This window comes from Schlesneria paludicola DSM 18645 (genome assembly GCF_000255655.1).
Lineage (GTDB): Bacteria > Planctomycetota > Planctomycetia > Planctomycetales > Planctomycetaceae > Schlesneria > Schlesneria paludicola.
In genome coordinates this window covers 2,235,155-2,292,825 of the sequence record NZ_JH636434.1, presented here as the reverse complement: position 1 = coordinate 2,292,825, position 57,671 = coordinate 2,235,155, and the positions used below count along the sequence as shown (strand labels likewise).

Annotated in this window: 36 protein-coding genes (1 of these 36 cut by a window edge); 25 read left to right on the top strand and 11 right to left on the bottom strand. The window is 56.1% G+C overall.

From position 1 onward, the window contains the following. The first annotated feature begins 442 nt into the window (after positions 1 to 442). From OSO_RS0111265 to OSO_RS0111245, 4 genes are all read left to right on the top strand, one after another. Positions 443 to 1,765 (top strand): DUF1501 domain-containing protein, encoded by a 1,323-nt coding sequence (locus tag OSO_RS0111265; RefSeq protein ID WP_010583447.1) that lies wholly within the window; start codon positions 443 to 445, stop codon positions 1,763 to 1,765. 240 nt (positions 1,766 to 2,005) lie between these two features. Further along, the gene (locus tag OSO_RS0111255) at positions 2,006 to 4,468 is read left to right on the top strand and encodes a PPC domain-containing protein (RefSeq protein WP_010583446.1); all 2,463 of its coding nucleotides are present in this window, start codon (positions 2,006 to 2,008) and stop codon (positions 4,466 to 4,468) included. Positions 4,469 to 4,489: 21 nt separating this feature from the next. Beyond that, complete coding sequence (locus tag OSO_RS0111250) at positions 4,490 to 6,925, top strand: DUF1549 and DUF1553 domain-containing protein (RefSeq protein WP_010583445.1); 2,436 nt, start codon at positions 4,490 to 4,492, stop codon at positions 6,923 to 6,925. Positions 6,926 to 7,087: 162 nt separating this feature from the next. Then, a complete protein-coding gene (locus OSO_RS0111245) occupies positions 7,088 to 9,343 on the top strand; it encodes a c-type cytochrome domain-containing protein (RefSeq protein ID WP_010583444.1) in 2,256 nt (751 codons plus the stop codon). Positions 9,344 to 9,353: 10 nt separating this feature from the next. Here OSO_RS0111245 and OSO_RS0111240 read toward each other — a convergent pair whose 3' ends face one another. Further along, complete coding sequence (locus OSO_RS0111240; RefSeq protein WP_010583443.1) at positions 9,354 to 10,154, bottom strand: segregation and condensation protein A; 801 nt, start codon at positions 10,152 to 10,154, stop codon at positions 9,354 to 9,356. 695 nt (positions 10,155 to 10,849) lie between these two features. Here OSO_RS0111240 and OSO_RS43085 point away from each other — a divergent pair. Next, the gene (locus tag OSO_RS43085; protein ID WP_010583442.1) at positions 10,850 to 12,067 is read left to right on the top strand and encodes a sulfotransferase family protein; all 1,218 of its coding nucleotides are present in this window, start codon (positions 10,850 to 10,852) and stop codon (positions 12,065 to 12,067) included. 145 nt (positions 12,068 to 12,212) lie between these two features. Here OSO_RS43085 and hemQ read toward each other — a convergent pair whose 3' ends face one another. Then, positions 12,213 to 13,058: a hydrogen peroxide-dependent heme synthase gene (gene hemQ, locus OSO_RS0111220; RefSeq protein WP_010583441.1), complete on the bottom strand. Its 846-nt coding sequence runs from the start codon at positions 13,056 to 13,058 to the stop codon at positions 12,213 to 12,215. A 45-nt stretch (positions 13,059 to 13,103) separates the two neighbouring features. Here hemQ and OSO_RS0111215 point away from each other — a divergent pair, with 45 nt between their 5' ends. After that, positions 13,104 to 13,397 (top strand): hypothetical protein, encoded by a 294-nt coding sequence (locus OSO_RS0111215; RefSeq protein ID WP_010583440.1) that lies wholly within the window; start codon positions 13,104 to 13,106, stop codon positions 13,395 to 13,397. Between the two features lie 23 nt (positions 13,398 to 13,420). Further along, positions 13,421 to 15,268: an ABC transporter ATP-binding protein gene (locus OSO_RS0111210; protein WP_237729274.1), complete on the top strand. Its 1,848-nt coding sequence runs from the start codon at positions 13,421 to 13,423 to the stop codon at positions 15,266 to 15,268. 210 nt (positions 15,269 to 15,478) lie between these two features. On the opposite strand, the gene OSO_RS0111205 is transcribed toward OSO_RS0111210, so the two are convergent. Genes OSO_RS0111205 through OSO_RS0111195 form a run of 3 tightly spaced genes read right to left on the bottom strand, consistent with a single transcriptional unit; the run spans position 15,479 to position 18,065 of the window. Beyond that, a complete protein-coding gene (locus OSO_RS0111205) occupies positions 15,479 to 16,435 on the bottom strand; it encodes a class I SAM-dependent methyltransferase (protein WP_010583438.1) in 957 nt (318 codons plus the stop codon). A gap of 59 nt (positions 16,436 to 16,494) precedes the next feature. Beyond that, on the bottom strand, positions 16,495 to 17,427 hold the full coding sequence (gene fhcD, locus OSO_RS0111200) for a formylmethanofuran--tetrahydromethanopterin N-formyltransferase (RefSeq protein WP_010583437.1): 933 nt from the start codon (positions 17,425 to 17,427) through the stop codon (positions 16,495 to 16,497). A gap of 29 nt (positions 17,428 to 17,456) precedes the next feature. Next, complete coding sequence (locus OSO_RS0111195) at positions 17,457 to 18,065, bottom strand: 5-formyltetrahydrofolate cyclo-ligase (protein WP_010583436.1); 609 nt, start codon at positions 18,063 to 18,065, stop codon at positions 17,457 to 17,459. Between the two features lie 202 nt (positions 18,066 to 18,267). Between OSO_RS0111195 and OSO_RS0111185 the strand changes: the two genes are divergently transcribed. From OSO_RS0111185 to OSO_RS0111120, 12 genes are all read left to right on the top strand, one after another. Continuing rightward, positions 18,268 to 20,859 carry an excinuclease ABC subunit UvrA gene (locus OSO_RS0111185; protein WP_010583434.1) on the top strand — a complete coding sequence of 864 codons (2,592 nt, stop codon included), beginning with the start codon at positions 18,268 to 18,270 and terminating at the stop codon, positions 20,857 to 20,859. 177 nt (positions 20,860 to 21,036) lie between these two features. Then, the gene (locus tag OSO_RS47815) at positions 21,037 to 21,735 is read left to right on the top strand and encodes a GntR family transcriptional regulator (RefSeq protein WP_162130532.1); all 699 of its coding nucleotides are present in this window, start codon (positions 21,037 to 21,039) and stop codon (positions 21,733 to 21,735) included. Between the two features lie 732 nt (positions 21,736 to 22,467). Then, the gene (locus OSO_RS0111170; RefSeq protein WP_010583432.1) at positions 22,468 to 23,433 is read left to right on the top strand and encodes a DUF1559 domain-containing protein; all 966 of its coding nucleotides are present in this window, start codon (positions 22,468 to 22,470) and stop codon (positions 23,431 to 23,433) included. Positions 23,434 to 23,551: 118 nt separating this feature from the next. Beyond that, entirely contained in the window at positions 23,552 to 23,968 is a 417-nt protein-coding gene (locus tag OSO_RS0111165; protein ID WP_157605148.1) for a hypothetical protein, read from the top strand. A 121-nt stretch (positions 23,969 to 24,089) separates the two neighbouring features. Further along, positions 24,090 to 25,004, top strand: a complete 915-nt coding sequence (locus tag OSO_RS0111160) for a dihydrodipicolinate synthase family protein (RefSeq protein ID WP_010583430.1) — start codon at positions 24,090 to 24,092, stop codon at positions 25,002 to 25,004. Positions 25,005 to 25,030: 26 nt separating this feature from the next. Further along, the gene (locus OSO_RS0111155; RefSeq protein ID WP_162130531.1) at positions 25,031 to 26,077 is read left to right on the top strand and encodes a Gfo/Idh/MocA family protein; all 1,047 of its coding nucleotides are present in this window, start codon (positions 25,031 to 25,033) and stop codon (positions 26,075 to 26,077) included. A gap of 42 nt (positions 26,078 to 26,119) precedes the next feature. Then, the gene (locus OSO_RS0111150; protein WP_010583428.1) at positions 26,120 to 27,235 is read left to right on the top strand and encodes a mandelate racemase/muconate lactonizing enzyme family protein; all 1,116 of its coding nucleotides are present in this window, start codon (positions 26,120 to 26,122) and stop codon (positions 27,233 to 27,235) included. Positions 27,236 to 27,267: 32 nt separating this feature from the next. Continuing rightward, positions 27,268 to 28,641, top strand: a complete 1,374-nt coding sequence (locus OSO_RS0111145; RefSeq protein WP_040591635.1) for an MFS transporter — start codon at positions 27,268 to 27,270, stop codon at positions 28,639 to 28,641. Positions 28,642 to 28,657: 16 nt separating this feature from the next. Next, positions 28,658 to 29,464: an amidohydrolase family protein gene (locus tag OSO_RS0111140; protein ID WP_029246891.1), complete on the top strand. Its 807-nt coding sequence runs from the start codon at positions 28,658 to 28,660 to the stop codon at positions 29,462 to 29,464. A gap of 127 nt (positions 29,465 to 29,591) precedes the next feature. Continuing rightward, positions 29,592 to 30,503 (top strand): alpha/beta hydrolase family protein, encoded by a 912-nt coding sequence (locus OSO_RS0111135; RefSeq protein WP_010583425.1) that lies wholly within the window; start codon positions 29,592 to 29,594, stop codon positions 30,501 to 30,503. 178 nt (positions 30,504 to 30,681) lie between these two features. Then, entirely contained in the window at positions 30,682 to 32,127 is a 1,446-nt protein-coding gene (locus tag OSO_RS0111125) for a DUF1501 domain-containing protein (RefSeq protein ID WP_010583424.1), read from the top strand. A 146-nt stretch (positions 32,128 to 32,273) separates the two neighbouring features. Further along, entirely contained in the window at positions 32,274 to 33,542 is a 1,269-nt protein-coding gene (locus OSO_RS0111120) for an FG-GAP repeat domain-containing protein (RefSeq protein ID WP_010583423.1), read from the top strand. An 82-nt stretch (positions 33,543 to 33,624) separates the two neighbouring features. Here OSO_RS0111120 and OSO_RS0111115 read toward each other — a convergent pair whose 3' ends face one another. The 4 genes from OSO_RS0111115 to OSO_RS43075 all read right to left on the bottom strand — a co-directional run bounded on the left by OSO_RS0111115 (position 33,625) and on the right by OSO_RS43075 (position 39,685). Beyond that, on the bottom strand, positions 33,625 to 34,857 hold the full coding sequence (locus OSO_RS0111115; RefSeq protein ID WP_010583422.1) for a glycoside hydrolase family 15 protein: 1,233 nt from the start codon (positions 34,855 to 34,857) through the stop codon (positions 33,625 to 33,627). Between the two features lie 119 nt (positions 34,858 to 34,976). Further along, complete coding sequence (locus OSO_RS0111110; RefSeq protein ID WP_010583421.1) at positions 34,977 to 35,903, bottom strand: ABC transporter ATP-binding protein; 927 nt, start codon at positions 35,901 to 35,903, stop codon at positions 34,977 to 34,979. Between the two features lie 19 nt (positions 35,904 to 35,922). Continuing rightward, positions 35,923 to 38,226: a DUF4350 domain-containing protein gene (locus OSO_RS0111105; protein WP_157605147.1), complete on the bottom strand. Its 2,304-nt coding sequence runs from the start codon at positions 38,224 to 38,226 to the stop codon at positions 35,923 to 35,925. Positions 38,227 to 38,566: 340 nt separating this feature from the next. Continuing rightward, a complete protein-coding gene (locus tag OSO_RS43075) occupies positions 38,567 to 39,685 on the bottom strand; it encodes a DUF1559 domain-containing protein (protein WP_157605146.1) in 1,119 nt (372 codons plus the stop codon). Between the two features lie 1,061 nt (positions 39,686 to 40,746). Between OSO_RS43075 and OSO_RS0111085 the strand changes: the two genes are divergently transcribed. Beyond that, on the top strand, positions 40,747 to 41,562 hold the full coding sequence (locus OSO_RS0111085) for a hypothetical protein (RefSeq protein ID WP_010583417.1): 816 nt from the start codon (positions 40,747 to 40,749) through the stop codon (positions 41,560 to 41,562). 155 nt (positions 41,563 to 41,717) lie between these two features. After that, on the top strand, positions 41,718 to 42,296 hold the full coding sequence (locus OSO_RS0111080) for an isochorismatase family protein (protein WP_010583416.1): 579 nt from the start codon (positions 41,718 to 41,720) through the stop codon (positions 42,294 to 42,296). A gap of 138 nt (positions 42,297 to 42,434) precedes the next feature. Here the strand turns inward: OSO_RS0111080 and OSO_RS0111075 are convergent, their stop codons facing one another. Continuing rightward, the gene (locus tag OSO_RS0111075) at positions 42,435 to 44,762 is read right to left on the bottom strand and encodes a VIT domain-containing protein (RefSeq protein WP_050986084.1); all 2,328 of its coding nucleotides are present in this window, start codon (positions 44,760 to 44,762) and stop codon (positions 42,435 to 42,437) included. A 267-nt stretch (positions 44,763 to 45,029) separates the two neighbouring features. Between OSO_RS0111075 and OSO_RS0111065 the strand changes: the two genes are divergently transcribed. From OSO_RS0111065 to OSO_RS0111050, 4 genes are all read left to right on the top strand, one after another. Then, positions 45,030 to 45,422 carry a GntR family transcriptional regulator gene (locus tag OSO_RS0111065; protein WP_010583414.1) on the top strand — a complete coding sequence of 131 codons (393 nt, stop codon included), beginning with the start codon at positions 45,030 to 45,032 and terminating at the stop codon, positions 45,420 to 45,422. Positions 45,423 to 45,458: 36 nt separating this feature from the next. Beyond that, positions 45,459 to 46,424, top strand: coding sequence for an ABC transporter ATP-binding protein (locus tag OSO_RS47810; RefSeq protein WP_010583413.1), 966 nt, complete (start codon positions 45,459 to 45,461; stop codon positions 46,422 to 46,424). Next, on the top strand, positions 46,390 to 47,061 hold the full coding sequence (locus tag OSO_RS0111055) for a hypothetical protein (RefSeq protein ID WP_010583412.1): 672 nt from the start codon (positions 46,390 to 46,392) through the stop codon (positions 47,059 to 47,061). Before OSO_RS47810 ends, OSO_RS0111055 begins: the two co-directional genes overlap by 35 nt. Before the next feature lie 203 nt (positions 47,062 to 47,264). Beyond that, on the top strand, positions 47,265 to 48,692 hold the full coding sequence (locus tag OSO_RS0111050) for a hypothetical protein (RefSeq protein ID WP_010583411.1): 1,428 nt from the start codon (positions 47,265 to 47,267) through the stop codon (positions 48,690 to 48,692). Between the two features lie 911 nt (positions 48,693 to 49,603). On the opposite strand, the gene OSO_RS43065 is transcribed toward OSO_RS0111050, so the two are convergent. Then, positions 49,604 to 57,671, bottom strand: the 3' portion of a protein-coding gene (locus tag OSO_RS43065; protein ID WP_010583409.1) for a glycoside hydrolase family 94 protein. Its footprint extends 908 nt past the window's final position; the window shows 8,068 of its 8,976 coding nt (coding positions 909–8,976); its start codon lies off the right edge, out of view; its stop codon occupies positions 49,604 to 49,606.

Sequence of the window (57,671 nt, the reverse complement as noted above, 5' to 3'; positions counted from 1 at the left end):
GACGATCCTTCGCGCTGCCGTCTTCCGAGGGCGTCATGCAGCGGCAACGAAATTGCGGTATGGTTGTGTTGCCGCGGGTTGTGTCGTCGTGGATTTACGCAAGATCTCGGTAAACGGGTGCCTGGAATCGGGTTTCCGAAACTCGCTCGCCGTTCTGGAACGCACAATCAACGTACTTGACTTTACTGATGTGAGGTGGTTAGTTTAGCAACACTGGAATTTGAGTAAGGCTCGAAATGCCAAGACGCCCGCCAAAAGTCTCGCCAAAAATCAGAATTCGCGGTTGATCGAATTCTTCCTGCCACCAGCAAGATTGCGTTCACTTAAAAACGAATGTTTTGAACCGACCTTGGGTTAACTAGCCTGCGTAACGCCGTGATCGACCAGATTGACGGACCTGCCTTCCTGCCCGGATTATTTCTGAGCCTTACGGAGAAGTCGAATGTCCAAGAATTGCGCCCCCCAGCACTTCGAGCGACTGAATCGCCGAGGTTTCTTGTCTGTCGGAGTTATCGCTGGTGCTGGTCTGACGCTGCCGCAGCTTCTTCGCAGCAATGCGGCCTATGCCGACCTGAAGGACTACAAGAACTTCGAAGGGACGGCGAAGTCGTTGATTCATATTTTCTTGCCGGGTGGGATTGCTCATCAGGAATCGTTCGATCCGAAGCCCCATGCGCCGATTGAATATCGTGGCGAAATGGGCCAGGTCGCGACCAAGATCAGCGGCGAATTCTTCGGCGATACGTTGGCCAAAACGGCCCAAGTGGCCGACAAGCTGACCGTGATCCGCTCGATGACCCACGGTGAGGCCGCACATGAACGCGGTACTCACAACATGTTTACCGGCTACCGCCCAAGCCCTGCGCTGACGTACCCTTGTATCGGATCGGTTGTCAGCCACGAGTACGGTCCGCGAAACAATCTGCCTCCGTATGTCTGCATTCCCAATATGCCGACCGAATTCGCGGGAAGCGGCTACCTCAGCTCGGCATTTGCCCCATTCAGCCTGGGAAGTGATCCAGCCGACGGTGGATTCAAAGTGCGCGATCTGGACCTTCCCAGTGGCGTGGATGATGGGCGATTCTCGTCCCGACGTTCGGCCCTGCAAGCGGTCAACGCACACTTTCAGAAGAAAGAAAAGTCCGACGATCTGCGGGCCATGGACACGTTCTACGATCGCGCCTACAGCTTGATCAGCTCGCAAGCCGCACGCGAAGCGTTTGATATCGAAAAAGAACCCGCACAAATTCGCGACGAATACGGTCGCAATCAGGCGGGTGCTCGCATGCTGCTCGCACGACGACTCGTGCAAGCGGGTGTACGACTGGTCAACTTGACCTACGGCGGTTGGGACATGCATACGGGCATTGTCGCCGGATTCCGCAATCAGATGCCTTCGTTCGATCAAGCGTTTGCCACGCTCATCAATGATCTTGAACGCACAGGATTGCTGAAAGAAACTCTGGTCATGGTGTCGTCTGAGTTCGGTCGCACGCCAAAGATCAACGCTCAGGCCGGGCGCGATCACTATCCAAAGGTGTTCAGTGTCGTGCTGGCCGGGGGCGGGATCAAAGGCGGCTACATCCATGGTTCGTCGAACGCCACCGCATCGGAACCAGAAGAAATGGCCATGGGCCCCGAAGATCTGTTCACCACAGCCTATCACTGCATGGGGATCGTGGCGGATAAAGAACTGATGGCACCGGGCGATCGACCAATCGAAATCGTCGACGGTGGTAAGGTCATCAAAGATTTGCTGGCATGATGACATGCGGAAATAGTTCATTCGAGCTCGCTCGCCTGATCCAGCGAGCGAGCTTGGGATGGGCAATTAAAACTGCTGCATGATCGGGTGCCCAATGGCGCCGAACGCAACTCTCTTCGCGGCGGGCAAATGAAAAGCGAGATGTCCGCGATCAGCAACGCGCTGTGGGCTGAAGTAAAGACGGCACGACACGCGATGATCGAACTGTTGAACCAATCTCGTCTTGAGAGGCGATAAACAATGATTCGTTACTTTGCCCTGATCCTGATCTGCGCGTCGACGCCTGTTATGGCGGCCAGCCCCGTCTTGTCCAATATCCTCCCTCGAGGAGCCCAGCGCGGAATCGAGACGGAAGTCCTGTTCAACGGGCAGCGGCTGGAAGATGCCCAGGAACTTATGATCTATGAGCCTGGAATCGAAGTCACCGAGTTCACGGTCGTCAACGGCGGACAAGTCAAAGCGAAACTGAAGATTGCCGCAGATTGCGTGTTGGGAACGAAACATCTCCGCGTTCGGACGGCAAGCGGTCTCTCTGACCTGCGAACGCTCAGTGTGAGCGCTCTTCCGACGGTGATGGAAGTCGAACCGAACAGTGAATTCAAGCAGCCCCAGGCGGTTGCCAACAATGTCACGGTCGAAGGCATTATTCAAAACGAAGATGTCGACTACTTCGTCGTCGAAGCAAAGAAGGGTGATCGAATCAGCGCGGAAGTCGAAGGAATACGGTTGGGCGACTTCCTGTTCGACCCCTATGTCGCGATTCTCAATGAAGCCCGCTTTGAGCTGGCGACCAGCGACGATGCGGCTCTCATCTGGCAAGATGGAGTCGTTTCGATCATCGCTCCCGCAGACGGAAAGTACATCGTTCAGATTCGCGAGAGCAGTTACGGCGGCAATGGCTCGTGCTTCTACCGTTGTCACATCGGCAACTATCCTCGGCCCTCGGCGATTGTTCCTTCGGGTGGAAAGCCTGGGCAGAAGGTCGCTGTCAAGTTCCTGGGAGACGTCGGTGGGGAATTTACACGTGAAATCGAAATTCCCGCCAAAGCGCAACCAGACTACGCCGTCTTCGCAGTGGATGATCGAGGTATCGCTCCTTCGGGCAATCGGTTCCGGATTGTCGACCTCGAGAATTCGATCGAGCAAGAACCGAACGAGTCGATCCAGCAGGCGACGAAAGCCGTTGCGCCAATCGCTTTTAATGGTGTGTTGTCATCCAAAACGGATGCCGACTTCTTCGGATTCAAGGCCATAAAGGGCCAGACGCTGGAAATTCATGTCTGGGCGCGACGCCTGCGTTCGGAACTCGATCCGCTGCTCATTCTGTACAACGCCCAGGGCGGTGCGATTGCCAGCAACGACGACAACGCTGGCCCCGACAGTTACTTGCGATTTGGGGTTCCGGAAGACGGAGAATATTTTCTCGAAGTGCGCGATCACCTCCACCGAGGGGGGAACGCCTTCCACTACCGGATCGAAGTCAGCCCGCTGGTCGCCGAATCGCTGTTGGGAGTCAGCGAATTTGTTCAGTACGTCGAGCCCAAGGTCGCAATTCCTCAAGGAAATCGCTTCCCACTGTTGATCAATGCCAACCGAGTCGGGTTCGGTGGTGCACTCGACTTCAAAGGCCTGGATCTTCCTGCGGGTGTCACGGTCGAGTCTTTCGGGATGGCCGCTGACCAAGGCGTGGCCCAACTGATTCTCGCGGCGACGCCTGAAGCACCGCTGGCCGGGAAGTTCTCGCAAATCACGGGAACACTGGCCGACCCCAATATTCCCAACCCACCGACGGGTGAAGTCCGGCTGCCGACGGTTCTCGTGCGCGGACAGAACCAGATTCCCTTCTGGACGGAACAGACGTTTGCCCTGGCAACCACGGTGACACAACGAGTGCCCTTCACACTTGAGATCGTTGAACCCAAGGTGCCTCTGGTTCAGGGTGGCCAGATGGCGTTAAAAGTCGTTGCGACACGCGATCCCGAGTTCAAGGCCCCCATCAAGATTGAACTGATTCTGAACCCGAACGGTGTCAATTCCAGCCGGGAGGTTTCGATTGCGGAAGGTCAGAATGAAGCCTTGATCTCGATGAACTCGGCCGGCAATGCCCAGGTCAAAGATCACAAAATTGCCGTTCGTGGTGAAGCCACTGTCGGAAATGGCCCTGTGATGGTCTGCTCCAAATTTGTCACCCTGCGAGTTGCGGAACCGTATGTGAAGTTCACCTACGAAGCGGCGGCCATCGAACAGGGGGCCGATTCAGAACTTTTCGTCAAACTGGAATCGCCGGTCGCATTCCCGGGTAATGCGACCGTTCAGTTGCTGGGCTTGCCGAACAAAGTCACCACAACGCCCGCCGAATTCAACAAGGACGCAAAGGAACTCGTCTTCAAGTTGAAGGCGGAAGCCGACGCCCCACCGGGGCTCAATAAGAGTCTGTTCTGCCAGGTCATCGTCACGGAAAACGGCGAACCTGTCATTCACAACATTGGCACGGGACAGATTCGTGTCGACAAACCGCTTCCGCCCAAATCGACGCCTGCGCCCGCTCCCGTTGTGGCGGCCGCACCGATGCCGACACCTGAAGCGGCACCTCCCAAGCGACTCACGCGACTCGAACAGTTGCGTCTTGATCAAGAACTACGAGTAAAAGCTCAGAACGCCGCGGCCGCAGGGGGCGACGCAAAGCCCGCTGGTGCGCAGTGATTTTTGCATAGGGACCACGCCATGCCTCGGATTTTCTGTTCTCAAGCCGTCATTGCCCTGGTGGCTGTGATTACTCTCAGCACCTGCGCGGTGGCGGAATCGCCGCTGGTGCAACTGAACGTGTACCCGCCCGATGTTCAATTGACGACGGCGAAAGATCGACAATTGATTGTCGTTCAAGCGGTTCACGCCGACGGAATTACACGAGATGTCAGCCAGGAAGCGAGATTCACGCTCGGTAACACCGCGCTCTGCCGCCGCGATGGAACGACTTTCTATCCCATGGCCGATGGGCAGACCGACCTGAAGGTCGAATTCGGCGGAAAGTCACTGACGATTCCAGTCAAGGTTGAGCGCGCCGTCGAAGCGCGTCCCATCAGTTTCAAACTGGACGTCATGCCGGTCTGGATGAAAGCCGGTTGTAATACTGGTAGCTGTCACGGTGCCGCACGCGGTAAGGATGGCTTCCGGCTGTCACTGTTCGGATTTGATCCGGATGGTGACTATCTCCGAATTACCCGCGAGATGCCGGGACGACGTGTCGATCTGGCCGTGCCAGATACCAGCCTGCTGATCGAAAAATCGATCGGCGTCGTCCCACATACGGGGGGAAAGCGGTTCGAACGTGATTCCGAACTGTGTCATACGCTGGTCGAATGGGTGACCGCTGGATGTCCCGCAGATCCTGCTCAGCTGCCCACTTGTATCGGCCTGGAAATCTATCCACGCGATGGAGTTCTGGACGGTGAAGGCACCACTCAACGCGTCACTGCACGCGCGAAATACTCTGATGGAACCGATCGCGACGTCACGTCACTCGCGCTCTATCAGTCGAACAACGATACGTCGGCCACCATCACACAAGAAGGTGTGATCACCGCCGGCGCACGTGGCGAAGCCTTCATTATGGCGCGATTCGCGACCTTCACCGTGGGATCGCATTTCGTCGTCCTGCCGAAGGGATTGGTCTACGAAGAGACACCCAAGCCGACCACGAATTACATCGACGAACTGGTCAATCTGAAGCTCAAGAAGCTACGAATCGATCCCTCGGGCCGGGCGTCAGACGAAGCCTTTCTCCGTCGAGTTTACGTCGATCTTGTGGGGCAAGTTCCGACCGAAGATGAATACGTCCGGTTCATGACCAGCCAGGAACCGACGAAGCGAGACCAGTTGATTGACGAATTGTTGGGCCGCAAAGAGTTCACTGAAGTCTGGGTGAGCAAATGGGCCGAATGGCTGATGATGCGATCCTCCATCAACACCAGCCCCAAGGCGATCACGCTGTATTACACCTGGCTTAGCGAGCAAATCGCCGAGAATGTCCCGCTCGACAAAATGGTTCGTAGCGTTTTGGGCGCGAGCGGCGGTACGTTCAAGAACCCCGCGACCAACTTCTACCAAATCGAGCCGGACGTTCTGAAGGTCAGCGAAAACGTTGCCCAGATCTTCATGGGAATGCGTGTCCAGTGCGCTCAATGCCACAACCATCCGTTTGATCGCTGGACCATGGACGACTACTACTCGTTCGCGTCTTTTTTCAAGCAAGTGGGGCGCAAGCAGGGCGAGGACTATCGAGAAACGATCGTGTTCAATGCAGGCGGCGGCGAAGTCAACCATCCCGTCGGCGGACGTGTGATGCCCCCCGTGTTCCTGGGCGGCGGACCGGTCGATGTGGCCGGCAAGGATCGTCGCGAAGTCCTGGCCGAGTGGCTGGCGTCGCCGCGCAATCCTTACTTCGCACAGAATTTTGCCAACCGAATCTGGCACCATTTCTTCAATATCGGGATCGTCGAACCGGTTGACGATGTTCGAGTCAGCAACCCTCCTTCGAACGATCCGCTACTGATCGAATTGGCTCGACGATTCACCGAGAGCAACTACGACTTCAAGAGCCTGGTCCGCGACATCTGTCGTTCCGAAGCCTATCAGCGCTCGACGGAAAAGAATGCCAGCAATGAAACCGACGAGCGAAATTTTGCATCGCAAACGCTTCGCCGGATCAAAGCGGAATCGATGCTCGACATCATCAGCCAGGTCACGAGCACCAAAGACAAGTTTCCACAATTGCCGGTCGGTGCTCGAGCCGTCCAGATTGCCGATGGTGCGACCAATACCTACTTCCTGACAACCTTTGGACGTGCCACGCGTGAAACGGCCTGCTCGTGTGAAGTGAAGATGGAGCCAACGCTCTCGCAGGCGTTGCATCTTTTGAACGGCGAGACTTCGAATCAGAAGATCCAGCAAGGCGGAGTCATCGCCGCGATGCGTAATGAAAAGCTGACACCGGAACAGATTGTCGAAAGACTGTATGTTCGCTGTCTCAGCCGGAAGCCACTTCCTGAGGAAGTGGAGTCACTGAAGCCCATGTTTGCGGAAGGAACCGACGTGAATCGGTCACTCGAAGATATTTTCTGGGCACTGCTGAACAGTCGCGAGTTCTTGTTTAACCACTGACCGCGACCTGCGTCTCGAGCAATGAGGGACAATCCTTGAATTGACGATACGCACAGAACCCGATGTCGCGAATGTTTGATTCAGCCGCTCAAGACCGTCTTTCGTTATTCATCGAGATGAGTCCTCCCTCTGGGATGGATGAAGTCTGTAGGGTTTACAGAAATGCGATATCTCCCCCTGTTTTTGTTCGCGACGAGTGTGCTGAGCGTCTCAGCCCTTGCTGAAGAAAAAGCTGCCGCAGCGAAGGAAGAGAAGATCACCTTCGACCAGCACATCGTGCCGATATTTCGCGAGAAGTGCGGTTCGTGTCACAATGCGAATGACAAGAAAGGTGATCTGGTTCTCGACAATTATGGCCTGGCGATGCAGGGGGGGGCCTCCGGCGAAGTCGTGCGAGCGGATGGCGATGCCTCGCAAAGCCAGCTCTATCTGGTCATCACGCACATGGCCGAACCCAAAATGCCGCCACAAGCCGCGAAGCTGCCCGACAATCAACTGGAGTTGATTCGAAAATGGATTGAAGGCGGGGCTCTGGAAAATGCGGGAAGCAAGGCGAAAGCGAAGAAGACCGTTGTCACGAAGGTGACTGTTTCAAATCAGAGGCCGGCAGGACCGCCGCCCCTGCCCGAAAGTCTGCCGCTCGATCCGCTTGTCGTTGCGAGTCGAGGCAATGGCATTACCGCACTCGCCACCAATCCGTGGTCTCCATTGGCCGCCGTTGCCGGTCACAAGCAAGTCTTCCTGTACGATACCCGCACCCGCGAAATCGCAGGCGTATTGCCTTTCCCGGAAGGCGTCGCTCACGTCTTGAAATTCAGCCGCAATGGCCAGTGGTTGATTGCTGGCGGTGGACGCGGTGGTCAATCCGGTAAGGCCGTTGTTTGGGACGTCAAAACAGGCAAACGAGTGACGGAAGCCGGCAGTGAGTATGACGTCGTGCTGGCCGCAGACATCAGCCCCGATCACACCCAGATCGCCCTGGGCGGTCCCAAGAAAATCGTCCGCGTCTACGACACGTCAACCGGCGAATTGCTTTACGAAAAGAACAAACATACCGATTGGATCACCGCCATCGAATTCAGTCCGGATGGCGTGCTGCTGGCGTCTGGCGATCGAAGCAACGGCTTGATTGTTTGGGAGGCATTCACCGGTCGAGAATTCCACGTTCTACCGGGACACACGGCCGCAGTCACAGACGTGAGTTGGTCTCCCGATAGCAATATTCTCGCCTCATCCAGCGAAGATACGACCATCCGACTGTGGGAAATGCAGAACGGCGGACAGATCAAGAATTGGGGCGCACATGGCGGTGGCGTGACCGCCGTCGAATTTACACGGGACAGCCGCATTGCGACCACGGGCCGTGACAATGTCGCCAAGCTCTGGGATCTCAACGGGACAGCCCTTCGTGCTTTTGGCGGGCTCGGTGACGTGGGAATGGAAGTCGCTTTTGATTCTGAAACCGACACAATCCTCGCGGGGGACCTGACCGGGATGATCCAGATCTGGAACGCCAAAGATGGGGCCGTTCTGGGACAACTGAGTTCGAATCCACCGCCGCTGGTCCGTCAGATTGAGCAGGCCGTGCAAGCGCTCGGCGGTGCCGAAGCCGCCGCAGGTCAGGCGACGGCAACCCTCGCCGCGTTGAACAAGCAGCTTGCCGACCGTATTGCAGCGGCCGAGACTGCAGCAAAAACGGCAGCGGCAGCGGTTGCTGAACTTGAGGTCGTCACGAAGGCCAAGGCACAGGCCGATGCCGAGATTGTCGCCAAGACGCAAACGCTGCAGACTGCAGAAACGGCGCTGACCAATGCGGAGGCCGCGCGAAACAAGGCGAGTGCCGAACGTGATGCCGCCGTGAAAGTGGCCACAGATCTGCGCGCCAAGGTCAAAACAGCCACCGATGCCGTCACGGCGGCGGAAAAGGAATCGAGCGAGGCCATGGCCGCATTCGAAGCGAAGCCTGACGATGCCGGGCTGAAGACGGCGAACGCAACCGCCAGTAAGAAGTCGATGGATGCACTTGCGACCCTCTCCGAATTGACAAAGCAATCCGCCGCAGCGGTTCAAGAGCAAACGACAAAAGCCGAGGCCGCCTCGGCCGCCATGGTGGCGTTCGCTGCCGCGAAGAAGACGCGTGAAACGAGCGACGCTGAAAAGAAGGCGGCTGACGAAAATGTGGCCAAGACAACCACCAAGTTAAAGCTCGCGACGGACGCTGTGACCGCCAGCAAGGCGGCGGCTGATAAAGCGGCTGCCGAAGCCGTCGTGACGCCCGAGCAACAAAAGCAGCTTACGGACACCGATACGGCTGTCAAAACGCACACCGCGACGGCGGCCGCATTGAAAGCGATGCTGGAGCGGCTGAACGCGGCCAAAGGTCGTGCGCTTCAATCCCTGGAAGCATCGGTGCAGTAGTCGCAATTCGTTACGGTTCGACGTCCGATACAGTCGTGACAAGTTCCGTCGGTTGTTCGACCGGCGCGTCAATCGCAGGGGTGACCGTCGGTGGCAAGACATAGATCTCGCCATATTCCGATGGTTGCTCGGCTCGGAAGCCGTGGTGACGCAAAAGCTCCAGGATCGCCAGGAAGATCCCCACAACCTTGCTGCGCAGATTGCTTCCTTCGAAGAACTCGCTGAACGGCACCCGACCGCTTTCGCGGACACGAAGCCCAATCCGCTCAACGTAGACCGAAATCGGCGTATCGTCATAGCGGATACTCGACGTTTCTTCGACAACCTTCTTCTGGATCACGCGTGAGAGCGCGCTGACCAGGTCCCACAATTCAACCTCTTTGATCGAATCGGCGGAAGGATCTTTACCCACCGTCGGACGTTCATCGCTCAGACGCGGGTAGCGCTCCTGCCATTCGGATGCCTGTTGCTCGAGAGCGAGCGACGCATCTTTGAACCGCTTGTATTCAAGCAATTGCTGAATCAACTCGCCTCGTGGATCATCGGCCAGTGGCATCTCTTCTGGCGGTTCTTCGTCGGCACGTGGCAGTACTTGTCGACTTTTGATCTCGATTAAGGAACTGGCAAGAACGACAAAGTCGCCGATCAGATCGAGATCTAGAAATTGAAGGACATCGAGAAATTGCAAAAACTGCGTCGTGATCTTTGCAATGGGAAGACGCGTAATGTCGACCTCGTTCCTGCGAACGAGGTACAGTAGCAGATCCATGGGTCCGCTGAACAAATCCAGTTGAACGCGATAGTCCGCCATATTGAGCCGATTTCCGCAAACTGGAGCAGTTGAATTGCGTATTTGCTAATCCTGCGAATTCGCGGGTCTCTTCGTTATCGGCAGAAGAGTTCGCCTTCGGCCAGCTTGACGGAGAAACTGACAAACTCAACCCAGATAGCCTATACTCAATGGTCCGTTGGCATCAGCTGGCCCCGTTGTAAATCGTCGTCAAGAGCAAAGGCGCGCCTGATCATCGCATAAACCATTTATCATTAATACTTTGCGTGACATGGGTGTGTTTGGCCGTGTATATTGCATCGGTGCTATTGTGCGCCCGACAAATTAAGGATCTGGCATAACATTCGCGTACGCTTTGGCCTGCTGACGAATTTGGTCGGAACCATGAAAAACGTGCGACATGACCGGATAGCCGACCGATACGAAGAGGTGCGAATTGAACGAAATCGTCATTCGATGCTTCTCAGTCGATTCATGAGCCGGCCGGACTTGTCCGAGGCAACAGAAACTGCAGAAGCGAAACGATTTTCAGATTCATTGCATCTCGAGAATGTCAGGGTCGTTCTGTTCTGCGGAACGATGCCAATCTGAAATGACATTCGTTGATTGCCAACTGGCGTAGGTGGCCGCCCCTGAAGACTCGCATGCGTGGAGCTGTCGTGTTAAGTTACCCCAAATCTACAGACCCACAGCAACGCAATACGGAATTCTGTCGAGTGGCACCGCCGACAAAACCACAGACCTCGCCTTCAGCGGCTCCCAATTGTGGTAGTAATGACGGCGCGAAATTTGATCCACAGGGATTCTTCAGCGTCTGGCATGGGTCATCCGTTCGAACCTGGATCAAGTTGCTGGGAACGCATCCGCCGATCCATTGGAGTCGTCTGCACAAAGTCGCGACGATCTCGGCGTTCAGCCTGGTGAACTCGTTCCACAATGTCATCGAGTCCGCGATCTTCGGACGAAAGATTGCCGCGCAAACGATCGATCACGCTCCCGTCTTCATCTTGGGGCACTGGCGCAGCGGGACCACGTTGCTTCACAACTTGATGACCCTTGATCCTCAATTTACGTTTCCAAACTTGTATGAAGTCATGTTCCCGGCAAATTTCCTGCTGACGGAACGTGTGGTCACATCAATGACCAGTTGGCTGATCCCCAAGACGCGTCCAATGGACAATGTCGAAGCGGGATTCCATATGCCGCAGGAAGACGAAGTCGCGCTGTTGCTGCTGTCAGGTCTGTCGCCGTATCTGATGTTGGCTCATCCAACCGACCCGACAAAGTACGAACGTTATTTCGAATTGAAAGATATTCCGCCCGCCGAACTGGCGGAGTGGAAAGAACGTTTCATGTACTTCGTCAAAAAATTGACCATCAAGCACAACAAGCCAATCGTTTTCAAGTCACCGACGCACACCTACCGGATTCCGGTTCTGCTTGAGATGTTTCCGAACGCCAAGTTCGTCTACATCTATCGTGACCCCTATGCGGTTTACAGCTCCAGCTTGCACCTCCGGCGAACGCTGTTTGCCGAAAACGGTCTCTCGAAGATCGTGATGAACGAAAAGATGCAAGAAGATACGTTGAAGATGTACACGAATTGCATCGAAACGTATGAGCGAACGCGGCATCTCATTCCGGCCGGTCGTCTGCATGAAATGCGGTTCGAGGATCTCGAAGTCGACCCCTTGGGCGAAATGCATCGTGTCTATCAAGGGCTGAACCTGGACAACTGGGAAACCATCGAAGCGGCCATCAAACAGAAGCTTCCTGAATTAACCCGCTATCGGAAGAACTCGTTCAACATGGACGAGAGCCTGATGCGAAAAGTCTACGAACGCTGGAAGGTGTCGTTCGATCGCTACGGCTATGCCAGTCGCCTTCCCGAAACTCAGGCCACAAACGAATCCGCGGCGGTCAAAGCCGGATAGGTTCCAAGGGAACTGACAATTTGTCCCTTGGGCCGCGTGACGCAACTCGTTGGAAGCTCTCGCGGCGTTCCTTCGGCTGAGAGGACATGTGCTGCAAGACATCGGTCTGCAGCACATGCCACAATGTTCCACTGACACCATCGCCCTAAATCTGCAGATGATCCAGAGCATCTACAGGTGGCTTGATGTAACTCAAATAAAACGGTCCGAATTCGGCATAGCGCGCCGACGCCGTATCAAACCGCATCGTATACACGATTTCTTTGATGTATTCAGGGTTTCGTCCCCAAAGCGTGACGCCCCATTCCCAGTCGTCCAGTCCCGTCGACGCCGTAATCAACTGGCTGACGCGTCCGGCGAACTTGATTCCACTTGTCGCGTGCTCGGACATCATCGCCGATCGGCTGCTGAACGGTTCCATGTACCAGTTGGCGGCCGGGTGTCGAATCTTGTTCATCGGGTAGAAGCAGGTTACCGGCCAGTTCGGAAAATCAGGGCACAGCCGCTGACGATTCATCATGGGCAGTCGCTGACCGTAGGCGTTCAGCTTCGCGGTATAGGCAGGATCTTCCAACGACATCCCTTCGTCGCGGCGCAGCTTGTCACCGTACTGTTCGAGCGTTGGCACATATTCAGAGACTTCGGTAATCGAGACAAACGAATACGTCGGCTGCAGCGCACATCCCAGTTTCGATGCGCGAATGGCCTGTCGAACTCCATCGATCAACAGGGGATCGGTGTCCATGATCATGAGGCTCAGATCGGCCTTATGGCCCGAGACCACCGAAGTCTGTAGTCGCTGGGGGGCTCCTGGCCGCTCAGGGTCCAGCAAATGCACGATCGATTCTCGGCCCTCGGCCAGATCGCTTTCAGAAAGCTGCCGAAGCGCCGCCTGATCCACGCGGTAGTAAATGTGCAGGCAGTGCCAGCCTTGTGCAAGTTTGACGGATGGTTCGGGCAGTGATGCAGGGGGATGATGCGGACGGTTCACAGCAGTCTTTCTGAGCAAAAAAGAGAAATGGGCAGGATGACCAGCATGCTGCTCATCAACGCGATCGATGGACTCGAAAATCCCGTTGCAAATCAATGGGAATCGGGGCGTCTCTGGCCCGTGAACGTTTACGCGAGCCTCCCATGCGACATGGGTGTCAATGGTGCGTCGCACGATGACCGATTTGTACCACGCGATCCGCCCGTTCGCCACGGCGGCACGCGACTCGACCGGCTCAATAAAACGTCATGGTCACCGTCCTCACCTTGCCAAATCACAAACAGCGATTCTACAACTCATCATGAGTTCTGGTCCGAGATTGCGATCGATCTGACGTGATGAGTTTTAAGGTGAGTCAATCTGTGACTGCTGCGACGCCGGTTTCCGTCAAACCCTCTGCGATCAACAACGATCGCGCGGAACTCACCAAGGTCACACGGCGTGATGAAGATCACCTCGAGACGCGGCCGCTCGATTTTCGCCTGATTTCACGCATGATTGGCTACATGCGGCCTTACGCCGCCAAGCGAAACTGGTTGCTCGTGGCGGGGGCATTGCGCGCATTTCAGTTGCCGGCATTGTCCTGGGTTCTCGCATCGGTCATTCACGGACCAATCGAACGCGGCGATGTTGAAGGTGTCGTCTGGGGCGCGATTGGCTTTGGATTGCTGGCGATTTTCACGCAGATCACGATGCACTTCCGACAAAGGTTGGCGCTCGAAATCGGTGAGGCCGTCGTCTTCGACCTGCGAAATGCCGTATTCGCCCACCTGCAGCGAATGCCGATGAGCTATTTCCACAAGACGAAAGTCGGTCGGATCATCAGTCGAATGATCTCCGACATCGAAGACGTCCGCGTGGGGGTGCAGGAAGTGATGTTCGTCAGCCTGGTGGCACTCGGACAAATGCTGGTCGCGGCGGCCTGCATGGTGTGGCTGGGTAAGGTTCTGTTTCTGATCGTGCTGGGACTGGCGCCCATTCTGTGGGGGATCAATCGCTACTTTCACAGCAAGTTGAGCAACCTCTTACGGCAGATGCGAGAATCATTCAGCCGCATCACGGCGACATTGGCAGAATCGGTTCTGGGCATCCGCGTCACGCAGGGCTTCGTCCGCCAGGATGAGAACGCGCGCATGTTCGGCGATCTCGTGACCGATCATTCGCGGTACAATACCGCCGTCCAGCATGCACATGGACTTTTCCTTCCATTGCTCGAACTGAACACGCAGATCTTCGTTGCGCTTCTGCTCGTAATTGGTGGCTGGAGAGTGCTGCATGGAAACAGTCACACGAACGTTGGTGACCTGGTCGGTTTCTTCTTCATGGCAAACGTCTTCTTTTCGCCTCTGAATATTCTGGGCAATCAGTACAATCAGGCGATGACGGCGATGGCCGGCGCCGAGCGGTTGTTTGAACTGCTCGACCAAGAGCCCGAATGGAAAGACGCTTCTGATGCGATCGATGTCGGGGACGTCCGTGGACGAGTTGAGTTTGTGAATGTCACTTTCGGTTACGATCCCGAACGCCCGGTGCTAAAAGAGATCAGCTTCAAGGCGGAAGCGGGACAAACCGTGGCACTGGTTGGCCACACCGGTAGCGGTAAGACATCGATCGTGAATCTGCTCGCCAAGTACTATTTGCCGCAATCCGGAACGATCCTGATTGATGGACGAAGCCTGGAGCAGATCCGCAGTGAGTCGTTGCATCGCCATTTTGGATTAGTCCTCCAGCAGAACTTCTTGTTCCAGGGAACGGTCGCCCAAAACATTCGCTTCTCTCAACCTGCGGCCACCGATGATGAACTCAAGGCGGTCTGCCGAAAGCTCGATTGCCTTGATTTAATCGAAGAGCTGCCACGTGGCTTCGACACCCAGGTCGGTGAACGAGGGACTCGGCTTTCATTGGGGCAGCGGCAGATGATCTGTTTTGCCCGTGCCATGATCGCCGATCCGAGGCTACTGATCTTGGACGAGGCCACCAGCAGCATCGACGTCAAAACGGAGCAGCGCCTGCAGGCGGCGCTTGCAGAACTTCTTCGCGGCCGCACGAGCTTCGTGGTGGCGCATCGACTCAGCACGATCCGGCATGCGGACCTGGTACTGGTTCTCGATCATGGGCGGATCATCGAACGAGGGACCCACGACGAACTCATCGAACAATCGGGCCACTACGCTCGCTTATTCGAGCGATTCTCACGAGCGGCAGGTTAAACGGTGAGTTGCCATAAAGGGGACTGGTTCCGCCAGATGCCCTCCCCCTTATGCCAACTCCATTGTTTCAACCAGGCGCGAGCTCGGAAACGAGGGGAATTTTGGTCGTCATCACCACACTCGGCGATGAAATCAATACGCCGTAAAGACACCCGCACGCTCGGACCAGTCAATCCCTGCTGAACGGTGTGGCCCCCCAGAAGAGCACGCTCAGTTTGCCGACTTCTCGCCCGTGACATTCACTCCGCTGCCGATCAACAGATTGTGCTCATACACCCAGCGATACATACGCCCCGATTTTTCCGGAGGCAGGACGCGCAGGTTCACGAACCCGGCTGCGTCAAACCACGAGCAAAGTTCCTCCACGGTATGATGATACTGGTACTGCGGCGCGAACCAGTCGAATGTGTCACACACGCGATTCTCGTGATTCGGATGGGCGCTGAAGTTGACGACTTTGTTGAGCGTCTTGTTCACGACCGGCAGCCCTCCCAGCCACGCCCCCCATTCGCACCAACGCTCCAGTTTTTCCGGTGCCATTCGGGTCGTGCGCTGACGCAGCGCGTCATTAATGCCTTCTTGCCACCATTGGTTTTGACGATAGAGCCAAACCGAGTATCGCCCACCCGGCTTCACCATTTTGGCCACGGCATCAAACACCGACTTTGTATCGGCGTCGTGATGCATCACACCGATTGAAAACACAAAATCGAATGATGCAGGGGCGAATGGTAGCTGCTTCAAATCGGCCTGCACGAAGTTCACGCTCGGTAGATGCGCACAGAGCTCGCGGGCTTTCAAGACGGCCGCCGTATGATCGGCCCCGATCACCGTCGCACCCGCTTCGCCGCATACTTTGCTATAGCGGCCACCGCCGCAACCCGCGTCGAGGATCCGAAGCCCGATCAAATCACTTAGAGACGTGCCCGTCTTCGCCTGGAACGTCGCACGATCCTCGTCATCGTGAGCGACCTCGTACTTGTTCCATTGTCGACCGAAACTCGCCAGGTGCTGATCGCGTGTGAATCGCGGGATGTCGTCGACAACCGGATCGCGCGAATGGCACACCGAGCATTCAAGCGAATCGGCAACGAGTCCCAGTGCGGCGCCGCATGCCGGGCACCGCAACATGGGTAACAAATTGCCGAGGTTGTTGATCGAGGCCATTGAAGTTTCATGCAGATCGAAAGGTTCAGAGGCATGACGCGGCCAGTTCGACCGTCCGTCTACGAGTGCAGTTCCGGTCGAAGATAGATGAAGCTTTTTCCCAGGCGGCCGCCATAGTTTCCGGCAGAGATCTTCGTGAGACCAGGTGAATCCACCGTCGCGGCGATGATTGCCTGAGTCGCGGCCGAAACGGTCGCCAGATCGCGGCCGTTGATGATGATTTCCATAATCGATTCCGTCCCGGGGGGGACCTGCGATTGCTCGCCAAGCGTCTCTCGAAGTGTCGGGCAGAACGGGTGATTCGTACTCGCGAACATAAAGGAATACGCGCTGCCAGCCTTGGACCCGCTTGCGGCAATTCCACCAGGAAAAGGCGCGATCGTGCCGGGAACCCGCGCCAGCGCTGCGACACCACGTTCGGCCGCGGCCAGCGACGCATCAACCGATTCCGCGAAGAACCAGAGGTTCCCGCCCATGATCCCGTCGGCAAATCCGAAACGGCGATCAAGGACGAATTCGCCACCCATGATTGGAATCACCCACACCTTGCGGCCATGTCGTTCCGCTCGAAACTGATGTCCGTCTCCGAACAGGGCGATCTTGCGCCCCAGTTTAAAATACGGATCAGTGTCGAGCAGATTGAAGCAGGCCGCAGTCGGACAGGTCAGGATGTTCTGGCTGATTCGATGCAGCAACACTTTCTCGAGCAGCTTTTCACGGTCCTTTTTGAACCGGGGAACATGAAACTGCACAATCGCGCCGGGACGTCCATCGGGAGTCGCGAATTTCTCGTCTCCGCCGGGCCCGACGTAACGATCGACGCCTGCTTCGCATTCGCAAAAGATACTGCTCGAGGCATGCCCTGTTGCGGCCTGAATGGCATGGTCCAGCCAGGTTCGATCGCGTGCCGTGATCAGGATTTCGGCGTAGATGCTGCGAAAGCCTTCAGCATAGGTGTCATCAACAACGGCGCGGGTTGGCGAAGTGCTCACGGGAAAACTCGAAAAGGAATGTCTGAGAATTAGCGACGACCCAGGCCATCGTAAACGGCCTTCTCGGTCACGACCTTGTCCATGTAGACGTCATGGTCCTGCATGGGAATCTCGTCGAACATCTGACATTCGAATGCCAGGGCGACGAGCGGCGTGTCTGGGCGGGCATGTTCCAGAAGCTTGTCGTAGTACCCTTTACCGTGTCCGGTCCGACCGCCACGTCGATCAAATGCAACGCCTGGAACGATGATGAGATCGATCTCTTTGACATCGACCTTTTTTGCCGCGACCGATCGAAGCTCGTCTTTCGGCTCGAGAATCTTGTACATCCCGATCGCGAGTTCATCATTGTTCTCGAGATGGAACAGCTCAAGCTCGCCTTCGACGCAGTAAGGCACAATGATCTTCTTGCCGCCTGCCAAGGCATTTGTCAGGTCGTTCCGCGTCCGAACTTCGCTGCGGACGTCAATATAAAATAGTACAGTCTTCGCATTTTGGTATTCGGGCATCGCCATGCACCGAGCCACAATCTGCCGACTGAGGTCGTCCTTGTTTTCCTGGGCGTTTCGATTGGCATGGGCCTGTTCGCGAATCTGTTGTTTTCTCGCGGATGAATCGGCGACGGGTTCAGCGGTCATCGGTATCGAATGCTCCAGCAAAAATCACGAAATCCCATGAATCAGGACAGGATAACACGGAAGCCGGACGCGACCAATCAACAATCATGAAATTCATCGCCCCCCGGACGACCGTCAGGTTCACTCCAAAATGCGGTAGACTCGGCAGCGTTGACACGCTTCCCCACGGACCTGACATTCTCTCGTATTTGAACCCCTGACGATGGCCGCACAATTGGAACTCAACACGATAGTCCCGAGCAATGCTCCCTCCGCGATTCGCGTTCTTGGTGCGCGGACGCACAATTTGCGCAATATTCATGTTGAAATCCCTCTGGGAAGCCTGACCGTCATTACCGGCGTCAGTGGCAGCGGAAAAAGCTCGCTGGCATTTGACACGATTTTCGCCGACGGTCGCTACCGGTATTTGTCCTCGACCTCGGCCCATTCGCGTGAACTCCTGCAGGCGGTCGACCGGCCCGATGTCGATCTGATCGATGGACTTCCTCCGGTTCTGTGTGTGGAACAGTATGCCCGCGGTGCCCGGCGTCGGGCGACCGTCGCGACGACTTCGGAAATCCACGAGTATCTGCGGTTGTTATTCGCACGGGCCGGACAATTGTTCTGTCCCACGTGCCATCAGCCTGTTACGGCGCAGTCGCGCGCTGCCATCGTTGCGCAGGCACTTCGGTCCGAAGATCGGAAAAAAGTGATCATCCTGGCCCCCGTCATTCGCGAGCGTGCAGGAACGCACGCGGACGTGTTCGCGCGGATTGTCAAGGACGGATTCGTCAGGGCACGCGTCGATGGGGTCGTCTGCGACGCCACCGCGCCACCCGAGCTCGCAAAATCAACGCCTCACAACATCGAAGTCGTCGTTGATCGTCTGATCGTGAAAGAGGGAATCGAAAGTCGGCTCGAAGAATCGATCGATCTGGCACTGCAAATGGGCCACGGACAATGTGTGCTCAGTCATGAAGTGGATGGTGGCTGGGAAGACCGCCTCTATAGCAGTCGGCTGGCCTGCAACACGTGCGGAACTAGCTTCACCACGCTTGAGCCTCGCACATTCAGCTTCAACAGCCCCGCAGGAGCCTGCCTTGACTGCCAGGGGTTGGGAACCGTCGAACAGCCGGATGGTTCAGAACACATCTGCCAAACATGTGAGGGAACTCGCCTGGGCCCGTTGCCGCGCGCCGTGCGGATCGGGGGTGTCAGTATCACCGATTTCTGTTCCATGGCACCCGCACGCGCCATCGCAATCACCCAGGAATGGCGAGACCACTTCAATCAGTCGCTGAAGGCCAACGGGGATGACACTCGTACGTCCGTGGTAAAAACCGCCGCCCAATTCCTCCTGCCAGAGATCGCGACTCGGCTGCAGTATTTGATCGAAATCGGTTTGGACTACGTGACACTTGATCGGGCGAGTGATTCCTTGTCGGCGGGAGAATACCAGCGGGCAAGGCTTGCGGCATGCCTGGGCGGCCAACTAACGGGTGTGTGCTACATCCTTGATGAACCAACCGCCGGGTTGCATGTGCGCGATACGCATCGATTGCTGCAGACGCTGCACCGCTTGCGAGACGAGGGGAATACCGTGGTGCTTGTTGAGCACGATCTTGATGTGATTCGCAGCGCGGATTATGTCATCGATCTCGGCCCGGGCGCCGGACCGCTGGGCGGATCGGTACTGGCGGTCGGAACTCCGGAATCTCTGATCAAGAACCCCGCGTCGATCACTGGGCCATTCCTGGCCAGCGAATACGGGCGGGCGACACCATCGACGACGACCTCGATTGGAGGGGCGTCGTCGTCCTCCTTGCCCGGTACACCGCCCGGTGCGGCGTCGATTCGGCTCCTCGGAGCGACGCTGCACAACTTGTGCGAGTTGAATGTCGAGATTCCGCTCAATCAGATCGTGTGCGTGACGGGTGTCAGCGGTTCTGGCAAGTCGTCGCTGATCATGCAGACGCTGGTTCCCGCAGTACGCCGTGCACTGGGTGAACGAATTCCCGAGGGGGGCCCATTTCAATCGCTGTCCGGAACTGAAGCTCTGATGCGGCTGATTCGAGTCGATCAATCGCCGCTCGGACGATCCTCACGCTCCAGCCCGGCGACGTACTCGGGAATTTGGGACGGTGTCCGGCAAGTCTTTGCACGAACAAAAGAATCGCGACTACGCGGTTTCGATGCCAGACGTTTCAGCCTGGCGGTTCCCGAGGCCCGATGCCCACGGTGTACAGGGCGAGGGACACTCCCGGTGGATGAAAAACGATTCTCGGATTGGGAAACGAAGTGTCCAGACTGCAATGGACGCCGTTTTTCGCCGTCGACACTCTCGGTCCGTTATCGCGGCTTGAATGTTGCCGACGTTCTGGATCTGAGCCTTGCCGATGCGGCCCTCTTTTTTGAGAATTTTTCCCGTCTGGCCAAGACGCTCAACCTGCTGAATGAACTGGGGGTCGGATACTTGAAGCTGGGCCAATCGACTTCCACGCTCTCGGGCGGCGAGTCACAGCGCATCAAGTTGGGGGTTGAGCTGGCAAAGACCACGATTGAAAAGCAGACCACCCTTTTTGTCCTCGACGAACCCACATCGGGCCTTCATGCGGCGGATGTGGCGCTGCTGATTCGGGTTCTGAAGCGATTGGTCTCTGAAGGACACTCCGTCCTCGTCGTTGAACACAATCTGGAATTGATCGCCGCTTCCGATTGGGTCATTGATGTGGGACCGGGATCTGGCCCCAGTGGCGGAACAATTGTCGCGGTTGGTGAGCCACCGACCGTGCTGGAGGCTCTGCGCCGCGTCTGATTCGGACGCCACGTGTCTGAGCAGATCGTCAACCAAAGTGCCGGTGGCACCGTCCAAACAGACGTGATACGCTGTTGCATTAGGCCCAGCTTCACTTGTGGGCGAGATCTCTTCTCCATCGCATGTCGGGCCGAATTGAACCGATCCGATGGTCGCTCGACGAAAAAGATGACTCAAGTGGCAAGAAGCTCACAACTGGATTCAACGTACGATTACATCCACAAAAAGCTTTCACGTGGCGAGCTTGAGCCTGGGCAAAAGCTGTCACGCCGAAAGCTGGCGGAAGAAATCGGCGTCAGTCCGGCACTTGTGCAACATGCACTCGGCCAGTTGGAAAAGGCGGGCCTGGTCGAATGTCGTGCACAAAGCGGAACCTATGTTCGGGAATTGACCGCCGAAGAGTTTGCCAATTTGTGCGATCTCCGAGAACTGATCGAGCCCTACGCTGCGGCGCGGGCCGCCGAGCGAATCACCAAGTCACAGCTCAAAATTCTGGAAAATTCCTGCCGACGCTATCACAATCTTGAGACGAAGATTCCTCAGATTGAATCCGCGAAAGAGGTCTGGAAGCTCCATCGCGAACTGATTGATGAGGAGCGAGTTTTCCATGGAACGATTTTGAGTGCGGCCGGAAATCAACTTCTGACGAGTCTCATTGACTCCCTGCGATTGCTGTCTCAAGTGAGTCACGATTTTGCGATGGGGTCATTGCCACGGGACATGAACGTGGCGAGTGAACATCAGCGAATCGTCGATGCATTGAAGTTGCACGACCCGGAGCGAGCCCGTACGTCAATGCTGGAACACATCATGAGCGGCCGTGAAGTCCTCAAGCAACGGCTTCTGGAAAACAGCATCCCGACAGTCTCCGAATGATCTAGCCAATGTGTTCCCGCTCGAAGTGATCACGTCCGCGTTCGCGTTGGCGGTCGGCATTAGGGTGTCCGTTCCGAACATCGTGGCGTGCGCCGTTCATATGCAATCGGTGCCAGTCCCCTGTGCAAGATCCGCTTTGGGATGTCCGAAGTCGGGCTGCTGAACGAAGGGGTTCGAATTTTTGAACTTGCGATCGCAACCTGAGCGGTGTCACCCGAGAAATCGCGATCACCCCTGTTTTTCAGGGCCCTTCATACACATTCCCGATCGGCTTTGATTCGAGGATTCCAAGATTTCCACTCGGTCAATATTCGAAGTCGGCACATGAGTTGCTTTTTATGGCAAATCTGGTTATCCAGTTATGTGGCCTCGAAAAGTGGAAATTGACTTGCGTGCCCGCTCACAAACATCGGTATGGACGATGGTGATCCGCCATGCCGCGCGGACTTTCTAGACGACCTGGAAAGCGAGGTTTGAAAATAGTTCGTCGCCAGCCGGGTCAGATCCATGTTCGGCGCTATTGTCGATTTACACGCGTTGAAGTTTTCTTCATCGCAGATGACAGCAAACGCCCGCGGTTGAGTGGAAATCGTCTCGTCCGGCAAACACGATCGCTGTTACGACAAATGGCATATTGACTCTCTGGTCTTCGCCAGAACGCGCGCACGCCTCTCATGTCTTCATTGGTACGTGAATAGGATCTCTCTTATTGCCTATTACAGGATCATGATTATGGCCAAGAAACAAAGACATGCCTTTACGTTGATTGAGCTGCTGGTTGTGATCGCGATCATTGCGGTACTGATTGCCCTTTTGCTGCCAGCCGTCCAGCAGGCCCGTGAGGCTGCCCGGCGGACTCAGTGCAAAAATAATGTCAAGCAACTCGGACTCGCGATTCACAACTACCTGGACGTCCACAGCGTCTTTCCGCCCGGCGCTGCGACCTATGGCAAGAACCCCGGTGCCGGCGCCTCGGGGTATTCGCTGATCCTGCCGTATCTCGATCAGACAAATGTTTACAATCAGCTCGATTTCAATCTGAGAGACATGTACAACCCGGCGTCGCAGCCCGCGGGTGGCACGATCATACCAGTGTTTATCTGTCCCACGTCGTCGGCATCAGCAACCTACAACTATGCTAACAATGGTGCGTGGTATGACCGATTTGCAATGACCGACTATGCCCTGATTTCTGGTTCAGACGACCCACGTGGATCGAGTCTGAAGACGGGATGCGCGTTCTGTCCTTTGATGTGTACGGGAGTGTTTTGTTACACCGCGCAGTGGGGTGGTGCCGCCAAAATCAGCATAAAGGATCTAACCGACGGCTCATCAAATGTCTTCGGAGTGGGGGAATTCTCGGGGTATACGAAGGGACAAAAGCCCAGGGCCGCGCAAGGGCGGGGCGATGACGGAATTCCTTGGATTCTGGCAGAAGATTATGACACGCAGTACTGCACCCGCGGTGTCACGGTACCACCCAATTCGCGTTGGTTTTACAACTCCGACATGTCCGACGGCAATCCGTCCAATGTCACGGGACGTCTCAGTGATTCCGCCCTCCACAGCCAGCACACGGGGGGAATCCATGTTCTGCTCATGGATGGTGGAGTTCGATTCATTTCCGACAATATTGATTTGCAGACTTTTAAGAACCTTGCCGACAAAGCGGATGGAGCCACAGTCGGTGAATTCTAATGTCGATCACAGGCGACCCTGACAAGTCGAGTTCATTCTCAATCTCACCATGAATCTCGTGGCCGACGCACGGCACTCGGGAGCGACAATCACAGAACCTGTTTGCGAAGGAGAATCGATGCAACTCGATGCCAAGCGTGCACTACACATTGTTGTTGTCGGCCTCGTCTGCGATGCCGTCGTCGGCTGTGGCGGGGCCAAGACCAGAGACCTTCCGAAGGCTCCCGTGGTCGGCACGGTCTCATACAGCAAACCCTTTCCTCACGGCGAAGTGATCTTCAAGCACCACAGTGGTGAAATTACTGTTGCCAAATTCAGTGCCGATGGTGCATACCGGTCCCAGGTTCCCCAAGGACGAAATACCGTGATTGTGCGCGCCCAAACGTCGTCTCGTGATGCCAACCGAAAGCCCGGGCCAGAGATGGAAGTCTTCACGAACCATATCCCAGCTCGCTACGGTGACTTTGGGACTTCGAAGCTGGAGTACACCGTGGAATCGGGGACCAACAAATTCGATATCGCCCTGGTCGATTGATCTGTCATGCTCTCGCTCTCGGAAGGACATCACTCGCACCGTTTCCTGTGAACTCGAAAATGAGCCGAGAGACAAACGACATTCACTGCGCGGCAGCGCTCCTGCAAAGTGAGGAAAATTGATGGTTCGCTATCCAAGTTGCATCATGGCTGGATGCGTCGTTCCCTGGAACTCCGACAACCAGTTCATGGAAGATCTGTTCCGGGATCAAGTCCGAAAGTTGATCAGAGAGGGGACACAACACCTCTACATTTTCGGCACCGCAGGTGAGGGCTACGCCGTCAACACCCGCCAGTTTATCGAAATTACCCGGGCCTTTCAGGACGAAATGCATCGAGAGAACTGCAAACCGATGGTCGGGGTGATCAATCAGTCCCTATCGACCATCATTGAACGGATCGAGATGGCGCGCGATCTGGGTGTCACGCGATTTCAAATCTCACTGCCAAACTGGGGAGCTTTGGCTGACAAGGAAGTGGCCCAATTCTTTCGTGAAACATGCGGGCGTTTTCCGGATTGCCAATTCCTGCACTACAACCTCCTGCGCACCAAACGCCTCATCACCGCCGACGAGTATGCCCGCCTGGCAGGCGACCATGAAAATCTTGTGGCGACCAAGAACAGCACCGACTCCATGGAACGAATTCACGCGCTCCTGACGCGTGTACCGCAACTCCAGCATTTCCTCACGGAAACGGGATTTGTCTATGGCAGCCTGATTGGGCAGTGCGGACTGCTGATTTCCCTTGCTTCGGCAAACTGGAAGTCGGCGCGCGAGTTCTTTGAGGCGGGCCAGCAACGTGACGCAGAGCGCCTGATCGCGAATCAAATGGAACTCAATGCGATGCTTCATCTCCTGATCAAAGAAGGCGGGCCAGGCGACAAAATCGATGGTGCATTCGACAAGCTCCTTTGGCGTCTACACGACGAACGCTTTCCGCTTCGTTTACTTCCTCCTTACGAAGGATTGTCCGACGAGGCGTTCCTGCGGTTTTCAGAGAAGTTGAGAACCAGCTTTCCTCGATGGGCTTGCTGACGATCCAATTCGAGAGGACGACAAGAATGAAGCCGATTCAAGTGGCCCTCATCGGTTCCGGGTTTATGGGGCGAACCTATGCCGAATGCCTGAAGCGGTACGTCCAGGGCGCGACGCTGGCTGCCGTGCATGGGGGAAGTCGGGCCGCTCAACTGGCCCACGACTACGATGTGGAGTTGATTGAGACATTCCCCGAACTCCTGGCCCGAGCCGAGATCGATGCCGTCTTGATCGCGACCCCGCAGGGGTTGCATTGCCAGCAAGTGATCTGGGCGGCACAGTCTGGAAAACATGCCTTGGTTGAAAAGCCGATGGCGCTCGATCGCGAAGAATGCGCCGCCATGATCAAGGCATGTCGTGACGCACGAACCGTGCTTTCGGTGATCCAGACGTGGCGATTCCGAGGAACCGTCGCTCGTGCCAAAAAGCTCCTCGACGACGGCGTGATTGGTGAGCCGCGAATGATTCAGTTACGGACGCTCTTTCCAAAGCTCAACTTGGCCGCGAAAGAATGGATCAAACAATCCGAATCGGGCGGAATGATCCTGGACCAGGGGGCCCACAACTTCGATTTCCTGCGTTATTTCGCAGGCAGTGAGGCCACCCGTATCTTTGGACGCGTCGTCGATTTTAGCCACGCGACATACCCATTCCCCTCCGCCATGGCACAGCTTGAATTTCAGAATGGCGTCCTCGCTCAGACGTGGATGTCGTTCGAACTGCCGTCGCCGGGCGTTTCGAACAGTGCCTTTCGCGGACTGGTGGTTGGTTCCCGGGGGATGCTCGACATCGATGGCTACGGGCAACTGAATCTGGCGCAGGACGGACAACCGTGGGAGACGGTGTGGGAACAACCAGCAATCGATTTCCAGAAGGCTCCACTCGCGCCTCAGCGGCTGGAAGCGTTTTTTACTCAAGTCCAGGATTTCGTTGACAGTATTCGGGATCAACGGCTTCCATCTGTTACCGGTGAAGATGGGGCCGCGGCCATTTCGCTGATTGACGCAGTCCGTCGCTCAAGCCAGACGGGACTGGCGATCGAACTCAATCGGCCTGCGATTCAGGACGGCTGATCGGCCATGAGTTCTCCCAGCACGCAATCGAGGACTTGCTGAATGAAAATCACATCGGTCAAAACCTATCTCGTCGCACATAAGTTGCCGACCTGGTTGGCCAATTCGTATTTCGAGTACCGCTCGCGGGAAGCGCTGCTGATCAAAATCAGTACCGATGAGGGTGTTGTTGGATGGGGGGAAACAGCGCCGATGGCGGGTGTGCGCGAGATCATCGACAAGAAGTTTGCTCCGTTGATTATCGGTGAAGACCCGCGAAATCACCGTCAACTGTGGCGGAAATGCTGGGGAGTAAATTTTGGAAACGGAATGGCGATGGGAGGGCTCGACATCGCGCTCCACGATCTGCGCGGCAAAATTCTGAATCAATCGATTTCCGACATGTACGGTGGACGTGTGCGAGATCGTGTCGAAGCGTATGCCTCGTCCGTCAATTATCGCGAAGGTTGCGAGCCCGAAGATCAATACCCTGCCGACGCCCTCGACCTTGTCCGCCAGGGATTTCGGGGGGTGAAACTGCGGATCGGTCGATTTTCACTTGGGCGCGAGATTCCCATCATTGCCGCAGTGCGAGACGCACTGGGGCCCGGCATCAAACTCACAGTCGATGTGAACGGCGCGTACTCGCTTCCAAGAGCCATCCGTATGGGACGCGAACTCGAACAACTTGGCATCGACTGGTACGAAGAACCCCTGCCGCAGCATCAGTACGTTGGTTACGACGTCCTCTCGGCCAATCTTGATATCCCTATCGCGGGCGGAGAATGTGTCGACTCGCGTGCCGCGGCGCAGGCGTTGCTCGCCCGTCGAGCCGTCGACATCATCCAGCCAGACGTCAGCCTGTGTGGTGGATTCGCGGAATGCCTTGGCATTGCCGAGATGTCTCGGATGTGGAACATCCTCTGCATTCCCCACTGCTGGGGCGGAGCCATCGTCACCGCTGCCACCATTCATCTGGTCTCGTTACTGTCCGCTGCCACGTCCGCGCATGATGCCGAAGCTCCACTACTGGAGCTTGATGTCACCGAAAATCCCTTTCGTGATCAGATCGTCACTCGACCATTCCAACTGTGCGAGGGATTCGTCGACGTACCCACTGGGCCCGGACTGGGAATCGAGATCGATGAGTCGGTAGTCGAATCGTATTCAGTGCATTGAAACAGGTGTCGAATCATCAAAGGCGACAGCACGTGACGACTGGCACTTTGGCAACCGCGAGACAGGATGACGCTGCCGATCGCTTTCCCGTCGGCGAAGTCGATCAGCGGCGTAACGTCATGCTGTTTGGTGTAAACACCGGGTTGATGTTTCTTGGATCGTCTGTCTTGAATGTCGGCCGATTCCACGCCCCCGTTTGCAAGGCTTTGGGAGCATCGGACACTGTTTCAAATTTGCCGGGCTCAGCGTACCTGATCATGGCCGCTTCTCCTTTGGTCGTGGCATGCCTGTTCCCGCAAGTCTCGTATTTGAAACGCGTGCTGGTGACGTGTTACCTGGTCCTGGCCATCATGGGAGGGGTGGTCGCCCTGGCCATCCTCTCTCCGATTCCCAACGCCCTGAAAGTCGCTGCCGTGATCACTCAAGGAATCGTCACCGGCGGCGCACTGACCACAGTGACGATGTTCCTGTTTGAAGTGATCGGGCGTGGCGCGTCGCCATCGAAACGCGGGCAGGCGCTCAGTCTTGGATATGGACGCGGACCGTTTCTCGGACTCGTCGGCGCACTTGTTCTGCAACTGTGCCTGGATGGCAGACTGTTTGGCCTGCGTTTGGCGGCCGCACCGTATCCCTGGAATTTTGCGCTTCCCTTTCTGGCGAGCGTCCCGATCATGGGCGCCGCCGCGTGGCTCTCGACGCACTTTGTGATCGCTCCTGAAAAGGTCGAGGCGACCCGCCAACCATTTGTTTCAAATGTTTTCGCCGGGTTCGGTGATTTCGTCGGCAATCGCTGGCTGCGACTCACGTTCCTGGTTGGCGTGCTGTCGTTTTGGGGTTTCTCGATCGGCAACAACATGACGCTGTATACGAAAGAAGTTCTCGGCGTCGCTCCCGAAACTCTGGTCGGCTATCAACTGGCACTGCGATTCGGATTCAAGATCGGCTCTGGCCTTTGTATGGGAGCACTCCTGGCTTATGCGGGACCACGAGCGACCATGCTCGTGACGGCATTGTGTTCTGTCGCAGGGGTCGTTTGGGCCATGCTGGTGCCGGGATACTGGTTCATGCTCAGCTTTGGGCTGCTCGGAGCAGGCGAATTGTTCGGAGTGTATATGACGAACTATATTCTCAGTTGCTCGCCAAAATCGCACACCCGCAGCAATATGGGATTTGCCTCGCTTGCAATGATGCCCGCAGCCCCGGCCGGTGCCTTGTTTGGCGCAATTTCCGATCACTATGGTTCGATCTACAACCGAGCCTATGGATTTCAAATGAGTTTCGCGGCAGCATTGATTTTCATGGGATTGATGGTCCTGCTGATTCCCTTGCTGCCCGCCCACCCGCAGCCTCCACCCGAGCCTGATCCGTCATCCCTGACAGTCAAACTGGAATGTGAACCCGGCTGATTCTGACGAGGCAATCATGTCAACTGAGCAAATTCCGGCGATCGATGTGCATGCGCATTACGGCCGTTACAGCCGTCAGGGCGTCGATCCGAAAATTGAAGAGTTCATGACGGCAAGTGCGGAACTTGTCGTTCGCCGCGCACGGCTCGCGAACATCGAGTGGACAATCGCATCGCCGCTGAAAGCGCTGCTCCCACGCCTGGAAGGAAATCCGATTGGCGGCAACGAAGAGGCGGCGGCAACGATCGATAACACCGAGGGCATGCTGCAGTACGTCGTCGTTGATCCCTTGACTCCCGCCACATACGACCAAGCCGCGGAAATGCTGCAGAAACCGAAGTGCGTTGGAATCAAGATTCATCCGGAAGAACATGGCTACCCGATCGTCGAACATGGCCGAAAGATCTTCGAGTTCGCGGCTCGGCATCGCGCAGTCGTCCTGACGCATAGCAGCGAACAAAATAGTCAGGCTGACGATTTCGTCCCATTCATCAACGACTATCCCGAAGTGAAGTTGATCCTGGCGCATATCGGGCATGGGTGGGATGGTGACGTGTCGCACCAGATCCGAGCCATCCAGCGTTGCCGACATGAGAATGTTTTCGCCGACACATCCAGTGCGCGCAGCATCACTCCTGGCTTGATCGAGTGGGCCGTCAAGGAAGTGGGGCCCGAGCGAATTCTCTTTGGAACAGACACGCCGCTCTACCACGCGCCCATGCAGCGAAGCCGTATTGACTATGCCGATCTTTCGGATTCCGACAAGCGCTTAATTCTTCGCGACAATGCCATCCGAGTTTTCAACCTGAATTTGGGATCGTGAATTCTGATAAATGTCAGAGTTCAAAGAATCGGATTGCATTGATGTGTTGATTTGCTAAACTGGATATCCAGATTGGATCGTCAATTGATGCATCCTCTCAAGAACTGTGTGAACGGCAGGTGACTTCATGATGCGATGTCGAACTCGATTGACGCCGTCGATGATTCCACATCTGATTGCATGGTGTATCGCGATTTCTGTCCTGATCAACGCCGATCGCATTGCCGCCGAAGAATCAACCGCCCTCACCGTGAAACTGCTGCAAACGTCTGGCGATGTTCCGTTTGCCATCCTGGGCGACAAGCCCACCGGGCCGGCACCGACGCTCTTTGTGTTCGGGGCCGATATGAAGAATTCCCTGCTCAGTAACGATGTCAATCGCCTCGGACATCTGCTGAAGTCGCACGGGTATTTGTGTGTTTCGCTCGACATTCCCTGCCACGGAACCGACACGCGTCCCGGAGAGAAATCGGGCGATCTGGCGGGTTGGAAGAATCGCGTGGTGAATGGCGAAAATATTGCCGACCAATTCGCACAGCAGGTTTCACAGGTTTTGGACTACTTGATCGCTGAAAAGTTGACCGATCCCGCCGAGGTGGCGGTCTCAGGTACGTCCCGGGGGGGATTTGCGGCCTTACACTGTGCGGCCGCCGATGCACGATTCAAGCAAGTCATTGCATTTGCGCCGGTCACCCATCTGGGGGCACTGGCCGAATTTTCTGGGGCCGAAGACAACGCACTCGTCCAGGCGCTCAACCCGATCCATGTTGCGAACCGTTTGGTAGGACGGCCAATCTGGATTGTCATCGGCAATGATGACCAGCGGGTCAGTACCAATGACTGTCTGATGCTCGCTCTGGAGATCGTTAAGCAGTCCAAAGGGAAGCGAAATCCAATCCCAGTAGAGATTCGGCTGGTGGGGACAATTGGACATCGGTTGCATGCGTTGCCAACACCACAATTTGGACAACTGTGCGCACCCCATGATGAGGCCGCGGCATGGTTGCTTGGACAACGTCCCGCTCCGCCTCGTCCATGATGCGCATTGGCCCGACTTTCGATCTTCGAACGCAATTTCATGAATAAACAGTTTGTAATCCACTTGAACTCAGCCGATATAAATTGAATACTGGATATCCAGATTGGGCGCTCGCGGAATGTGTGACGCAAATCGCCGCTGACCACGCGGAGGTTTTGAGAGAAGGAATGACAGGACCATGCTCAATATTCGAGGTCACTCCCAAGCGGTCTGTAGCGGGTTGTCGCGTCGACATTTAATGCAAATTGGTGGCGCGGGACTTTTTGGTGCGACACTTCCGCGGCTCTTGGCCGCAGAGCAGGGGCGTGCCACCGCGGGGCCAACGCCGCGGGCCAAGTCGGTGATCTTCCTCTATTTGTTCGGCGGGCCCAGCCAGCTTGAAACATTCGACATGAAGCCGGATGCCGCGAGCACGCTGCGCGGTCCTTACCAACCGATCGCCAGTTGCACTCCCGATCTGCGAATCTGTGAGCATCTTCCCATGATGGCACAGAGATCCGACCGGTACTGCGTGATCCGGACCGTCAGCCATACGCATAACGATCACAACGCCGCCCATCTGATCCAGACGGGACATCCGTGGCCTCGTGTCGCCGCGAACGGTCAGGATGTGAACGCCACGGAAAAGGACTGGCCGGCCATGGGATCGGTCGTCGAGTACCTCGATCAGCGAAATGCCGGCGGAAATCTGCCACCGTTTCCAAGCTACTGCTTCGTTCCCTTCCGGTTAGGCCGGATTCAGGGATATGATCGCACGGGGCAATATGCCGGCTGGCTGGGCCGTTCGTACAATGGGCTTGCCAGTGATATCCGCAATCGATCACGAACAGACAATCCCTTCTTTCGTGACTGTACCGATGCCGAACTCGATTTCCGGATCCAGGGACTCGTCTCTGAAAAGGACGTTTCTCTCGACCGTCTGAATCGTCGATCGAGCCTGCTCGATCAGTTCGATCACTGGCGGCGCAGTGCCGACGAAACCGAAAAGTTGCGCGCCTATGATGGGATTCGGGAACAGGCGCTCGCACTCCTCACATCCGACAAGATTCGGACGGCCCTCGATATCCGCCGCGAGTCTCCGCAAGTCCGCGACCGGTTTGGTCGTCATTTGTTCGGCCAGTCAACCCTGATGGCCCGACGCATGATAGAGGCGGGAGCTCGATTCGTCACGGTGAACTGGGACTGTGCGACCGGAACCGATGGCTGGGATACCCATTTCAATGGACCTGATCTCGGTAAGCATCTGCTGCCCAAACTGGATCAGTCGTACTCCGCCCTGCTCGACGATCTCGCTGAGCGTGGCTTGCTCAATGAGACACTGGTCGTGTGCCTGGGCGAGATGGGACGGACACCCCGCGCGACAACGTCAACGTGGGGTCGCGATCATTGGAGCTACTGCTTTCCCGCACTGTTTGCTGGGGCAGGAGTCCAAGGTGGAACCATGATCGGTCGCTCTGACAAAGATGCGGCGTACCCGCTTGATCGGCGAGTTTCTCCGCAGGATCTCACGCGGACCATCTTCAATGCGCTCGGGATTTCTGAGCACGAAATCTTGCACGACACGCTCGGCCGTCCCATGCCCGTCATGGACGACGGCCAGATCGTCACGGAGCTTTTTGGCTAGTAGTGACGACCGTTCGTACGGCACGTCGGAAACTCTTTGAGGGGCGGTCCTCTGAACGTTGCACCGTTCCATGTCACTGACCCGCGCCGCGCTGCCGGTTGTGGGGCCAGGCAGACTGGCTTTGATAATTCGAATAGGAGTTCTGCATGCGAGCATCACGACGACGCGCGTTGGCGATTTGGCCACTCATGGTGCTGGCGCACTGCATGCCTCTCTCGATTGGGCATTCAGAAGACGCTCCGTCGATCACATCGGGCCCGCTCTGGTTTACGGAACACCTGGTCTGGGGCGATGGAAAGTACGTTTACGGACTCATGGCGACAGACATTGATGGCGATGGCGATCTTGATCTTTCGACGGCCGGAGTCCATAGCGACGTGTTACTCTGGCACGAAAATGATGGAACGGGAAATCTGAAATCACACCTCATCTGCCGCGACGAACCAGGTTATCTTGAGCGTCACGATTGGGGTGATCTCAATGGCGACGGGCGGCTCGATGTCGTGATCGTGAAGAACCGAATTGGGCATCTCATCTGGTTTGAACAGAATGGTACTCCCGCTGACAAAGAGTCCTGGAAACGCCATGTGATCTCAACCGATTTTATGCGTGCCTATGACGTCAGTCTGGCGGATCTCGACGGTGACGGTGATCTGGATGTCGCGGCATCTGCGTACACAGGCGATTGCTTTTCGTGGTTTGAAAATCCTGGGCGAGAAAACGTCAACGACCCCTGGACGCAACACAAGTTCGATCAGGGCTCTGACATTGCCAATACGCGAACGATTGCCGCGGTGGATGTCAATCGCGATGGCAAATTGGACCTGATTGCCACGGGAACCTACGGTCATCACACCTTGTGGTATGAGAACACGGGTGCAATCGGATCAAATCGCTTCCGCAGGCATGTGATTGACGACAAGACGAAGATGCCGACGCACGGTCATCCCGTCGATCTTGACAGCGATGGTGATCCGGATGTCATCATGGCATTTGGAATTCGCGGTGCGCTCGCAGATCACGACTCACATCTGGTCGCGTGGTACGAGAATGTCGGGCTCAATGGGACTGGTGCCGAATGGAAAAAGCACGTCATTGGCCGAGTCGACTACGGATTTGAAGCCGTGGCCGGCGACCTTGATGGAGATGGTGATCTGGATGTGATCGCATCTGGCTGTTCCGGTGGTCAGCCGGGTCTCGGTGAACTCTGCTGGTTCGAAAATCTCGGCACTGCCAGGGGCGAATGGAAGAAGCACGCATTCAAAGCGTACCCTGCCGCTGTACAAGTCATTGTGATGGATCTCGACCGCGACGGGAAACTCGACATCGCCGCCTGCTCGGAAGCGGGATCGTGCTTCTGGTGGAAAAACCTCGGACACACGAAACTCGGACACTCGAAAACGGTCGAGAAATAGCCGAGTCGCTCATGAACCGCATCCGCCCGAGCATCGGGCGTGCGGCTCGATTTTCGGCAGGCCTGAACGTGACGCACAACGCTCACGTCAAACTGCGCACGAGATGTGTGAGTGCCAGTTTCAGATTGGCCTGGGTCCATAGCAGCGGGCAAATGTCGTTGGGCACATACGTGCCTTTTTCGCAGAAGTACGATTCAGGACAGCGATACGCTCCGAACCGCGAGTCAATCGACGTGAGCTGACTGAGAGACCGATTGAGATAGTGAAGTTGCTGCTGCCTGTCCTGGGGATCGCGCGTCTGGTCATACCGCAATCCATAGTGAATCGAAATGATCGGATCGAACAGGCACCACTGGGCTTCGAGGCCCGGTTCGAGCAGTTTGTCACGCATCGACAGGTTGTCGCTGAAGTCGGCGGTCCGCACGTCGGCCGACAGCTTGTCTTTGTAGTCGGCACACCAGTACGAATCGCCCAGATACCGGCGAACACCATACTCGCCCATCAAATTGGTCGTGACATCGCGGACAATTTGTTCCGCCATCGAGCCAGAGACCACCCGATATGGATAAATCAGAAACAAAAGTGCCGCATCGTATCGACGCGATTTTGCAGGATCGGCCTGGATGCATTCCGAGGGCAGAATCGACGCCAATGCCCTTTGCCCGTGCTCCTTCAAGTTAGGATCGAATCGGCCCCCCCAGACATTCAGAGCGGCGGTGACGACGCCAATGCTCGATGCGGCGACTTTACGAACTTCTTCCCAGTGGCCACTGTCCTCATCCTGCCAGAACTCAACCGTTCGCAGGTATTCCGCCATCAGGTCCAAGACCTTGAGTTCTACGGCCGACCATTGGCATTCGTGCGCCAGTTTGCCTGACAACCAAAGGAACGCACCCAGCGCGTCGTTCTGCGCGTGCGACCACTTCTCGTCCAGTTCTTGAAGCTGGTCCCCATTGAAGCGGATATGAGGGCGATGCATCGGCTCAGTGGGATCAACGCGGCCGCTGATGATGTCGGTCAGTCGATGCTGATGGCCCAGATAAAAGGCCATCAGTGACCTGATCGCTGCAATCGCTTTGTTCGTCTCGCCCCACTCGGCATGGGCATTGGCGATGTGAATATTGTCGCGAACCCAGACATGCCGATATCCAGTGACCTCGAACTCCGCGCCAGCCCCGGCCGCTGCCGAGAAAAGGCCGTTGGCCAGCGTGGGAAATCGGAATGTCCCCTGCTCTTCCAGAAATGTCAAAAGGCGGGTGACATCCTGTGCCGACGAGGTTTCATGCAGAGCGTGCGCTCCCAAGTCTTTACCCATCGTATCCTCCATGATTAACCGTTCACTGTCCCGCTCGCGTTGGGCCGTGAACGGCGACTCTCCGTGATCTCCGGTGCTGTTGATTGACCGGCAACAATGAGAACGGGAACGTCTCCGTGTTACTGGACCAGTCCTTTCGTCAATGACATGAATGCCGTTTCCAGATTCACTTCTTCTTCACGGAAAAGCGTCAACTGAAATCCCTCGGTGATCAGCATTGTTGGCAAGGCGCTGTAGTCGAATGTGTCGGCCTTCAGCGTGGTATCGATCGTGCCTTTGACGATGTCGACCTTCGCCACCAGATCGCTCTTTTCGAGTAGCGCGGCCGCTTTTTCGATTCGATCCTTCACTCGAATCTGCAGCATGATCTGCTGACGCGCTTTTCGCATGACTTCGTCGACGTAACCGTCAACGATCAGGTTTCCTTTTTCGATCATGCCGACGCGAGTGCAAACATCCGCCAACTCGGGAAGAATGTGACTCGATACGATCACGGTCTTCTTCAATTCGCCCAGTTTCTTCAACAGGTTTCGAATTTCGATTCGGGCACGAGGGTCAAGACCGCTGGCTGGTTCATCCAGTAACAGGACTTGAGGTTCGTGAAGCAGCGTTCTGGCCAGTCCAATGCGCTGCGTTTGTCCGCGTGAAAGCTGATTGACCATGGCATCCCGTTTGAAGGCCATGTCGACCAGTTCCAGCTTGTCTTCACAAATCTTTCGTCGGCCGGGACCGTTAATGCGATACGTCGATGCGAAGAATTCGAGGTACTCGATCACAGTCATATCGTCATACACGCCGAAAAAGTCGGGCATGTAGCCGACCAGTCGGCGAATCTCGCGCGGGTCATTGTAAATCGATTTCCCGCACACGTAAGCCTCGCCGTAGTCGGGGCTCAGCAACGTTGCGATCATCCGCATGGTCGTCGTTTTGCCCGATCCGTTGGGCCCGATGAAACCAAAGACGTCGCCTTCCTTCAGCGAGAGATTGATTTCGTTGACCGCGATCAGGTGACCGTATCGTTTCGTTAGCTGTCGTGTTTCAATCATAGTTTGCTCGTGATCCCGATCACTCTTCAACAACCCGGCGCAGATCCCGAATGACTTCGCTGGCGGGAGCCACCGGAAGAATCAATCGAATGAATGTCGCTTGCCGATCAGGCTCCAACGCTTGCTGATCCTGTTGAATGGTCGCGACCGGTTGCGACAATCGCCCAACCAGGATCGCGCGACCCATTTTCATCAGGTGCGAACAGTCTTCACTGCCCAGTAACTGATTCGTCAATCCGGTGTAGCGTTCGCCGCCCACCTCGTCATGAAAGGTCAGAATTCGAATCACGCTAGCCGGATCAAGCGACAGCGGATCATAGGTGGACTGATGGTGGGTGACTTCGGTGACCGTCCGCTCGCCAAATCGCGGTGTGGCCATCGTGATCATCCCCGTTAAATACGGCCGCAATTCGCGTGAATGAACACCCGGCTGTTCGACGCGCCAGACCTGTTTCGACGGCAATGGAAGTGTCGCGACATCATCCTTCTGCTTCAGATGTCGATAGACAACGTTCTTGTACACGACCATCCAGTCTTCGATGGGCGACGAAAAGCGATGCGTGATGGTTCCGATCAAGCGACCTGTCGCAGACGATTTCAAATCGCATTCGACCAGATTCGGCACAGACTGCACGCTCTGCGCGACCAGCGCCTTCGAACTCCACTGCATCACGGGAAGCTCTGAAAGTTGACCGTCAGATTGTTGCCAGTATTTGGCACCCTGTTCGATCCCCATCGGGCGCAGCATCCCGCCGAAATTGGCTTCGGGAACCCCTTGCCAGATCAGTTGAGTCGAATTGGACGCGTTCGTTCCTTCCACCAACGGCAGCGGCGTCACGGAAACGTCGGACTGGCTAGTCACCGGACTATAAACCGTAACCAGATGACGCCCGGTTGCGGTTGAGGTGGCGACATCGACGTTCACAATGTCCAGTTGATTCGCATGACGCGCCGTGCCGTTCCAACTGACGGCCAACCACGCTGTCGATCCGGCTGTAATGATCACCAGTAGCGGATACGTGACCCACGTCAGCTGCGGTCGCTTGAGAATGCGGTGGACCAGCAGGTAATCGAGTGGTCCGAGCACAATCATCAGGGCCAGCATTAAGGTCATCGTAAACCAGGGCGACCCCCGCTGGACTTTTTCAAAATGCTCTTGAATCGCGTTCAGTTGCGTTTGCAGATCTGTGATTCCCGTCGAACTGAGCTGCGTCCCTTTTGCGGCCGCTTTTTCGTTCGATTCGCCTGTCGTTCCCAATCCGGCGATTCGCGCGCAGAGCGAAGGCAACGCCTTCCATTCGACCAAAGGAGGCTTCGTCAGGTCCAGCGCCAGCACGGTGACCATTCCCAAACCCAACGGGGCCCGCACCAGAAATGCATCGGATCGGCTGGCTGCCAGAACCTCGCCCGTTTCGACACGCACACTCGGAATGGAGAGGGTGGTCGTGTGAGGGATCCGTAGGTTCTTCGCGGCATACGCCTCAAGGCCCGCGAACTCACGCACGACAACCGGTTGTTCCCCGACTGCAACCGGAAGCCAATCCGACAGGGATTGAATCGATTGCCGTGCCGCCGATGCGTCCTGCGGCAACGAGATGATCAGCCGCCCGCCGCCGGCAACCCACTGCCGGACTGCCTTCGCCTGCGCCGTTGAAAGCTCGGCGGCACCCGCAATGACTAGCACCGAGATCGAATCATACGCCAAGGGGTTCGTCGGAAGGGCGCTGGCTTTGATGTCGGCAACGCGAACTTCCACTCCGCGTAACGACGAATCGCTCTCCCACACAAATCCCTGTGGCTGCCCGATCGTCACGATCAAACGCACCGAAGGACGAAGCGGTTCACGCAGCCAATCGGCAGTGCCGGGCGCGGTACGCTGCTCGGTACCGTCATTCACCTGGATTCCAACCTCGCCATTGAGTCGCCCGACTTTGATCAGGCCTGTGATCAGGTGGTCGCCTGCGGTCAGTGATGCCGCGGGAACCTGAAAGCCCACCCGATTTCCATCGGAATCAACGGCGCTCAGCTTCAGTTGCACCGACGTGGCTGCCGGGACGTGAATTGGAACTTTGACGGGAGTCCAGCGTCCAACGGTGTAATTTCCATCCCATCCAATGTCTGGCGTTCCGACCGTGACAGGCTCGGCACGCAGGCTCGAGAATGCCCCTGCGCCAAGGACATGACCCACGAGAAGCAGGACGAGCCCAAAGGTTTGAGTCAATGACCAAGGTGAACGGTCGGCAAGGCCGCTTGGTAGCGAGCGGACCAATGCGAGTTTTCCGACCGATGGCTTTTCAGGTCCCCTGATTGCGACAATCGGCACGCACGACGAATCGAAGGCAGAGTCAGACAATCGAGACACCGGGATTTTGAGAGCGAATGGATTTGAGAACGCCGCAAACAACTTACGGCGAGCCGCACATGATACGCATCACTCGTCAGAAACGTGAGCGCACCGGCAAGATTCTGTTGCAGTCGCCCTCACGCTCCTCGTTTTCTTTGTTGCGTCTCCGTCCGTAACATTTTGAAGGGTTTGGTGTTGCATCCAAGTTCGCTCATTCGTTGGACATAAAAAAGAAAGCAGGATCGTTCCTCTTGTTGAGGATCGATCCTGCTTTGAAATTCATGCGATTCGCAACGAGCTTGCGAGCTTCGCAGTCGGCTTAGTATTCGCCGGTCACATTGCCATCGCTGGTGCGAGCCAGGCGACGGAACGTCGTGATGTCCAGGTTGGCGTTCAAGAACTTGACAGCGCCGTCACCCATCAGGAAGTGGCTTCCACCCGTGTGAAGGCTGCCAAAGCCGGTCGTCAGTGGGCGATTGTTCGCACCGGTGAACATGTAGTTGATCGCATAGGTAGCTTCACCCAGTGCGCTGGCTTGGCCCAGGATGCCTGGATAAGGAGACGCGACACCACCCGCACCGCTATCGGTGGCACCGACCCAAGTGCCATCGCCAACTGCAGGTGTTGATGTCGACGACGCAATTGGCGTGTATCGTTCGCCAACGACGATGCAGTTGCTCGAGCCGTCCGTCATATCGCGGAAGCCGCGTTTGCTATTGGCACCGAACGTTCCACCGAACTGCTCGATCGTGGCCGATGTCGTGGTCAGGCCGATTGCGGCCGCACCCGGATTGACATAGGTGCCAATTGCGCCTACGGCGGCATTGTTCGGGCTTGCCGACGCAGGTGCACTGACCGTCGCGCTCGGAACGAATGCGGTAGTCGAAGCGTTCCATGTGGGGTCAACACCCACCACACCGAAATAAGCCGTACGACCAAAGATCGCGGATCCACCGCTGATGGGAGCTCCATTGATTGTCAACATCGTGACGGTTGACGCACCGGGGTCTGTTGGGCATCGGAAGGCAGGAATTGGGCTTTGGATGGTTTGGGCCGTCGCGACAGCACCAGCCAGACCGGACAATCCGACAGTCGAGTTTGGATTGACTGCAGTGCTCGTCAAGTTGTTGAACAGGTTCCCCTGATCAATCTGTGGCAGCAGCATGAACATCCAGCCGAAACCGGTGTAGTTGCCACCTGTGGCAGCGTTGGCACCAACATAACCTGGTGGGAATGTCGTCGTGGTGACATCGTGATAGTTGTGCAGTGCCAATCCGAGTTGTTTCAGATTGTTCTTACACTGGGTTCGTCGTGCAGCTTCGCGAGCTTGTTGGACGGCGGGCAACAAGAGTGCAATCAAAACGGCGATGATCGCAATCACCACCAACAATTCAATCAAAGTAAAACCTAGACGTGACTTTTGATTCTTCATGAGCATTCGAGACGATCCTTGGAACTTGAAACCCGAACCGACTGCACCATTGACGATCATCGAAAGATGATCACTGTCAAGGCTGGTCACAATTAATTACATCAAGCGACCTGTACCACTCGGAATTGTCGCTGCTAGAGGCCTCGTTCATTTCTTGAGACCTCGCCTCAGGAACAGAGATCTACCTCGCTTTCCACATACTCAATAGATGGCTCATACCACAGCACAGGCCACTGTGCATTTTTCACAAGAAACACAAAGAGCCACAAAAACCTTAAAGAGTCGCAGAATTAATTGTTAAGGAATGTGCGAGTATACCCTGCGTAGACTGTTTGGATAGCGGCCACACACCCACAAACCCGTAATATTAAAAAATCGTGAATTCGTTTCCCCTGTGACAGTCCCCTAACTCGATATTGCGTTTTAACACAGTGGGGTGCGAATGTTCATATGTGCGTTTTGTTTGCGGTGACCGCCACACATTTGCCCCGAAAGAGCGAACCTTTATTGACCATGGGCACCCTTCGCTCTCGAAAGTGCACGCACGTGCAGATTTTGTCGAAGGTTCTTTTTGTTGACTCGCTGGCCTCAAAAAAGTGAATGTCGCGCGAACTGGTCACTGAGTTGTTTGACCGCGCATTGTTACTTCAGTGGGGCAACGCGTCACACAAGTGGTGTTTCACCTGATCGATCGCGAATTCCAAGCCCACCTCAATAACCCGTTCTCTGGCCGGGGACTGGCTCATTTTTCTGTGAAATAAGCGAAGGATTGCTCTCGTGGACGCGCTGTGAGTTGCAATGATCCGAGAAAAAAAGTGCCTGTCCGCTCGTTCCGGTGAGTCAATGAAAACAGGTGACATCGTGAGGGGGAAGGCGACGAACCCACTCTTGGCCGATAATGAAAGAGAGGGCTGTTTCTCGCTCCGACCCTGAACGGCGCCCCCCTGATTGACGATGGCAATTGATTCCGACACAATCTCGGGTTGGCGAACTCACGTTCGCCAACATATTGTCGTCCCGAATGCCATCTGCCAGATATGCATGGCCTCGTCAACCAGGGATTGTCCATGTTTGATTCGATCGCGCTGTACGCAAAAAGCTGGCGAACGCTGGCTGGCATGCTTCTTTTGAGCGTCGTCGGCGGTTGCGGGTACGCGCAGTACGAATCGCGATTGAAAGAGACGAAACAGTACTACGCCTATCTTGATCGCATCGAACAGTCACTGGCACCCAAGTGGATCGTGCCAGGTGGGCTGATGGAATTGCGCGTTCCGAACCAGTTCATTCTGATTCCGCCTCCACAGCCCATCGTGAATGAAAACGGCACGGTCGAAGAGCCAACAATTGATCCGCGGCAACCCGACTACGTCAATCTGCGATTTCCAGAACTGTTCGGTGCCTGGGAAGGCAAGTTCACTGCGGCGAGACCTGATGGTTCTTCAGAAGATCGCAAGGGCTACATCTATGCGCTCTGCAACTATTGGAATCTGAGCGGCGATCGAGCGGTGGATGCTGGGAAGTTCGTCGAGGAACTGAAGACGATCATGAGCCAGTCACTGCTGGTCGATCCCACGGACGAACATGTGGAACTTCAGCCCACAGGAATTCCCGTCTACCAGCAACAGCAGTCTTTTGACGTCTGTGCCTTCAAGGGTGTGGAAATTGATGGCGCCAAGTACACGTTTGAAGTCTACTCGCGTGCCAACGGCAGTGTGATCGCCGTCATTGTCGTTGCTCTGCCTGAAGCCATGGATAGTCCCCAGCGAGTCACGGAACGAATTCCGATGATGCTCGGGACCTTGCAATTCACCAAAGATCCGCCACGGCTTGGGGCCGAAAAGTCTGGCACGCCTCAGCCGGCCGCTGCACCCGCCGGATTCTAGTTGACCCAGGGGCTGATCGCGATCGGCAGTTCCAGTCTGCCGAACGGCCCTCGCGCGTTGAGTCGCGATCCGAATCAGAATCGCGTTAGTAATTGAACGGGTAGCCGGGGCCGACGGCCACGCACGTCGTCTGCATTTGATCAAAGATCGCAATCATGAATCCACCAAGAAGCCACGAACTGCTCAGCCGTCGCTCAAGCCGACTGCTCGTTGTCGATGTCCAGGAAAAACTGGCAGCGGCCATGTCCTCGGACACACAGCAAGACTTGTTTGAATCGTGCCGATTTCTCTGTCAAGGTGCACAGATTCTGCAGGTCCCCGTCACCCTGACCGAGCAATATCCACAAGGGCTCGGCCCCACGGTTGCCTCGCTGATCGAATTCACCGAAACGCGGCACGCCAAGAAACGCTTCAGCGCGCTCGAATGCACCGGATGGCCCACCGCTGCGGAAGCGATCGATGATCGCTTCCAGATTGTGGTGGCCGGCATGGAGACCCATGTCTGTGTCCAACAGACGGTTCTTGATCTCCTCGCGGCGGGGTATCAGACGTATGTGGCCGTCGATGCGCTTGCGGCGCGAAATCAGCTCGACCACGAAATTGCCATTCAGAGGATGGCAAACTCGGGCGCGATTCTTACCACGGCCGAAAGCGTCATCTTTGAATGGTGCGAGACCGCTGATGCCGCGGAGTTCAAACAGATCAGCGCTCTGATCAAATCGCGAGCCACGTAATGGATCGCGCCCTGGCGGCCTGCCAAAAGTACGGGACTGGCTTCGTACCGATTTGCAAACGTCTTGACGTCGTGAACGCCAAGTTGCCAGTCCCTTGTGATTCCAACAGGCTGCAACGAGTGGATGTGCCACGCGATTTCACCGAATCAGAACAAGCTTTCCTCGAAGCTTGAGCAGCAGTTGCTCATCGTCCCCCTGCTGGCTGAGAATTTGGTTCTCGACGACGCTGTTCGCCTTGATGAGCGTAAAATAGGAATCGCTATACCGTTCGATGAACTCGATCTGACCTTTATCCCGCTCCAGATCGACTTCTGCTGTTTCCGTCGTCACGAGAATCTGCTTGCCGCCACCGGGTGACCGACGGAGATACACGCCCTGATTTCCATGCTGGCGCACGGTCCCCGCCGACGCAGCAGGATTTCCGGGGGGGCCTTGAGCCGGGCTCAAACGCGATCGTGAAGTCGCTGCGGACGAGGGCTGGCCCTGTGATTCAGCGACGAGCACCGGTGCGGCTGGCACAACGGAATTCGCCGCGTTCTGCAGCGACGACTTCAGGGAACGCTGGGTGACACCGGAAACACCCGACACGTCCTCCAGCTGCTGCAGATTCGTGTTGGTTCGTTTGAGGATTTCAAAACTGGTCACCGAGGGGCGTACCGTTTCGTCCGCCAAAAACGACGTGTAGGGGGTCAAAATCCCGTGCCTGGTCGAAAGCTCGACCAGTTCCTTAACGAGCTCGTCGTTCTTTCCCGACAAGTCGATTTGATCAATGATTTCACCGATACGCCGCAGACCCCAAAGTTTTTCGATGAACGCAAAGTTTTGGTCGTCGCTGACGGGATTCAGCATCGCCGAAAACTCGAAGGATTGAGGTTGGCCATTCACTTGTCCGTTGAGCTGCACGCGGGCGTGACCTGGATTCTGATACCGTCCCACGATCACCAGTTGTTGCCCTTCAAACAAATCGAACGTGCCATGAGGGTATGTGCGATTGACTGCGGGGCCATTCTCGGGCTTGAATCCGTCCAACTGAAACTGGACCGTCGCATTTGTCAGCACAGGGGAACTGATTCCGCGATAGACGGTGCTGACATGTGCCTCGATATCCTCATCAGGTCGCACAGACTCGGACAGCCCGAAGCCGTCTCGTGCGATTCGGTCGAGCAATCGAGCATTCACATCGTAGCCCACTCCGAATGTGAGAATCCGGGCGTGGACCTGATTTGCGGCCTTCGTGCTTTGGCACAGTTGCGCTTCGTTGACAACGCCGACTGTCGGCAACCCGTCGGTCAAAAACAGAACATAGTTCGGGACGCTGGTGTCCTTCAGTTGGCTGAGTGCCGTCGTCAGGGCTCCTTGAATGTTGGTTCCGCCGCCTGCGTGAAGGCCTTGTACAAAGCCCAGCGCCGCCCGACGTGTTTCGTCGTTGTATTTCTCCAATTCGGGCCGGAATGATTCCACAGTTCCGTCATAGGCAATGATGTTGAATAGATCCCCCTCGTGAAGATTATTCAGGACGAATCGCAATGCGGCGCAGGCCTGCTCAAACTTTTTTCCGCTCATGCTTCCCGATCGATCCACGACGAAAATTAATGTCTTTCTGATTCGCGTCGTGTCCGTCGATTTCACCTCGGGGCTGGCCAGCATCAGAAAATACCCGTCTTCATTCGCCTTCGGCTTGTAGCTGATGACATTCGCACCGACGGCCCCTTGGCCGACGTCAAACAAGAGTCGAAAATCGGTCACAGGGACATCGTTGGAGCGTGAGTAGGACACAACCGCATGCCGGGCATCCGTACGCTTGATGTCGACCGTCTGGGTCGGTGAATAAATGTTCTTCAGGTCAACGGTCGACTCGATCGCGATCCGGACTTCGACGTTTTCAATGGCTCGCGAGGTGTATTTGGCGGTGCTCAGGGGGAATGCAAAGTCTGTCAGGCCATGATCTTTCTTCAGTAACTGATTGTAGTTCAGTGTCACGACCCGTTCCGTCCCGACTGGCACGGGAAACACCCGCGTCTGGAACAGTCCAGATCCGATCCATTCGAGCAGAGCAGGGTCTCGATTGGATCGCACGATCGATTCGTAAATCGACCGCGCTTCGGTCGCTGGCAGCAATCGACCTGACCACTCTTTACCGTCAACGAGCAGTGTGAGTTGATCAATCGCGCTTTCGTATGGAAGAGGAAACAGAAACTGAACTTCCATCGGACTGGTGCCAGTATTCGCAAATGTTTGCGAGACCTGCACCCGAGCAACTTGATCGACGATTCGTGCGTCGACACGCAGTTGCTTGATCTTGTACGAACCGCTGACAGGCGGACGAAAGGGCGCGTGCCCCGTGTTCAAGGCGGGCCGTGGCAAGGAAACCGGTTTGTCCGGTGCGATAAGCACTCCCTGCGCATCGAGAACCGAGTTCAAGCACCCGAAGAGCCAGGTCAAGGCGATGACGAATCGACGCATCATGCGATCCCTTTAGAATGGAGCCACATTCTCGACTGGACAGAGGAAGTCGAATTGAATGCCAGGACATGTTGGTCGTCGAGCAAGCTCGGACGCCGCCATCTTCGACGGCAATCCGCCGAAAAAAGTTCCCGCGACAGTCTGAATTTGGCGCCACATTCGAATTGCGATTCCCAGATCTCGCCGTGATAAAGTCAAAATACGACGAGACGTCTTGACATCGCGTCTGATAACTGTACTATCTGAGTTAGTACAGAAGGAGTCGTGACTATGGACTTCAGTGTTGATGCGGCAAGCCGGACGCCAATCTACCGGCAACTTGCAGAACAGATTCGATCGGCGATTGCACGAGGGCGGTTGCAGCCGAACGCCCGCTTGCCCTCGGTTCGCGATTTGTCGCGGCGATTGGTCATCAATCCGAACACGGTCGCTCGAGTTTATACGGAATTGGAACGCGACGGCTTGCTGACCACGCGGCATGGTCTTGGTGTCTTCGTCGCACCGTACGGAAGCGACTTGACGAAAAAGGCCCGCCGGGAACGACTGGTCGCGTTGTTGGATGGCTTCTTCACCGAGGCCGTGCTTTTGGGGTTCACTGCAGACGAAGTCCGGGAACTCGTCAACGAGCGAATTGCGCAGTTTCAGTGGCAGGCGGGAGTGTAATCGACGGAGTTCGCGGATCTTTGCGAGAGACAGCTCATGTCTGATGAAAATCGTTCTGACGCGATTGTGATTGAACATCTATCGAAGGCCTACGGTCCCAAATGGGCCGTGCGTGACTTGAATCTGCGGATTCCGTCCGGCTGCGTCTACGGGTTTCTTGGTCGCAACGGGGCCGGGAAATCCACCACGATCAAGATGCTGACGGGAATGGCACCGCCGGACGCAGGGCGAGTCTTGTTGCTGGGCGAAGACATCACCTCCCTGTCGCCGCAGACGCGGTCGCGCATCGCATATATGGCAGAAGGCCATCCGCTGTATTCCTGGATGACCATCGGACAGATCGTGCAGTTCACGCGTCCGTTCTACGAGAACTGGGATCAGTCGCTCGTCGATCAGATTCTCGATCACTTCGAATTATCGCGAAAACAAAAGTGTGGCCGCCTATCCCGTGGACAGCAGGCGCAGGTCTCGCTCGCTCTGGCCATGGCGCCCGATCCAGAACTCTTGATTCTGGATGATCCCACGCTCGGTCTCGATACGGTCGTGCGACGCGATTTTCTCGAAGCGCTCATTCAACTGATCCAAAGTCGCGGCCGTACCATCTTTTTCAGTTCACACGTGCTAGGTGATGTTGAACGTGTCGCCAACCGGATTGGGATCATGATGGGTGGGGTGTTGCGCGTTGATTGTCCGACCGAAACGTTCCGCGAATCGGTTCGTAAGGTCGTCCTTGGATTTGACACTGATCCGCCGGATTTCCCCGAATGCGCCGGACTGGTGAACTGGCGACGCGTTGGCCTGGAATTGGAGCTCGTCGTCGTCGAGTGGGGCCCGACGCAGCAAGCGATCGCCGATTCGCTCGAACCTCGCTGGATCGACGTGACGACGCTCAATCTGGAAGACGCCTTTATCGAATACACGCGTGGAAACAAGCGTTCAATGCCGCTCTTTAACAGGGAGACGAACCGTGTGGACAGCACTGTTGTCGAAAGAACTGCGTGAGCTCTCTCTCTACGCGGGCTTGGCACTTTTAGTTCAAATTCATTTCCTGGGCGCGGCGATGGATCTGCCGTTGATTCCCTACTTTTCTGAAGGCCGCGGAAATGAAATTCCCTTTCTGCCTGCCTACTACGGTTCAAACGCCGAGTCGAATTTTTGCGCGACGGCAGTCATCGCCGCGATCGCATTCGGCCTGCACCAGTCCATTTGGGAAACCTGGCGGCAAACGACGCTATTTCTTCTGCATCGCCCGATGCCTCGAAGGCAACTGCTGTATGGAAAAATGCTCGCGGGTCTGCTGCTGATCCTGGCGGTGACGGCACTGCCATTGCTTGTGTATAGCCTGTGGGCTGCCACACCGGGAACACATGCCAGCCCCTTCTTTTGGGGAATGACCGAGGGCTGGTGGCGGACGATCGGCCTTGCTGTGGTGTGTTACTTGGGTGCGTTCCTGACGGGAATCAGGCCTGCCTACTGGATCGGCTCGCGCTCCTGGCCCCTCATCACCGCCCTCGTGGCGGCGCTGGGTTTGAGGTTTGCGCCGATCTGGCCGTCTGTCGCCTATCTCGGTTTCGGCGTGCTGGCGGCGGGACTTTTAGTTTCCATTCTCGAGACGGCACAGAGTCGCGAATACCCCTGATCGTAACCGTTCACAGACCGGGGACTGGCTCATTTTCCCGTGGTAAAGGGAAGGCTTACCCTAGTTGATGCACTGTGGATTCCAATCGTACCGGGAAAATGTGCCTGTCCCCCTCTCTTCTGGCTGTGAACGGTTACCCCCTGATTCCACAGAACGGGCGAGTGCCTCAATCCCGAATGCTTTCCGTGTGAAGGAAACGTCAAATGAATCGCTCATGGCTGTCTTCAATCCTGATGTACCTCTGGCTGACGATCGGCTTTGCGATGGTTCATGTGGTAATTGCGCTCTGGGGCATCGCCGTGGTCCGATTCATCGCTCCTGATCAAACCAGCTTTGAAACCATCAGGATTTCCAAGGACGGTGAGCCGATCATCCAAACCTATGCCAATCGCAATCAGGATATTTCTTTTCGACGGATGGATGGTTCGCCCATCGTCAATACTTTGGGGCTTGAAACGACCCTTTTGGGCGGAATCAGCCTGACTCGTTTTGATTCTGGCTCGCCGGCAGATTGGAGAAATCGGATTGATTCTTTCCACGATTTCCAAAAGCCCGCGACATCGTGGTATCTCGTTGTCGAGCCCAATCGAAATCAAACGGCGTACTTCATTGGATATCAAGCACGATCGAGAACACTGGTCGGATTCATTGGCATTCATGGATTCTCGTCGACCCGCCCGCCGGAATCGGAATCATTTCGCTTAGAGCGAATGAAATCCGGATTGTCGGGGGCATCCGTGATTGCCAGTCAGAAGCTACATTACGATCCGCAAGTTTATGAACCTTCCGAATTTTACTATGAACGTCAGTATGTCCCACTCGACAATGCCGATCCCGATTTGGTCTGGTTGTTTGCAGAGGGGACGCTGTATGAGATTCACCTGGGAGATCGGAGTGTCCGGACAATTTTCGAAGACCGCTCCAATGTAACGGGGATGTTTCGATCAACGCGGAAAAATGGCGACACGACCACTCTCGAGATCTTCTGCCGGGCCAATGACGAGTTGTTGCAACTCGATCCGCAGACCCGGGAGCTCAAATCGATGCCACTCGCTCCCGCACCGGCGGGGGCATGGGAAACGATGTATAAATTGCCGGATGGGCGAAAGGTGTTCGTCTACTCACCGCAGCAAACCGTCTTCGATCATCCCGAAGACTGTCGAGTTGTCTGGATCAAGCCCGATGGCCTGATTGAACGTGAGGTCGAGCTGAAACTGCACGGCTACCACGCCGTCGATGCGCAGATCTTTCAGTCCATGGCGAGCTTAGTTTGTCCGGCGCCGATTGTTGCTTGGGGAGCCCAGGTTGCCGCTCCAATATTCCTGCCGCAAGAGATCGGCAAGACTCAGACTTACTTAGAGCGATCTGCGGATTTCGCGCATGCGTTTCAAGTTTGGCTTGCCACCTCAACGATTGTCGGGCTGATTGCTGGATGGGCCTGTCGACGCCGAGAAGTGGGCGTGTTTCACAACAAGAACTGGTTCTGGCCGATCCTGATCGGCATCAGCGGATGGTTCGGCTGGGTGGGATACATATTTATGCGACCACTTCCTGCGCGACTTCCCGACGGATCGTGGCTGCCCAAGGAGCCAACCCCCGCACCACCGCTGGGCATCGAAATCTTCGCCTGATCGCCCGCCCATAACATTGCTGAAGTAACGGGGACTGGCTCCGATCAGATCAAAAAACGTCACGATGTCATGACGACCAAAGTGCCGGCCCCCCTTTACTTCAACAGACTGCGAATCGCGCGTCCACAAGACTGTGTCCACATCCTCAGCCCATCGGGTCTTCCAAACCATTGGAACATTGGTCTGATTTGGTCCTGACACAATCGGCGGGGGCGGTAAGATTGACGACCGTTCACACGATGTGAACCCTCACGAAATTCAGTCGACCTCAACTCGGCTGTCAATTCGGGGCGCAATGATCCCTCAAGCTGATTCTCCGTCCGAAGGTGGACACCCATGCCGACATTCATCGCGAACCGAACCAATGCGGCATCGACGGAGTTGAGTCCTGCGCAGCTGCAGGTCCAGACAAGTTTCAGGTGTCAAAGTACTCCCAAGAACGACCTCGGAAGCCAGATGATCAAAGCGATCAAGAGGCTCAATCGCAAAAAAATGAATGAGCAGACTTAAGTACTGACGAGACAATGCGATAAAGGGCAAGGAGATCAAGACGATCAAAGTGCTCAATTTTTGGGGGAGGGGACGGCTGATCTTTGGCAACAAATTAATAAAAACAGCGACGTACGCGCTGCGGCGCGATTTGACGACCGCACGTGCGACTTCGTTGTCACGATGAAGAATGCGGGGCGCGCAGGATGAACGAAACGTCCCGGTTCCGATTTCACCCTCCTCTGGCCTGAACTCGAATCGTTCGCAGGCCGGGGACTGGCTCATTTTCCTGCGGCAAAGGGAAGGATGACCCAAGCCGAAGTAGTGTGGATTCCAATTGAACCGGGAAAATGTGCCTGTCCCCACCTTCGTCCTGTAAACGGTTACGCCGGTACTTTCTTCGTACTGGACATGGCGATTTCCTACGAGTGATGCGTGACGACATCTTTTCCAGTCGGGTCTTGCCCATCCTGGAGAGAACGATGCCATCCATTCGCCGATACGGTGTCGGCCTGCCCGTCGCTGACTTGTCCGGACTGCTCTGCGATTTTTGAAGGATCGCGGTCCACGGCTTGTGCTCGATCCAACGGAATCATCTCATTGGGGGCGAACAGAGTTCTGTCGAGTCCCAGGCGAATTTCATAGGCACCGTCGGACAGGCGTGTGATCTTAAAATCCCATGACTTCGAGTCTCGTCGCACGCTCAGTTCAAAGTGATCCCAGTTGCTTGGAAGTTTTGGCGAGAACCTCACCGACTGCCCGTGCTGTTCAAAGCCCAAAATGAACTCAATCGCGGCACGATACAGCCATGAGGCCGAACCGGTATACCAGGTCCATCCACCGCGACCGACATGTGGTGCGACACCGTAAACATCCGCCGCAACAACATACGGTTCGACTTGATATCGATGCACATCGTCTTGGGTCAGGGCATGGTTGATCGGATTGACGAGCTCGAACACCTTGGCCGCACGCTCGCCATCGTTAAGCAGTGTGAGAGCCTGAATCAACCAGGTGGCAGAATGAGTGTACTGTCCTCCGTTCTCGCGAATCCCTGGTACGTATCCTTTGATGTAACCAGGATCGAGACTCGACGTGTTGAACGGCGGCGTAAACAGCAGAACCAGCCCCTCTTGCCAGCGGACAAGCCGCTTCATCACCGACTCAACCGCCTGTCGCGAACGGGCGGGATCGGCGTCAGCGATGACAGACCAGGTCTGTGCAATCGAGTCAATCTGGCATTCGTCATTCTGAGCCGATCCAAGAGGCGTTCCATCATCGAAGTACGCGCGTCGATACCATTCCCCGTCCCATGCATTTTCTTCCAATGCGTTTCGAAGTTCCGCCGAGCGATGTTTCCACGCGTCCGCGCGATCGGTGTCACCGCGTGATTCCATCAAGGGAATGAACCGATCGAGAATCACCAGCAGGAACCAGCCCACCCAGACGCTCTCGCCTCGACCTTCTTCTCCCACTTTGTTCATCCCGTCGTTCCAGTCGCCACAGCCCATCAGCGGCAGGCCGTGAACGCCCAGACGGAATCCACGCTCGATCGCTCGTCGACAATGCTCGTACAAACTCGCCCGCTGTGACGAGACCGAAGGAATCTCGTACCGCTCTTGTTCGTGGGGTTCCAGGAGTGGTGACGTCAAGAACGATGCGTCTTGGTCAAGAATCGAATGATCGCCCGTCACGGTCAGGTAGTGGCAGACGACGAACGGCATCCACAGCAGGTCATCCGAGAATCGCGTACGCGTTCCGCGGCCCTCGGGTGGATGCCACCAGTGCTGAACATCTCCTTCTTCGAATTGGCGTGACGCGGCCGTCAGAATGTGATGCCGGGCAAGTGCCGGCTGAGAATAGACCGCCGCCATCGTGTCCTGGAGCTGATCTCGGAACCCGTAGGCGCCGCCCGCCTGATAGTAGGCCGATCGCCCCAGAATTCGGCAACTGATCGTCTGATACAACAACCACCGGTTGACAATCAGATCAAACGCGCGATCAGGGGTCTTGATCTCGATCGTTTCCAGCGTTTCGTTCCAACGAGACACAGTTTCGTCGCACGCCTGTCGGATTGCCGTCGTGCTGTTGTAGCGATCCAGCAGTGATCCTGCCGCCGTGAGATTCTCTGCCGCACCCAATAGGAAGACGAGTTGGATTTCTTGTTGCGGACCCAGACGGATCGATGCTTGAACCGCGCCACAAGGGTCGAGCCCCGCGCCCGTACGTCCCGACAACTTACCAAGTCCCACCGCAACCGGATGAGTCGGAGTGCCGTTTCGGCCGATAAATTCCGTACGATCGCCCGTCCAGGAACGGTCCTGGTGCATGACTTGCAGGAACGCAGCCTGTTCGGGCAATTCGGGATGGTAGGCGTTCGTCGCCATCAGCGCACCCGACTTTTCGTCGATCGACGTGACCACGTGCATCTGGGTGTCTTCGCGACAAACGCCCAGGACCCATTCGACGTAATAGGTTGCCGACAATCGGCGGAACTGATCACGTTCGTTGCGTAGCGTCAAGACGATGAATTTGATCGACTCGTCAGGAGCCGTCGTGACAAGGACATCTTGTGAGAGTCCGTTCGAGCGATGCACGAACCGTGTGTAACCCTGGCCGTGTTGCACCCAATGGTCGTTGTTGTCACGTTTCACACCCGCCATTGGGGAAAAGATTTCTCCCGAGTCGAAGTCGTAAAGGTACAGGGCTTCACTCATCGTGTCGCTGACGGGATCATTCACCCAGGTCGTCAGCTTGTTTTCACGACTGTTTCCAAACCAGGTGTAACCACCTCCCGACTCGGTCACGAGGCAGCCGAACTTGGGGTTCGCCATGACGTTCGACCAGGGCATGGGTGTCGATTGGTGTCGATTGAGACAAATGTGGTACTCGCGCCCGTCTCGTGCGAATCCTCCGTACCCGTTCCAGAACTCTAATTCGTTCGTGGGAATCGTTTCGAATCGATGAGCACCCGAGATTCGAATTCCATCGGTGCTGAAGGGCTCGACGCTCGGCGCTGGAGTCCGGGCGGCACCACCGGCAAGCACCGAATTCTCGAGACGAATATTGGCGGACTTCGGCGTTGCCGGTGTCGTTCCCACTTCAATTTGTTTGGAGAACGGTCCTCGATCACCAAACAAAACGACCGAGGCTGCAGCTTCGAGCAATGTCTTGTCTTCCGCGGCGATCTGGGCACCGCGTAAGATGAAGACGTATCCGGGCTTTTCATCAAGTCGGATTTGCAGCTGCTGCATCAACTCCACAAGCTGATCTTGCATCGCGTCGAGGTAGCTGCCGGGGAAATCGTTGACGATGACCAGTTCCGACTTCAGCCCACGTCCCCTCCAATACTGGTGGGCTCCGACGGCTTCGCGGACCAGGTCAATCTGCTCGGGCTTCGTGACATACACCACCATCATGGGCACGGCGCCCGAAATGCCGTACCGCCAAAGTCCGCGCTGCCCCAGTCGATTTTGTTGCAATCGTTCCGCGGCAGGCCGTCGAGTGCGGTCTGGATACAGCATCGCCGAGGCAAGGCGTTGATACTGATGCATCTTGGCCGCGGAAAGGTGAAGGTGCCGAAGTTCTACCTGCGAATAGGCCCATGCCAGTTCAAAGCCACGCTGCACGCCGCGTGATTCGTGGTACTGATCGGCCAGAATGATGGCCTCTTCTCGAGTCGCGGCGATCGATGTGGTGAATGCCACCGAAATCGATTCGTCTGGCGGAATGGTCACTCGGCAGCGCAACGAGAAGATTGGATCGAGCACGGCCCCGACAGTTCCTGACAGGTCGGTGTCGGGATCAAGTGCCGCAGGCGACTGCGGGGTGCGTCCTCGGCCAAGAAAGGTTTGCCGGCTAGTTTCGTACTGAATTGTTGCCATGACCTCCGAACTTGCCGACAAGGCATGAACCGCAAAAATCGGCGGCTGCTTTGCATCGCGGGGACGACGTCGTGCCAGTAGCGCCGCCTTGTCGGCGACGTATTCTGTTTCGATGAACAACTTTTGAAACGAGGAATGCGACAGGTCGGCATTCGGTTCCACCAGCGAGACTTCCGCATAGCTGGTGACCTCGATCTCGCGCGGTGCCGGCCCTGTGTTCGTAATCTTCAGTTGCCGCATTTCGGAATTGTTTTCCGGCGAAACGGCAATTTCGAGGTGGGTGTCGATGAATCCGTCGCGGCGGAAGAACTCGGCCTTGTCGATGGAGTAAATCGCTTCGTATCGTGTCGGCTCGACGCATGTGGGCTGGTAGGTCGCGGACCAGACGTCGTCGGTTCCAAGATCACGCAAATAAAGGAATTGCCCCCAGTGATCTCGTGTGGCGTCCGAACGCCAGCGTGTGACGCCCAGCGACTGATGCTGGCTGTAGCCGCCACCGGTGCTCGTCACCATGACATGGTACTGCCCGTTCGACAACAGTTGCAGTCGGGGAACGGCAGTGGCCACACCAACAATGCGGCGACTGACCATGTCGGATTCAATTTGATGTTCTGGCGCGGGCGTTTGTTCGTCAGCATGCGCTTCCAGTTTTGGCATCGTGATCGGAGTACGTTCCTGCAGCAGCAACTCTGTGGCGCGGACCAATGGATGATCGTGGAATCGTCGCCGGGTATCGCTTCCCTTCAGGAAATTGCCCAGGGACAACAGGCTCATTCCCTGGTGGTGAGCCATATAGCAGCGGACGACGATGGCTCGTTTTCCGGCGGGAACGCGTTCGGGCGTGTAGTCCAGTGATTCGTAGTAACCCCACAGTCCAAGTCCGCCTTCACGACGAATCCGCTGCAGATTCGACACGCAACCATGCGAATCGAAATCGAGGGCGAGCAATGTCGAGTAGGGTGAAATCACAAGATCTTTGGATAAGCCGCGCTTAAGCCCCAGCCCTGGTACGCCAAACGAACGATAGTGATAGTCACTGTTCGCCGCCAAGGCACCGAAGGCGCACTCCGAAATGCCCCATGCGACGCCTCGTTGTCGTCCGTACTCTTTCTGCCGCGCCACCGCGGCACGGCAGCTTTGGGCCAGAATCGAATCCGTATACGTCTTCTGAAAAAGATGAGGCATCAGATATTCGAACATCGTGCCGCCCCACGACAGAAGCGACAGCTGCCCCGCCGCAAACGTCATTTGCCGGCCCAGTCGGAACCAGTGACGTGACTCGACATCGCCCTTGGCGATTGCGAGGAAGCTTGCGAGCCGTGCTTCGGAACACAGCATGTCATAGTGCGATCCATCCAGCCGTCCCGTCTCCATGTTGTATCCAATGGAGAACAACTTTCGTTGGGGGTTGAACAGCACGCCGAAATCCATCGCCATCGCGAGCGTTTCCGATTGGGCTGCGACCGAACGCAATCGATGGTCTAGTGATTCCGCGAAATCGGCGCCCTCTCGGATGTGGTTGGTAAGTTCAGCAAGCCAATCCAGAGACTGCTGGCGGTTCTCGGCCACGACGCGGGTTTCGATGATGTTTCGAAGTTCGTCCAGCACCGGCCGGACTTTTTCGAGAAGCTGCTGCACGTCGATTGGCGATCTCGCCGCGGAAAGCTGCTTCCACAACGTTTCACTGATCGATTCGCATTCCGAGTCGACGGGCAGCCATCGCAATCGATGCTGTGCTCCTTCGTCCGTTGGGGTTGAAGTGACGATGTCTGCCTGCAATTGAGGAAGCCATGGATAGAAAGCTTCGATTTCCTGGCTGATATTCGTCAGCCAATCGAGCAACAACCGAACCTGCGACAACAGGGCTGGGCTCGTGCCGTGCAACGCAATCGAGAGTGGCTCAAGCTTCTCCGCAATTTGCGGACGTATGGTTTGCCAGTGCTGTGCCGCGAGAAGCCATTGCCGTGGATCGTTCGCGAAATGGAATTTCGCAATCTGTAGTTGTGACAAGACGTTTGCGAAATGTTGCCACGCATCGTGGGTTCGCTTGTCCGCAGTCAGTTCAAGCTGTTCGGCGGATTCAATGATCATGGCGACCGTGTCTTCCACGCCCGCTTGCAGGAATGCGTCGACGATCGGAGCGCGGCGCAGTTCTTCGACTCCACGTTCAATCGTCAGCAAACACGCGGCGAGATTGCCGCTGTCGACGGTTGAAACATAGCGCGGGAGCAATGCCTCCAGTGTGGCGGTGTCGTACCAGTTGTAAAAGTGTCCTTCGTATCGATCAAAGGTTTGCCATTGCGCCAGATTCCGCTCCCAGATTTCCACGAGCGAGCTGATCGAGAGATATCCAAAGTCGCGAGCGACAAGACCCGAAACGAGGTACAGCCCTTCGTTGGTGGGCGAGATTCGATGTGCAATTTTTTCTTCGGGATATTCCTGGATGTTGTCAGGCGGAAGCCAATGATCGCGCGGTCCAACATATGTTTCAAAAAAGGCCCAGATGCGACGAGCATCCGTTCGCAACTGGCGTCGATCACCGACGGCCAACGCGGATTCTTCTCGCACCCGAGGTGGTCGATCCAACCAACGCAGCAGCAATGGCGATACGAGCCACGGCGCCAGGAATGGAAGGGCTCCCGCGAGCGCCTCTGGCCTCAGCAGGAACGCGATCCCAAGCGTGACTCCTGGTACGAGCCCCCACTGCAACAGAGAGGCTTTCCTTTTCTGGGCAAGCTGTCGTTCGACATCTGCCGCAGTGGCCCACTCCAGCAGCTTGTGATGAGAGACGGTCATTCGGAACAGAGTGCGTACGATGGCATCCACCATCGACCACGCCTTCAAGGGCAAGAACGAGGTCAGTAGAAATGTCTGAAGCGAAGACCGCTTCAGGTCTTTCCAGATCACCTGCAGATAGTCAGAGACTGCAGAATTTCGCGGCCAGCTTCGAAGCGCCATCGCGAATTGGGCCAGCATGGGGAATGCGAGGATCAACATTCCCCCGCCTGTGATCATCCAGGCGGCCCGAGGCAACGCGAACCAGCCCGTCAGCAGGAACAGCATCAGCGAAGGTGCGACCAGACTGCGTCGCAAATTGTCGAAGATCTTCCATCGTGACAAGAACGACAAGCGATTCGCCCGCCATCCATGGGCCCAGGGAACGAAGGGCAGCAGCCACGTCGCGATCTGCCAATCGCCACGAACCCAGCGATGCTGGCGTTTCACATCCGCTTCGTATTTTGCGGGATAGTTGTCGAAGAGTTCGATATCGGAAACGAGACCCACGCGCGCATGACAACCTTCAATCAAGTCATGACTGAGGATTTGGTTCTCGGGAAACGCGTCGGCAAGGGCCTGCTCGAAGGTATCGACTTCGTAGATTCCCTTGCCCGTAAAGCTGCCTTCGCCAAACAAATCCTGATACACGTCAGAGGCGCATGTGGAGTACGGGTCGAGTCCCGGATTGTTTGCGAAAACCTGCGCGAACCGTGAGTTGTCGGCACTCGCCAGATTGACGGTGACACGCGGCTGCAATACGACATAGCCCGAAGTGACGCGATGCGTTTCGGAATTGAAGACGGCAACGTTCAGCGGGTGGGCGAGCGTTTCAATCATACGCCGCGCGGCATCATGAGGCAGTGTGGTGTCTGCATCCAACGTGATGACGTAACGCGTGCGCCCACGCCCCGATTCAGGCAGAAGTCGTTTCAGGTCCCCTTCCTGAACGACAAAACTCGTCCCGTCGTGGCCGCGCAACAGGCGGTTGAACTCCATTAACTTTCCGCGTTTTCGTTCCCACCCCATCCAGGTGCGTTCCTGTTCATTCCACTTCCTGGCACGGTGGAAGAGAAAGAACGGACCCCGTTCATGGATGGCGTGCTTTGCATTTAATTCTTGAATGCCAGTGCATGCCTGGGCAAGCAGGGCCGCGTCCGATGGCAAGACTTCCTGAGCAGCGTCTGGGAAGTCAGACAGCAGTGCGAACGACAATGCAGGATCGGGATTCGCAAGGTAGTGCATCTCGAGACGCTGGAGCAGCGATTTGACTTCGCCGCGACGTGACAGCATGCACGGGACCACGACAATGCTCTGATGGCCGGCGGGAATGCCGGTGCTGAAATCGAGTTTTGGCAGCAACCTGGGACGAAGCCAGCTCGTGACGAGCGTGTTCATCAGACCGACGGCCAATTCGCTGGCGGGCAAAATCGCCAGAAGGCCCACAAGGGCGAACCAAAGCGGGGTCACACCAGGAGAGCGCAATTGCCAGAGGCCTGCGGCGATCACCGCGATCATCAAGACCGCAATGCCGCCCTGATACGTCAAGACCGGGTGGCGTTTCAGCCAGCGCGACGGCAACGAGACGAACTTGGGACGATAGTGGATCGATTTTTCAAGTTCATCCAGTCCTCGGTCCACCAGCCAATAGCCGACGTGTGATCGCGTGTCGGTTTGAAAATCATGCTTCTCGGCGAGTTTCACAGCCGTCTCGGCCACCTGTGCTTCGGTCAGGTTGCAGCCTTCCGTCAGGTCTTCGACGACATGCCGATATCGGTCCCGACTTTCGAAATCCATGCGGCCGTAAATACCCGCCGGATCAGATCGAAGA

Excerpts from the sequence above, each read along its gene's own strand:
- OSO_RS0111265 (WP_010583447.1), top strand. The coding sequence starts at position 443 with ATGTCCAAGAATTGCGCCCCCCAGCACTTCGAGCGACTGAATCGCCGA.
- OSO_RS0111255 (WP_010583446.1), top strand. The coding sequence starts at position 2,006 with ATGATTCGTTACTTTGCCCTGATCCTGATCTGCGCGTCGACGCCTGTT.
- OSO_RS0111250 (WP_010583445.1), top strand. The coding sequence starts at position 4,490 with ATGCCTCGGATTTTCTGTTCTCAAGCCGTCATTGCCCTGGTGGCTGTG.
- OSO_RS0111245 (WP_010583444.1), top strand. The coding sequence starts at position 7,088 with ATGCGATATCTCCCCCTGTTTTTGTTCGCGACGAGTGTGCTGAGCGTC.
- OSO_RS0111240 (WP_010583443.1), bottom strand. The coding sequence starts at position 10,154 with ATGGCGGACTATCGCGTTCAACTGGATTTGTTCAGCGGACCCATGGAT.
- OSO_RS0111215 (WP_010583440.1), top strand. The coding sequence starts at position 13,104 with ATGCTGCTCATCAACGCGATCGATGGACTCGAAAATCCCGTTGCAAAT.
- OSO_RS0111205 (WP_010583438.1), bottom strand. The coding sequence starts at position 16,435 with ATGGCCTCGATCAACAACCTCGGCAATTTGTTACCCATGTTGCGGTGC.
- OSO_RS0111195 (WP_010583436.1), bottom strand. The coding sequence starts at position 18,065 with ATGACCGCTGAACCCGTCGCCGATTCATCCGCGAGAAAACAACAGATT.
- OSO_RS0111185 (WP_010583434.1), top strand. The coding sequence starts at position 18,268 with ATGGCCGCACAATTGGAACTCAACACGATAGTCCCGAGCAATGCTCCC.
- OSO_RS0111170 (WP_010583432.1), top strand. The coding sequence starts at position 22,468 with ATGGCCAAGAAACAAAGACATGCCTTTACGTTGATTGAGCTGCTGGTT.
- OSO_RS0111165 (WP_157605148.1), top strand. The coding sequence starts at position 23,552 with ATGCAACTCGATGCCAAGCGTGCACTACACATTGTTGTTGTCGGCCTC.
- OSO_RS0111160 (WP_010583430.1), top strand. The coding sequence starts at position 24,090 with ATGGTTCGCTATCCAAGTTGCATCATGGCTGGATGCGTCGTTCCCTGG.
- OSO_RS0111155 (WP_162130531.1), top strand. The coding sequence starts at position 25,031 with ATGAAGCCGATTCAAGTGGCCCTCATCGGTTCCGGGTTTATGGGGCGA.
- OSO_RS0111150 (WP_010583428.1), top strand. The coding sequence starts at position 26,120 with ATGAAAATCACATCGGTCAAAACCTATCTCGTCGCACATAAGTTGCCG.
- OSO_RS0111140 (WP_029246891.1), top strand. The coding sequence starts at position 28,658 with ATGTCAACTGAGCAAATTCCGGCGATCGATGTGCATGCGCATTACGGC.
- OSO_RS0111135 (WP_010583425.1), top strand. The coding sequence starts at position 29,592 with ATGATGCGATGTCGAACTCGATTGACGCCGTCGATGATTCCACATCTG.
- OSO_RS0111125 (WP_010583424.1), top strand. The coding sequence starts at position 30,682 with ATGCTCAATATTCGAGGTCACTCCCAAGCGGTCTGTAGCGGGTTGTCG.
- OSO_RS0111120 (WP_010583423.1), top strand. The coding sequence starts at position 32,274 with ATGCGAGCATCACGACGACGCGCGTTGGCGATTTGGCCACTCATGGTG.
- OSO_RS0111115 (WP_010583422.1), bottom strand. The coding sequence starts at position 34,857 with ATGGGTAAAGACTTGGGAGCGCACGCTCTGCATGAAACCTCGTCGGCA.
- OSO_RS0111110 (WP_010583421.1), bottom strand. The coding sequence starts at position 35,903 with ATGATTGAAACACGACAGCTAACGAAACGATACGGTCACCTGATCGCG.
- OSO_RS43075 (WP_157605146.1), bottom strand. The coding sequence starts at position 39,685 with ATGCTCATGAAGAATCAAAAGTCACGTCTAGGTTTTACTTTGATTGAA.
- OSO_RS0111085 (WP_010583417.1), top strand. The coding sequence starts at position 40,747 with ATGTTTGATTCGATCGCGCTGTACGCAAAAAGCTGGCGAACGCTGGCT.
- OSO_RS0111080 (WP_010583416.1), top strand. The coding sequence starts at position 41,718 with ATGAATCCACCAAGAAGCCACGAACTGCTCAGCCGTCGCTCAAGCCGA.
- OSO_RS0111075 (WP_050986084.1), bottom strand. The coding sequence starts at position 44,762 with ATGATGCGTCGATTCGTCATCGCCTTGACCTGGCTCTTCGGGTGCTTG.
- OSO_RS0111065 (WP_010583414.1), top strand. The coding sequence starts at position 45,030 with ATGGACTTCAGTGTTGATGCGGCAAGCCGGACGCCAATCTACCGGCAA.
- OSO_RS47810 (WP_010583413.1), top strand. The coding sequence starts at position 45,459 with ATGTCTGATGAAAATCGTTCTGACGCGATTGTGATTGAACATCTATCG.
- OSO_RS0111050 (WP_010583411.1), top strand. The coding sequence starts at position 47,265 with ATGAATCGCTCATGGCTGTCTTCAATCCTGATGTACCTCTGGCTGACG.